This is a genomic window from Paenibacillus senegalensis JC66 (assembly GCF_000285515.1).
Taxonomy (GTDB): domain Bacteria; phylum Bacillota; class Bacilli; order Paenibacillales; family NBRC-103111; genus Paenibacillus_L; species Paenibacillus_L senegalensis.
The window spans coordinates 49,863-107,533 of record NZ_HE610961.1 but is presented as its reverse complement, the minus strand read 5'-3'; the positions used below and the strand labels follow the sequence as shown (position 1 = coordinate 107,533).

The following is a 57,671-nucleotide window of genomic DNA, read 5'->3' as shown; positions in this document are numbered from 1 at the left end:
ATATCGATCCGGCTACGAATGAGCTGCGCTTCTACAGAACTACCGAGGCCTACAAGGAGATGCTGGAATTCATTCATCAGCTATATACGGAAAACCTGTTTGATCCTGAAATTTTCACGATTCAGGAAAGTAACTTCCGGGCCAAAGGCGCTGAAGAAATTTATGGCGCCGCGATCACGACAAACCCGATTACCGCGTTCAATCTCGACAATTATGTCGGACTTGGAGCGCTGGAGGGGCCGCACGGCGACCGCTTGTATTCGCATGTAAAGGCTCCGCTGGCGTGGATTGGCGCGTTCGTCATTACGGACAAAAACCCGCATCCGGAAGCCACTGTCCGCTGGATCGACTGGTTCTTCAGTGATGAGGGGGCCGATTTCTACTTCCGGGGAATCGAAGGGGAAACATTCGAGTATAAGGAAAACGGAACTTGGGATTACGTCGAGGACATTACCAACAATGCTAATGGCCTGACGGTCAGCCAGGCGAGAAACAAATACTTTACCTGGAATGGCGGAAGTTACCCCGGTTACGTTCAGGATCATTATTTTATGGGCGCCGAATCTTACCCGAACGCGCTTGAAACAGGAGAGAAGGCAACACCATATGCGCCTGAGGAAATTTGGAATCCTTTCACCTACACGGCCGAGGAGAATAGCTTCATGACATCTGTGGGTGTGGATATTCATACGTATATGGCTGAGATGGAATCGAAATTTATTGCTGGCGACACTCCGTTTAGCGAATGGGACAATTATATAGCCACTATTGAAAGAATGGGCTTTGACAAATACATGGAAATCGCTAACGACGCTTATGAAAGATACAGGAGCAACTAATTCGTATAGGATGAGCAGCCGCAGCTTGCGCTCCCTTCCCGGTATCGCCGGATGGCGGCGTTCCGGAAGTGAGCCTGAGCCGCCCCGTCTGATGTGAGTTCTGCAAGCATGTTTTTCTGCAGGTGAGAAAATATATAATTAAGATGTTAGCCAAGAGAATAAGAGGCTAACCAATTCATCAGCGAAAAGAGGTTTTCCTCATCATGACCCGTTTTATATATTTGACGGATACTCATATTGGAGCGAATCCGATAGGCTTTCACCAACAGCCGGCTTACCCGGAATATGCAGCGGAAATCGCAGCTGCGCTTGATAGGGAAGCTCTAAAGCAAAAAGCCGATTTCATTATTCATGGCGGAGATTTAATTGACAGCTGCTGCAAGGAGTCCATCCAGAAAGCGTATGAGCTGTTTTGCTTGTCTGTTCCCGTCTATCTATGTCTGGGCAATCATGACTTGGATCATCCCGATGCTCTCAGGCATTGGCTTCAGGATGCCCCCCGTCTGTTTCCGGGAGGCAAACCGGAATTCGAGCTTGTCACGGAAGTCTGCCGCATTCATGTCATGCCTAATCATTGGGAGGAGGGACGGCGCTACCATTGGCACAAGGCACAGCTCCCGTATTTTTCGGAGGAACAGTGGCTCTGGCTGGAAGCTGGCCTGCAGCAGGAACCGGACAAAATCCATCTATTGATCACCCACAGTCCGGTATTCGGAATGAGCCGGGAGCAGAGCGGGCTGGATCGGATCATTCATGATGTGCCTGATGATTTTCAGAGAAGTCTGGTAGAACTCGTGCGCCGCTTTCCTAATCTTAAAGCCGTATTTTCCGGGCACAATCACCTGAATACCCTGACTTGTGAATCGGGCGCGGCTTTTGTCACAGCGAGTTCACTGGTCGAAACCCCCTTTGAGTATAAATTGATTGAGGTAACGGAAACAAGCCTTAAGATGTCGACCCATTCCCTTGGGTTACCATCACTTAACGGGCAGGCACCGCAATACAATGAACAGAAGGCTTACGCCCAAGGCCGCCTGCAGGACAGGCAATTTGAATTTCATTATAACGGCTGAGCTTGTTTTACGGCCTTTTAACAGAAGGGCAATGGATTTGGTTATACGCAGCGTTGGGAGAAGATGAGAGGGCGCCGGGTTTCAAAAAAAGCTTCAAGGAAGCCTATCCATCCTCTCCCGGATTATGACATCCAGCAAGTTTGCACAAATCTTGCATGGCGGAAGGTCGGAGCTTTTTGCCGGAGTTTCTTGTTGGAGCTTCTTGTCGGAGCTTCTTATAGTATAGATGAGATGCTGCTAGAGATAGCTGCAAAACGCCGAGATTCGGCGAGAGGAACTACTTGAAGGAGGAGTTGTCAAATGAGCGAACCAAACTCAGGCTTTGAACATGGCGTCCCTAAGGAAACGGAAGAACCCCGTCAAGCGGCTTCCCTAAGTCAGTCAAGTCAAGCGGACAAGCTTTATGAGCTGCAAAAAGAAAACGCTTTCCAGTCTTCGGATAAATTGCCTTCTGTAGTTCAGCAAGACGAGGCAGCGGGCAAGCTAATAAGCCGGCGAAAGTTCGTAGCTTCTCTCGGATTGGCGGTTGGCGGGGCTTTGACAATGCCCGGCTGGCTTCCAGGGGAAGTAAGAGCGTACGCCGAGTCGCAAGGGGCAGCTAGCGAGCGTGCTCCTTCCAAGTTCGGCCCCAACGGACGTAGTGCGTCTTTGCATGATCCGATCCCGACACCCCAATGGTTCAATGTTAAGGAGCATTCGGCAGCGGGAGACGGCGCAACGGACGATGCGGCGGCATTGCAGGCGTTAATCGTGCTGGCTGCTGCGGAGCCGTACAAGGCTGCCCTGTATTTTCCAGCGGGAAGCTACCGGATTGGTCATGCGATCGCTTTTCCCCACGGGATGCAGTTAATTTTCGACTATGGGGCTTCGCTTCAGCTTGATGCCGGGGTAACGGTCACTGTAGATTCAGCTGTTGACGCTCCTGCTTCTCTGCTGTTTAACGGAGGGGGGACGATTGTCGGCAGCTTCCATGGAGCTCCCGTCTATCCGCAGTGGTGGGGGGCGAAGGGGGAACGGACTCACGATGATACGGAAAGCTTTCGCAAGGTGTTCCGCCTGGCCAAGGATAATGAGAAGCCTTTGACGGTAATCGTCCCCAAAGGGGATTACGTCTGGTCAGAGCTTATGGTTGTCTATGGTGACACGTCCGTTATTTGTGAGGAAGGAGCCGCGTTTTTCCGCAATCATCCTCATACGATGCTGATCAATTTTGAGCAGATGGGGGAGGCGAATCCGGGCTACTCGGGGAATGGCAGCATTTTATTTGAAAACGCCAGGTTTGAATTTGTAGCGCTGGATCCGGAGTATCTATGCTATGAAGACGGAAATATAGCGCAGTTCGCTCATGCATCGGACTGGACGTTTCGAAACTGCCAGTTCTATGATGTGATCGATGCGCATGCGATAGAGGTCAATTCTTCCAAAAATGCCGTCATCGACAACTGTCAGTTTTACGGTTACCGTGAGCTTGCCACTAATCGCTGGTACGTGGAGGCGATCCAGATTGACCATGCTTCAACCAGCGGAATTTATGGAGCGCTGCCGTACGATGATACCCCCTGCCTGAACGTTACGGTGCGCAATTGTTTCTTCGGCAAAGGAAGGACTTATCAGTTTACGCGCAACGGGGTGCCGACGACTGTTGAGTTCAAAGCCTGGACCTGTGGCGTGGGCGGACATACTCACAAGGAAGGACGCTGGCACCAGAACATAATTATACGCAACAATATTTTTGAAGGCATGCGGTATTACGCTATCCGCCCCTATAAATGGCTGAATACGCTCATTACGGAAAACTATTTCCATGAATGCGGCGGAGGAATTTATGCGGTCGGCGGTTCTTTGCATAACGAGTTTGGAGCGGCACAGCCTCATCGGCGGCTGACGATTTCCAACAACCAGTTTATTAACGGGAAAGCGATTTACCCGGATCATTCCCAGGCCAACCGGAGGTTCGCGATCGGGGTCTTCTCTTTTGACGGAGTAATCTCCGAGGATGTCCGAGTGGAAGGCAATACGATAAGCGTGGCTGAAGATACAGGTATCCTGATCCGCAATATTACCCGGGTAACGGTCAGCCGCAATACGATAAACTATATGAAGCGTTCAGCAATTGAAGTAACCGATTGCCGGCAGCTGCTGGTGGATGGCAATCAAATCTATCAGCCGGTTGAGCAGGCTGTAGTATTGCGGAACAACCAATCGAGTACGATCGTGAACAATCATGTAGTGCGCTCGAGAATGCACGGGATCGATATGCAAAATTGCAGCCTGAGCGTGGTGACAGGCAATGTGATTACGGAATCTGTGCATTCGGCCATCTATGGAAGCGGCAACCAGGGGCTGAAAATCAAGGATAACATGATCGCGGACAGCCGCGAAGCTATTGCTTTGGCAGATTGTCAGCATGTGGATGTGACCGGCAACCGGATGGACCAGGCCGAGCGCAATTACTTGGAATTGAACCGTGTATCCGGCTTCCATGTATCCGCAAATATGATCACGGCACCTTCAGCGACTACTTATGATGCGATTTCATTCTTGAATCAGACCCGTTCGGGCATCGTCCGCGACAATCTCGTTACCGGCACATTCCGCTACGGGCTTTGGTTCGACAGCACGGCATCCGCCGTCCGTTACGGATATAACACAGGAACGATAAGGAATGACAGCTCCGCAGTAGAGGCGCTGCAGGATTAATAGGGGATGCGACATTATCAAAAGCAGCGGACTGTCCGATAAGCAGCTTTTTAGTTACGACACCTTACAAATTCAACACCCAAGAATGCCGGTAAAACAGCATTCTCGGGTGTTTCATTTTGAGGCCTTTACTTGGAAGAGGACTTATCAGACAGCTCTTGCAAGTGCAGCCCATTACTTAATGACGATTTTTCCGGCCGTACCCATAGGAGGATAGATCATTAAAATCGGACCGCTGAAGGTGACGTCGATTTCACCGCCTACCTCAAGATCCTCCCATGAAGCGGGTTCCTCAACGCCGTCTACTAATTTAAAAAATACGGTTTCCTCCGTAATATGGATGGAAGCCGGGACATCGGCTTCGCCGACCTTGAGAACCGCCAGCTCGCCTTCTTTGTCAGAAGGAGTAATTTCCTGAACGGCTCCACTGAAGGCTGCCTGACTGCCATCCTCTGCCTCGATAGGTGTCGGCCATTCGACCGGATCATCTTCCGGAACAGGCCATTCTACGGGATCCCCCGGAGCAGGCAGCTGAATGAAATCTGCCGAATTGACGGCTGTCACCGAATATTCTGCAGGTACATAGACATAAGCTTCCGGTTGAGTGATGACTTGAGCGGAAAACTCATCTTCAGCTGGCTCAATCAAGTAGTAGTAGACTGTCGCTTCGTTCGCTGTTCCGAATTCAATTCGGCTGATATGAATGCCATAGCCGGCATGAGGCTTTTCTTCCCTTTTCAAAATGATTTTATTAATGTTCTCGTTAACCGCTTCGGTAATGACTTCGATTTCCTCGGCATTCACGTCAGCAGCATTTTCTGCTCTCTCTTTAACAGGGAGGACCTGCACGGAATCATAGGCCGGCAGAGTGGTGGCCTGCTCAGGGATGCTGGAGTAGCTGCTGGAAGTCAGTAAACCGGCAACTGCAACGACAATTCCACCTTTGGCAATCCAGTTGTTAATCATTCCTATCACTCTCTTCTATTAAAATTTATAGGCTCAATATCGAAAATTAAATCCGAAAGCTGGATTGGACTTTACAGCCAAATTGTTTCGTGCTTTTCACATAACGTCATTTCGTTTCGCTGCCAGTAGGGAGCACCACCGATCCGGCGATAGCGTTCGCTTCATCAGCAGCAAGCTGGCCGGTTAGCGTATAATGCCAAGGGCCATAATCCCACTCTGCAGTTAGCGGCTCTGTGGATACAATGACGGGAGAATCCATCGTTTCCGCCTGATCCTGCTTTTCAATAACCAGGCTGAAGCCGTCGCCTTTCTCCAGTAAGATATATTGGAGCTCCAGCCGCCGCCCGCTTTCATTCATAACCGCATTCCGCAGCTGAAAGCCGGCCGGGACGTAGGCAGGTAAAGGAACGGGCTCTCCTTCAATAACGTAAGCTTGCGGAGCTGGATCTGCTTCGTTTCCATGATGGGAAAACAATCCTGCTTCCGGGTCGTTCATAACCGTAAATCCCGGGTCGGGAGGCTCCCCGGCAATGTTGGGGGGATTAGGATCATCTATCCCTTGAGATATGCCTGGCCTGGAACCGGAATCCATATTGAATGCCCCCGAGTTCAGGAAAAGGACAAGGACAAGGGCCAGTGCCGCTGCACTGCTGCTTATTGCCGGCCAAATCCAGCGCACCGGCTTGCGGGACTTCTGTTGTTCCAGCCGGATGCGCCGCAGGGTCGCTTGCTTGAGCTCGGGACTGACTGTCAGCTCCTTAACCTGATCCTTGGCAATGTGACGGAAACGGTCCAACGGTTCCAAACTAATCTCCCCCTTTCCAATTAGTCTTAAGTGCTGTTCTTGCACGGTGAAGGCGGCTGCGCACCGTTCCCTCCGGAACCCCCAACACCTGCGAAATCTCCGGTGTTTCCATCTCCTCATAGTAGTACAAAATTACGGCATCCTTAAGTAAAGGCGGCAAACGAAGAACTTCCTCCCATAATCTGCGGTTGGCATCGCGGGCCGTCACCAGCTGCTCAGGCGTCCCCTGATCATCAGGCTGTTCCGGAAGAAAGGTGGTCTTAACCCGTTTCCACCAGAATCCGCGCAGCATGTCCTTGCATACATTAATCGTAATCCGCATCAGCCACGTCTTCTCTCCACTGTCTTTCCGAAATGTGTGATACTTCTTGTAAACCTTAATAAACACTTCCTGGAAAGCATCCTCGGCCAATTGTCTATCCCTAAGATACATGTATGCCAGGCGCAGGACATCATCGCCATATTGATCCACCAGCTTCCCGATCAGCTCTTCTGAAGGAGGGGAATTGGAAGATTTCAGCTTGTTTTCGCTTGGTACCAAAGCAAAAAGCAAGGGAATTTTCACCGCCTTTCACCCTATTAGACGGAGCATGGTATAGAAATGCTCCCTCATTTTGAAAAAAAATCGAAAAAAATTTTCGTAAACCCCGCGAAGCCTTGAAATCTCGTTGGTTAGAGGGATTAAAAATGCAGAGCGGTCTATATTTACCCCCATTAATGAATGTGAAATAATAGGGGGAACATGAGCCTTTCTACGGAAGGATTACTGAAATGACGATGAGGAACGGTTTGCCGTACATCCGGGGGAGAATGTGGAATGACTAGAGAAAGCTTGGAAGCCTGCCAGATTTATATTTATGCCGCCGCCCTGCTTGCTGGTGCGGCGGCTGGCTTGCTTTTACCGGAATCGGCTGGTCTGCTGGAGAAATTGATCTCGCCTTGTCTGGCTGTTCTGCTGTACACAATGTTTGCACAAATTCCATTTTTACAGCTTCGTCAGTCGATAGCCAACCTGCGTTTTGCGGCCGCTCTGTTTACCGCCAATTTTGTCGCAATTCCGGTGTTCGTCTGGCTGCTGACGATCATTTTTCCACAAGCGCCGCCAATTCTGGCCGGGGTCTATCTCGTCCTGCTTACCCCGTGTATTGATTATGTTATTTTCTTCACTCAATTAGGCCGCGGCAATGAACGGTTAATGCTGATGGTCACTCCGCTGCTGTTCACGGCCCAACTGCTGCTGCTGCCCATATATATGTGGCTTTTTCTCGGCGGGGAAAAGCTGGCTTCAATCGTTCAGATTGCTCCCTTTGTCGAGGCGTTCGCGGGGATCATTATGATTCCTTTAATTTTGGCGATGATGACTCAATGGTGGGCGGAAAAGCAGCTGCTGGGGAAAAGGGTGCTGGAGCTCGGCGGCTGGCTGCCCGTCCCTCTTATGGCGGCGGTGCTAGCTATCGTTGTCGCTTCGCAGATTGATAGGGTGCTGTCGGAATGGGGCACGATTATCGGTGTGCTGCCCATTTATTTTTGCTTCCATCTGTTCGTTCCCCTTGTTGCGAAAATGCTGGCGGGATGGTTCCGGCTGGAGACAAGAGAGGGAAGAACATTAATATTTAGCAGCGGAACGCGAAACTCCCTGGTGGTCCTGCCGCTTGCCCTCGCTTTGCCCGGTGCTTGGGGGGCGCTTGCGGCCGCAGTCGTAGTTACCCAGACCTTAGTAGAGCTGCTGGCAGAGCTCGTCTATATTCGCGCTGTACCTGGTGTGCTGTTAAAAGATAGAGAAAAATAGGAAAAGGATGTCACAAAGTTGACATCTTTTAGCAGAAATAGGGGAAGTCCTGTTTTCATTTTATCGGAGGCATGGTTTAATAAAAGCAGAGCCCAAAATGGGGTGAAAAAGTAGTCGCGCGAGGTCTGCCGCGATCTGCCACGGGTGGAGTATTTTTCGCCGTGCTATTATTATTTTGTGAGGGTGAGGTCGGTTGATTTGAAAGGGTTTTCAAAGATTCGATGGGTGATGATTACTCTGCTGCTGCTTCAGGCATTGTATCTGCCTATGCACGCGCTGGGAGCCAGCGATCCGCTAGAGGCACCCGCCGGGCCAATAGCGGCAGGAGGGCCATCCTGGACTCCTCCGGTGCAATATTTGGCTCTTGGCGATTCTCTGGCTTTTGGAATGGGGCCCTATGATAGAGGGCTGGTGGGAAATCCGGGTTATAAACCTGGGCCAGGCTATGCCGATTTCCTGGCGGATTTCCTTAAGCAGCAGAATAACCTGGAGGGATTTAGCAAGTGGCATTCCTACCCGGGCTACAAAACAACAGATGTATTGCAACGAATTGTTGGAAATGTGACCGATAGTGTATACCAGACGACCAATCAGGAAGCGATTGCAGCTGCTGATCTGATTACGATCTCGGCCGGCGCCAATGATGTGCTTTCCGCAGGGGTGCGGATAAATCCAGAAGATTCGCTGGACATAACGATTGATCAGAAAGCGATAGTAGAAGCGCTCGAGCATGTGGGGCAGAACCTCGTGCTGATCGGGGAAGCGATTCATGAGCTGAACGCAGATGCGCAGGTCTACATCATGGGATATTACAACCCATACCCGTACCTGCCGCCTGATATTCAACCCCAGCTCAATCAGCTGCTAACCCTGTTGAATAGGGTTATCGCCGCAGCGGCGGAACAGATTGGCGCTGTATTTGTACCGACAGCGGAAGTGATTAACGGCAATTATTTAGAGTATCTGCCTAATCCCCATGATATTCATCTAAGCCCTGCAGGATACTACGCGGTAGCCAAGGAGTTCCTGGCGGCTCTTGAAACCCATTATTCCTGGGTTCCGGCAAATACGCTTAGAGCAACCGGGGTTACCGCTACTAGTGTCGATTTGCAGTGGACGCCTGCCCGGGATAAAAGTGCCGTGACGTATTCCGTGTACAAGGATGACGAGCATATCGCTACCGTAACGGAGACAACGTATCAAGTATCTTCGCTGCAGCCGCAAACGACTTATACGTTCACGGTGAAGGCGGCCAATGAAGAGGGAGAAGTCAGCCGGCATAATCCGTTCATCGAAGTGACGACAAATACCCGCCGTCCTTCCGCAGGCGGCTGGATTGGCGGTCCGCTTCTTCCAGGAGGCGCTGGCCAATACTTCTCGGCTGCTAATGGCATTATTGAATTTAACGAAAATGCTTTGGAAATCACATCGGCTACTGCCGAGAACGGCACCGTTACCCTGACGGTAACGATTCGTGATGAGGCATGGAGACAAGCACTGGAGCAGCTTAACGGTCAAGCGGAAGCCGAACTTTTTGTTCGGGTCAATCAACAGGCCGATGGGGCTGTTCTGCAATTGAGCGTCGGGCAAATTAACGATTTGCAAGATGCTGCCGCAGAGGCAGTGCTTAATCTTGTGTTCCGGCAAGCCGCGCTTCATCAGGCAGTGAAGGGTTTGGAGCTGCATGACGATGATCATCTGGAATTGAGAATCGGCAAGCCATTAGCTTCCGTAATCGCGGCTCTGGAGAACCAAGCTTCCTCTCAAGGGATTACGCTTGCCGGTACGCCGGTCGTGATGACGGTGAGTGTGCATCATGAGGGCACCGAAACCATTTTGCCGACCGCTGGCCGAACGATCGCCGGACCGGAGTCAGCAACCGCTTTGATTAATCTTTCTGCAGCCCGCTACGATGCGGGAGCTGGGGAACTGGCTTTTGCCCCGGCCACATTCCGTGTAGAAGAAGGTCGGGCATTTGCGTCTATGCAAAGCAGCATCAATGATCCGATCGTATTGATTGACTATTTCAAATCCTTTCAGGATACACGCGGGCATTGGGCTCAAGGAGCGATCGAAAACCTGGCTTCCAAGCTGCTTGTTCAAGGCAGAACAACTGACGTTTTTGCCCCGGAGTCGCCTGTAACTCGTGCGGAATTTGCTGCATTGCTGGTGTGTGCCGCCGGTCTTCAGGCTTCAGCCCCGGCCGGGGGAGCGGCCTTCTCGGATGTACCGGAGACAGCCTGGTACGCTGATGTGGTAACTGCCGCTAAGCTCAGCGGGCTTGTCGACGGCTTTGAGGATGGCAGCTTCCGTCCGGAGCAGACGATTAGCCGTGAGCAAATGGCCCTCATGATCATCCGTTCCATTGAGCTGCTGGGGCACCCGCTTCCAGACAGGACCAACGCATCCGTTACGGACTTCGTTGATGCAGACGGGATTTCCAGCTGGTCTCAAGCTGCAATCGACCAAGCGGTAAAAGCCGGCTTGATTGACGGTATGCAGGATGGAACGTTCCGTCCAGCGGAGACTGCCACGCGTGCTCAGTCGGCTGCTCTGCTGGAGCGATTGTTAAAAGAAGTCAATTATATTGACTAAATCTAGCCCTTATCCATAACCTTATCTGATTAGAGAATCAACTGGAGATTCATCCCGGGTAATCATTCATCAACTGGAAAATCATCCTGCAGAATCATGCTAGAGAATCATACGAGAGAGCGAGTGTCGTTGGACTAGATCCCGGTACTCGCTCTTTTTTCTCTTTGGAAAGATTAATAGTTGCAGCAATTTACAAATCAGGAAATACACTCTTGACTGGGAAAGCGCTTTCCGTTAAGGTTTGCTTGTAAAACCAGAGCTGCGTATAAGGAGGTGATAGAGGAATGTAAACTAACGTCCAATTCGTCCAGTTCGTCCGCAAGCTCGTACACAAGTTCATCCATAACTTCACCCACAAGTTCACCCACAAGTTCACCCACAAATTCATCCACAACTTCATCCGAAACTTCGTCCATAAGATCGTCGACAAGTGAAACAAAAATGCAAATGAAAAATGCTGAGCCAAAAAGGAGTTGTTAACCGATGCTGGGAAAAAAGCTGTGGCAGCCGCCTGAAGGGATTAAGCCAGATTTAACGTTGGAGCATCCGAGAGTGCTGTATACCGCAGCACAACTGCAAAAGGCCCGAAACCGGGTCGGACAGGAGGGTCCATCGTGGGCACGCCGGGCATTTGCCCGGATTATGAAACAGGCCAATGCACTCCGCTGGATGTCGCTGGACGATGAGGAAATCCGCGGGCTCGTGCCAGAACGCGGGGCCTACTACATGTACGGCGTGACGAATCCGGTCGGTCCGGATGGAACGCGGATTGTTCCAATTGGCTGGAGCGCTCCTGGCCAGGTGCGTTCCGAGTTAGGCGCCGTGTATCCTTCCGAGCAATATCCGGATGACGGTACCGGGTGGCAGGATGCAGACGGACAAATCTATTATTTCACCGCCCGCTGGCACGGGTTTGTGGTGGATGAACTAACGCGGGCCGTGGAGCCGCTTGCTTACGCATACGCAATTAGTGGCGAAGCGGTCTATGCCCGCAAGGCGGCTGTTATTCTAGACGCTTTGGCTGCGGTTTACCCGGAAGCGATAGAAGGGCCGCTGGATTACCCCGGTCTAAGGCCCGGCAAGGAAGGCGGGCGTCTGGAGCGTCCTTATTATCAGGTGGCAAGAACATTAATCTGGTACACGAATGCCTGCGATTTAATTTGGCGGAGCGGAGAGCTGGATGGCCCTTCCAAGAGCAATCCCGGTTGTACGATCAAGGAGAATATCGTCTACAACCTTCTTCTTAACGGTGCTGATTATTGCTATAGAGAATCCCAATTGCCCGGCTATGTTGACCAGCTTCACAATGGAACAGCCGATTATAACATGGGTATTGCGGTCGTCGGCTCGCTGCTCGGAATCGACCGCTACGTCGATTGGGCGGTGAATGGTCCAACGAACTTGCGTTTTATGATCTCGAACAATATCGACCGTGACGGCAATTACTTTGAAACCTCCGAGTCGTACAGCAGAGTGAGCCAGGAGATCTATCTCCATATGGCAGAGGCCTTGTATCATGTCCGTACCCCTCAATTCGCCGAGGGAATAAACTTTTACCAGGATGAACGTTTTGTCCGATTCTACGTTGGCAACCGCAGGAAAAACATGCTGGCCGGAAGAATTCCCTCTTACGGAGACAGCTTCGTCGATGAAAAAGTGGATGCCGATGAAGGGTTTGACAAGGCGGCATGGTATCATGCTTTGAAGTTTTATTTGCGTACTTCCGAGGAAAAGAGCAAGCAGGATTATGTGAAGTGGCTCCGGCTGCCTCCTGGAGTTACCCTAGATGAAATTGCTGAAGGCGACAAGAGCATATGGCTGCTGTTCAATTTGGAGGATGAGGAGCAGTTTGTATATAAACCTGATTCTCCATCCGCTGAAAGCCAGGCCGCACAATTGCCGGCATTGCTGGGCGGCAAAGGACTTCTCTACCTGCGGGCAGGCAAAGGGGCTCATCAACGGGGAGCGTTTCTTCGCTACGGCCCAACCCTAAATCATGGCCAGCTTGACGAGCTCGCCATTCTTCTCTATGCATCCGGAAGAGAGCTTACTTTTGATCCGGGCTATAATATGGCGCAATATCGCTATGGCTGGCAGTTTGAGACGGTATCGCACTGGACTGTAGCCGTAAACGAAACCGGGCAGCTGTCCTCCAGCTCAGCGGGAGGAAGTGTTCATTTTTTTGCGCATGCACCGGGTTTATGTGTTGCAGACGTATCCGATGAGGCTGCTTATCGCTCGGAGGGAGTGGAAATATACCGGAGAATGCTTGCTATGATAGATATTTCGGATACCGAGTCCTATTGGGTCGATCTCTTTCGGGTTAGCGGAGGCAGGGTTCGGGATTATTCCTTCCATTCCAGGGGAAAAGTGTTTTCGTCTGAGGGCTTGACGCTATCGCCTCCAGAGAAAGGCTCGGTTGCAAGTACAGAGTATGACTGGGGAAGGCAACTCAAAGGGGATGGTACCGTCTCAGGATTCGAGAAAGAGGGATTCTCCTTCAGTCCGCCAGGCAGAGGGTACGGTTTCCTGGGCCGTCCTCGCAGAGCCTTGGCGTCAGACGTCTGGAGCAGTACTTGGTCCGATCCGGCTCAATTGAAGCTGACGATGCTGCCTCAGGAGGGGCGCGAAGTAATTGTAGCGGAAGGGCCTGAGCCGATGGGCGTAACTTATGTATTGGCGAGAGATAAAGGTCCTGCAACAAGCCAATTCATGGCCATTATCGAAGCAGGAGAAAAAGCGGGAGCTGCCCGCATAAAAGCTCTAGACTTAGAGGCAGCCGCTCAGACACAGATTGCAAAGGTTAAACCTGCCGTAGCGGCAATTGCCCATACACCGGCCGGAAAGCACTCATTCTGCGATTATATTCTCAGTACGCTGGATGGCTGCTCCTTCTCAGCCCTGGAAACTTCTTGCGGTGGGCGTAAAGTAGAAACTAATGCGGAATTCGCCATGGTCAGGTTGAGAGAGGACCATCATCTCCTGCAGGCGCACTTCGTTCGTGGCACGAGCCTGCGTATTGGGGAAATGGAGTTATCCATAGCCACGAGCTCTTTAGCTGGTATTATTCAATCTGTAAATTATGAGTTAGGGACGATGACGATATTGGGAATGGAAGTTCTCCCGGAAGCTTTGCGCGGCCAGTATATTTATGTCGATTCCCCGGAATACTCGCATAATTCGCCATACTTCGTTAATAGTGCGCAACAACTTAGTGGAGATTGCCTGCTGATCGAAGCAGGGGCGGGTAAAGATGGCTTTACGCTGGCAAGAGGGAGGCTGACTCAGAAACCTCAAGAAAACCGGCTGCCGAACGGAGTGAATCTTCCGTATTCGCGAAATGTTCTTCGGCACGGCCCTAACTGCTATTTCGACGGAAAGCTTGTAGCTAATCATGCAGGGGCAAATGCCTTGATTACAGCTGTTGATGCGGATTATGCCGGACTGCATGTGAATACTATCTCCGGTTTTGCCGCAGGGGACAACATCACTATCTATGATATCAAGGCAGGGGATCAAGTCGTTCTGCCCCTATCTGTTCATCTGCAATGGAGCGGAGAGAACGACTATGAATTGCGGTCAATTGTGCCTGTACAGGTGGCAGGAGCCGATTGCCCTATCTATATACTTGGAGCAGAGGGTGAATGGATAGCGGTAAAAAGGCAAATGGTAAATGGCCGTATCCTATCTATAATTGAGCCGGGCGCAGAAGGCAGGCGCACGATACGTTTCGGGCAGCGGGCAAATGGGTAGATGGAGGAAGGCTTCCCGGATCACCAAACAAACACCAACAGATGCTATAGTAATCTTTAGTAATCGCTAAGTAATTCGCCAAAGAATAGCTAAAGTTATCACTAAGTAATCGCAAATAAAATCGCTAAAGTGTCGTCTAAGTGTCAGTCTCGGCAGCAGGAGCAGCAATTAAATAGCCTACTGAAGTATGCTATAATGATCATTACGGAATTGGATTAATAGATGATGACTGACTAAAGTGGGTGCAATCTTTCTTGATAAAAATAGCGAGCCAACAACAAATGAAACAAACGAATGCGAGGACGGTATTCCAGCTGATCCATGAGAACCGCAATTTGTCACGGGCCAAAATTGCCCAGATGACTAATTTAAGCCGGACTACAATCTCCGCTATCGTTGAACAGTTAATGGAACGGGGAATGGTTATTGAAACGGCCCCGCTGGAAGGAAACGGCGCTGGCAGAAAAGCTATCTCCTTGGAGGTGAATCCTTCTAATAAACACGTCATCGGTGTTGAGCTCGGAGTGGAGAAAATATCGGGAACCGTATTTAATCTAAGGAACGAGCCCGTCCATTCTGAAACTATCCGGTTAGCTGAGCGGGACGATATAGGCGAAAGCATCCGGGCTGTTATTGACCGTCTGAGAGATGCCGTTAAACACCGCTTTGACGAGCTTATGGGCATTTGCGTTGGGGTTCCCGGGCTTCTGGATTCAGATAAAAAAACGATCCTGATGTCCACCTTGTTGAATATCGAGAACGTGAATCTCTATGAAACCATTGCCAAAGGACAGGATGTTCCCGTCTATTTGGAAGATGGAACGGTGCTCGCCGCCACGGCGGAACGAGTCTGGATGGGCAATGCGGACAGTCCGTTTATTTACCTGTCCATCGATGAAGGCCTGGGTGCCAGTGTTATTATGGATAATCAGCATATTCAAGGTGTTAACAAGGTCATGCTGGAAATCGGCCATATGTCCTTGGATATGAACGGAGACTTGTGCAAATGCGGGAATAGAGGATGCTTCGAGCTGTATGTTTCCACTTTGGCGTTAGCCAAGAAAGTTAAACAGGCCATCCTGGATGAACCGGCTTCCCTGCTTGGCAGAATCATGGGGGAGGACGGGAAGAAAGCGGTTGAAATTGCTTTATTGGAAGCCGCGAATGCAGGGGATGAGACCGCCTGCCGGATTATCTCTGAAGTAGCGGCTGTACTTGGCAATGGCATCGTGAACTTAATTCATATTTTCAATCCGCAAATGATAGTTATCGGCGGGAGGCTGTCGACGCTGGGCACACGTTTGTTGGGCGGAGTGGAGGAGCAGATAGCGGACAGGGCCATTCGATCCTTTAGCAAAAACTGTTCAATCCGGCTTCGTTACAATAACGATAACGCCGTAGTATTCGGAGCTTGCCACTATGCTTTAGGGCAAGTGCTGGATTCTTATTTTGCAGAGTAAAATTGTGAGTGTAATTGTAATTTAATCCTTGATTTATGATAAGAAATCGTGCTATATAATTAATAAGGCCAGTGGACAAATGAATATATGCATGCTGTTCTCTGGTCTTTCGTTCTTTTTTATAACTAGATCTTTGTTAGTGAAGAGGTACTGACATCGTACGTTAATTTTTTTGATTAAGCAGCAAGGGGAATATCAGTGGGAAGAGGGTTGATAGCATGGAGAAATTGGCAATTGACGGCGGGACACCCGTCCGCAGCCGGCCGTGGAATGCACAGTGGCCGGAGTTCGGTGAGCTGGAACGCAAACTTGTCCTCGAAGTTGTGGATTCCGGACATTGGGGAGGAGTCTTCCCATTCGGATCGCAAAAGGAGAAGGTGCCCCAGCTAGAAAGTCAGTTCGCTCAGCTTCATAATTGCAAGCACGCCATAGGAGTGCCTAATGGAACACTGGCGATTACTATAGCCTTGCAAGCTGCGGGAGTCAAGCCTGGTGATGAAGTCATTGTCCCGCCTTATACGTTTATAGCTACGGCTTCGGCCCCTTTATTGTTCGGAGCTATTCCTGTCTTCGTTGATATCGAAGAAGAGACCCTGCTGCTCGACCCGGAAAAAGTGGAATCCGCCATTACACCGAAAACCAAAGCTATCATTGCTGTACATATTGCCGGGTGTCCCGCAAATATGAGCCGTCTTAAGGAAATAGCCGGCAAGCACGGGCTGGTGTTGATTGAAGATGCTGCCCAAGCCGTTGGCGCCGAATGGGAGGGCCATAAGGTAGGATCGATTGGAGACCTGGGTACCTTTAGTCTGCAATCAAGTAAAAACCTCAACGCAGGAGAAGGCGGGATCGTTACTACGAATAATACGTCATATTGGGAGCAGGCCTGGTCTATTGTGAATATAGGGAGAATTCCGAGCGGTGAATGGTATCAGCATGAGCGGCTCGGACAGAATTACCGGTTAACCGAGTTTCAAGCCGCGATTGCCCTGGCGCAGATGACGAGGCTGGAAGAACAGATGGCGCGCAGGGAGAAGAATGTCGCATTATTGAATCAACTGCTCGCTTCTCTGGATGGTATACAGCTGCTCACTATGGATCCGCGCGTGACTCGGCATGCGAACCATTTGTACTTGTTCAAGCTGGAACGGACTTTTTGCGAAATGGTAAATAAGTCAGAGTTCATCCGCAAGGTTAATGCGGAAGGGATTCCGCTAACGGAAGGCTATTCATCGCTTAACCTTAATGCTTCCTTGATGCGGACAATCGAGGAATTGACAGGTGAAAAGCGTATAAACGAATGTCCGGTTTCCGAACGGATCTGCCAAAGTCAATCGATGTGGCTGGCCCAGACGGTGCTTCTGGAGGATGAAAATAGCATGTACGACATTGCCAATGCATTGGATAAAGTAGTTCGCTCTTATCACTAATTGCTCTTATCACTAATTTATAGCAGGCATTCGCTGGAAAGGGAGAGGGCTAGCGCCATGGGACGTTTATGGATGGGAACAGCCAAAATCGATATTACTCCGAAGCACTCTATAGAGCTGGCGGGATTTGAATCGAGGCTTGGGATGGGAGGTTTTCGCGATGTCGACTTGCCCCTCTATGCCCGCTTGATTTATTACAGGCATTCCGATTCGGAGGGCAGGGAGACCCGGGCTCTGTTAGTGTCCGCTGATTTAATTTGGTGGGATAACGCACGTTCTGCGCAGTTAAGAAGAAGACTCAGCGGCTTGCACGGTATTCCCGAGGATGCTATTTTGCTGCATGGCACCCACAATCATTCCGGTCCGCAAACGAGCGATCAATTCTCAGTGGAATTAGGGACATTCGATCTGGATTACGTACAGCAATTGGAGGATTGGATTGCTGACGGAGCGGCAATGGCCGAGGCTAATCTCGAGCCCGTAAGTGCAGCACAGGGGAGCAGCTTTATCCATCTGGGAGTAAATCGAAGAGTGGTAGTGGATAGCGAGTGTCTAATGGAAGCCAACCTTCAAGGTCCCCTGGATCCGGAGCTTCGTGTTGTAAGCTATTCCCGTTTGGACGGCTCCATCAAAGCGGTGCTCTTTCATTACGGCTGCCACCCTGTTATTACTAGGGAGAATCGGATTTCCTCCGAATTTACCGGCTATGCCATGGACCTTATTGAGGAGGCAGTGAACGAACAGACTATTGCCGCCTATTTGCAAGGATGGTGCGGCGATATCAATCCCGCGAAGGATGGCGAGCTGTTGTTTGGCTGCGAACAAGATGTGAGAGAGCATGGGCAGCAGTTGGCCGATGAGGTCATGAATGTGCTGCGAAGCCCGCAGACGCCCCTGGATCCCTGTCCGCTGATAGCCAGCAGGCATCAAGTGATGCTATCCTTTCAATCTCTTCCTACGGAATCTGAATTACTGGATTTTATAGGGAAAGATGGCATCATAGGGGAATGGAGCAGGAGGCTGCTGGAAGAGCCTGATCGTATGCAACAAGGCACCCGCTTGGATTTTTACCGGCTGCCGCTTGCCAGGCAGCTAAGCTTACTCGCGGTCAATAGCGAAGTGGTTGTCGAATATGGCTTGTACGTTAAACAGTTATCCTCCGGTGAATGTCTGCCGCTAGGATACACCAACGGGATGATTGGTTACGTGCCGACGGCCCGGCAGCTCAGTGAAGGGGGGTATGAGGCAGACCAGTCGACCAAATATTTTTTACTCCCATCCCCATTTGATTTTTCGATTGAACATGATGTCCGCAGGAAAATTAATTGGATTCTGAACGGAGAATCATGATTGTTACTTGCTCTTTTATGTAAACCCTTTCAATTCATGTGAGATAGTCGACCCGGTAGTAAATGATGCTCGTGGACCGCCAGCTAGATCAGCCATCTTGCCTTATCACCATGCGAGAAGCCTTTATTGAATTGTTTCTGTTTAAGGAATGATCTTGCTCATGGGAGAGGATTATACAATGACTAGATTTATGCGGACAGTAACAAAGTTGGTGATGTTCGGATTGGCATGGAGCCTCATCACGACTATTCTGATTCCGATGTCATCCACGATTAATGCTTCAGCAGCAGGCAGGGAGCTGCTCGTCAACGGAGACTTTGAGCGGGTTGAGTCCGGCAGCTTCCCTGGCTGGAATGCGATTAATACCCAAACGATTTTTGAACCGGCATCGACTGTTGTTTATGAAGGAGAGCATAGTGTTAAAGTGACAGATACCGACTCTATTGGCAAGGGGCTGAGAAGCGCCTTCCAGGCAGCTATTCCACATGAGAAGTACCAGGCCTCGGTCTTCTCTTATAATGAGTCGGGACGCTCTCAGTTGTATCTGGAGTTCTGGGACAGCTCCCGTACCCGGATCAGTACAGCGATTCAAACCCAATCCACATTAAATGCTTGGCAGCAGATAGAAGTTCAAGCGGAGGCACCGGCGGAGGCTGCCTTCGTAACGATAGTTCTTTATTTGGATGGTCCGAATGTAGGTGCAGCTTATTTTGATCTGGCTTCATTGATGATAGTGGAGTCAGAGGAAGAACCGCAGGAATTTCTGGTTAACGGGGGCTTCGAAGAGTTTAGTTCCGGCAGCTTCTCCGGGTGGAATGTCCTCAATTCCGGCACTATATTCGAGCAAGTTTCTTCTACCGTTTATGAAGGAGAATATAGCGTGAAGATAACGGATACTGATTCTCTCGGTAAAGGGTTAAGGAGTCAATTCTATCCTGTGAACCCGAATCAAGCTTACCAGGCATCAGTCTACTCTTATAATGAGTCGGGACGCTCACAGCTGTATTTGGAATTCTGGGACAGCTCCCATACCCGGATCCAGACAACCATTCAAACAAACTCTTCGCTAGGCTTGTGGCAGCAAATTGAAATAAAAGCCATGGCTCCAGAAACGGCTGCTTACGCCACGGTTTTAGTTTACTTAGACGGGCCGAATACAGGAATTTCTTACTTTGATAACGCTTCTTTACGTATAGCCCCGGAAGAAGAAGTCATGGAATTCCCCCTGCTTATCAATGAGCACCCACGCTTATACTTCACTCAAGATGACATTCCTTCCATTCAAGCTAAAGCAGCTGATGACATAAATAACCCTCTCGGAATGACAGGCAAGCAGATCTGGGATGTAGTGGAAGCCCAAGCCCGCAGCTATTTGGCTGAGACCAGCTTTACGGTAACCTACTACGGCGGTCACCTCGTTACTTACCCGGTACCTCCTGCCATGCCGGAACCATTGGCTAATCCGCCAGGCTATACATCAGGGCGGTATCCGTACTGGACTATGCTTTCTACCTCGATTCAAAATCGGATTGAGGCCTTGAGCTGGGCCTATGTCGTTACGGAGGAAGAGCCATTTGCCGACAAAGCAAAACAATACGCTCTTGCTCTTGCGGCCTGGCCGGCCTGGTCTGATCCCACTTATACTTGTGCAGGCATTACTTGTTTGGATACTGCGCATCTGACTATTGCGGTCAGCACCGCCTACGATATTTTATATGACAAGTTCACCCCGGCTGAAAGAGCTTTGCTGGAACAAGCCATCGAGCAGAAGGGCCTTATTCCGCTCTGGACAGATACTGCCGCCGAAATGGATCATAACCTGCAGGCGCTTAGGGCGTCCGCATTGGGTACAGGAGGAAGTGTACTGCTCGGCAAATCCCCGAATGCGAATAAGTATTTAACCAGAGCGGTGCAATATTATACATGGTATTTCGATAAACGCATGGAATCGGGGGAGCAGGAAGGACTTGGTTACACCAGCTACTCGGTAGACAATATTATGCGGGGGGTAGACCATATATATAGAACGACAGGAGTAGAAGAGGTGATTAACCATCCTTTCCTGAATGATTTCGTTATTCGCTGGATAACTTACTTTCTTGCTCCTGGCGGCGCAGGTCTTGCCAATTTTTCCGATTCAGAGGCCGCTAATTATTACCCGATTACGATGAGCATTCTCAATTCCCAATTAAGCAATGGCCATGCCGGCTGGTATTTAAAAGAAACGAAGGCGGCAGAGGCATCGCTAAACGGATTCATCTATATGGATCCATTTGCGGTGATAGAAAAGCCTGACCAGCCAATTTCTACCGTATTAGAGGAAATAGGGTGGGCGGCTCTGCGTACTGGTTGGGAACGAGAGGATCAACTTTTAGCATTCATAAGCAATAATTCGCAAATGGGTCATAACCAGTATGATCAGAACAGCTTCCAAATCGCTACGAACGGCTCCTGGATCGCTTTCGATCCGGGTACGAGGGATTATGTACCGGGTCCCGTTCGCGATTTTACGGAGAGGTTAGGGCATAGCACGATACAGGTGGATGGCCAGGGACAGTCCCGGACTGGCGGAGGTTCCTTAACGAGAGGAATGCTTTCAGAAACCTATGACTATGTTACAGGTTCAGCCGCAGATGCCTACGGGTCTCCCAATTTAACGAAATTTGACCGCCATATTGTTTTTATCAAGCCCGATTACTATGTCATATTTGATGACTTGGAAGCCGATACACCAAGGCAATTTGATTGGATTCTGTATAACGGCTCGGTAATCGATTACAAGATTAATGGAGCACAGGCACAAGAAGGGGTCACGGTCCCGGGGGACCACCTGTACGTGAATAACGGCAAAGCGGAGCTATCTGTTAAATTTGTCCAGGATCATGCTCTCCCCCTTACAATCGCTAAATACCCGGGTGCTGAACGGTTCGGCTATTATGTCAGGGCAGAGAGTAGCGAGCCGGCAGCAGCGCAGCAGTTCTTAACCGTATTGAAGAGCGGAAAGTCACAGGAGACAGGGATTTATGAGGAATATGACCTCCTGCCGCCGGTTACATCAACGGGTAAAGAGTATAAAGTTTTAAGCTCAGCAGGAAAAACGTTTATTTTCTATCGTGGGGAAGAAGCGGGTGATTCTATTACCTACCGTGTGACTGTGCCTGAAGATGGGATGTATACAGTTAGCAGCTCGTTTATCCAATCCCCCCTCTATGGAAAGTTCCAGGTGTATGTTAACGATCAGCCGTTAGGTGCACCGTTCGACGGGTATCACCCTTTTGTTCAGGCAGCAGAGCCTTATATACATGGCCAGTTGAACCTGACTGCAGGAGACCATCTCATTCGTTATGAAATTGTCGGCCAAAATCCGCAATCCGGAGGATTCTTGATGGGCTTGGATTCGCTAAGGCTGGTTAGGGAAGGCAGTGAGAGCGGTAGTAATACCGACCTTGACGCAGAACGTATTTCCGGGATCAATGCGCTGGGCGCCCGTATCTATTCTCCTACAGGCATTAACAGCTTTAAGGAGGATTATGTTCTATTCAAAACGGGCCAGGGAATGTTTGCTGTTGAGGGGATAGAAGGAAATCCGGATCAGGCTGTTGTGCAATTCGATGATAGCGGGGGGCTCGCCGGTTATAAAATGACCCGGGGCACCACATTATCCTATGATCAGCAAATTTTGCTGCAAGGCAGCAGCACCGCTTTTCAAGCATCAGTGGATAAGCTGCCGGCAACCGGGGAGTGGAAGGCAGTCATAGAGCTTGCCTCGCCGCAAAGCGTTGCACTGCACGTTGAATCAGCCACCGAAGTGGCGGTAAACGGAGATATTATCGCTCCGGAAGATTATGATTACGATCCTCAGACCGGACTGTTAACTTTGAATTTGCAAGCGGGTACCCATAATATTGTCATTTCCGGTGCCATGCATAAACCATCATAAACCGGAGCTATATAGGATCAAAGCAGGGGCACAACTTAATGTACATGACGGGTTTTCGTCAGCTAATCTTTTAATTCAGCATTTTGCATCCCGGCGGACGGTTTATCAGGTTTATCAAACAAAATCTAGAACAAAATAGTTCTCCTTTGTCTGAATCCCGTTGCCGTTCGCGGATGATTTGGAATGATGCAAAAGCTTATTTGAAAAAGGGGGAAATAACATGATGCCAAAATACGGTATGTCTAGGGCGATGCTGGTCTTGTTCATGGCATTGTTGACCGCTTGCGGGGGAGGGAGCACGATAGAGCCAAGCTCTGATCCAGCTCCTACATCCCAGGTTGAGGAAACGAACAGCCCGGAGCCGGATAAAAACGAACCGAAGGATCCGGTTAAGCTTATTCTTCATAATGGAAGCGCAGGCGAGGAAGAATTTTATGAGCGGTTTGGTGCTATGCTGCAGGAGAAGTTCCCTCATGTAACGATTGAATTTATCCGCAATGGAACGGGGACGACTATCCAGGATTTGATCACACAAGGCACTATACCGGATATTATCAGGACGGATATGCCGACAATTATGAGTGGTTATCTGGATTTGGAGCTGGGTGAGGATATGATGCCTTATGTGGAGAAATATAATTATGATTTGTCCCGCTTCAATGAAGTTTTCATCGAAGAAATGTTGGCAATTGGACAGAACGGGGAGCTCTACGGCTTGCCGGTCGGCCCGTATTTCCCTCAAGTCCTTTATTACAACAAAGATCTGTTTGACAAGTTCGGGGTAGATTATCCGACAGACGGGATGACCTGGGATGAGGTATATGAATTAGCCCGTACGATGACACGGGAGGAGGACGGTGTCGAATACCGGGGCTTCAGCACAAACCCGGCGGCGGTTCTGCGTGATAATCCGCTCTCCTTGCCTATTCTTGATCCGCATGAAGACGGACTTGCCGATATGGAGCAGTGGAGAGCCCTTTTCCAAAACCTGCTTCGTTTCTATCAAATTCCGGGCAACCCCATCGGGGATGATAACAGCAAAGAAAGCTTGGCCTTCAGTGGAGGAAACGTGGCTATGCAGATTAACCAGCACAGTGTGTACTTGACCATCCCGCCTGAAATTAACTGGGATATCGCAGCTTATCCGTTAATGGAGGGGGCACCTGAAGTCATGGCTCAGAGGGGGCCGGCCTACTATTCGTTAACAAGTCAAAGCAAGCACAAGGAGCTTGCCTTCGAGATTATAATGGAGATGCTGTCGGATGAAATCCAAATGGAGGATTCCAAGAGAGGAATTCCAACTACTTTGAACAATGAAGCGATCAAAAAAGAACTGGGAACCGGGCACCCGATTTACAGCGGAAAAAATATGGGAGCCATTAACGTTTATCCGCCTGTCAGCTATGCGCCCAAAAGGGAGCGGGATAAGGTAGAGGTCGCCGGAATCAGGCAGCAGGTCATCCTTTACGAGACTTTCGTGGAATTGGCGCAGGGTGCCATTACGGATGTAAACACAGCGCTAAACAAAGTCGATGAGCTGCTGAAGCAGGAAATTGAGAATAGGAAACAAGGCTTAAATTAGATTGGATGGAGGCCATTTAAAAGAGCCGTGCCGTTCGCATTGGGCTTGCCTGTCCCTGTCAACGCAGCGGCTCTTTCGCGGCAGCAAGCCATAGACCATAAACCATAAACGGCTTCGGGTCTATGGCTTATTATTTAGAGACGGATTGGGAACCGCCGCGGACAAGATTGCGGTACTGAATCGGGGTAATCCCCTCTAGCTTCTTGAATTTGCGGATAAAGTTGGTTGAGTCCGTGTAGCCTATTTGCTCAATGATTTCGCCCAGAGTCCAATCAGTATCGATTAACAAAGCCCGAGCTTTTTCCATTCTTACCTCATCGATATAACGCATCAGCGACTGGCCGGTCTGGTTTTTGAAGAAACGGGTCAAATAGGAAGCGGAGAAACCGAACCTCGCAGCAATCTGATCCAGATTAATGGAGGAATCGGCGTAACAGTCCTCCACATAAACGGTAAGCTCCTGCAGCAGGTCCTTGTTCCTGCTCTCCTTGTGCTCGTTCACATACTGGCAAACCTGCTCACAAAAGCTGACCATCCGCTGCTCTAATGCCTCCAGCGTCTCCAGCTCATGAACAAACAGCGTCTCTACGGACCATTCATCTTCCTTCAAAGGAATGTCCATTTCCACAAGTGTTTTCATAGCCGTATTAATCATATCAAAGCAGATAAATTCAACCCGCTCGATCGAGAGGGACTGATTGGACGTTTCAGCAATCATTTCCCGAATGATCCGGGCAGCCTCCTCGGCGCTTCCTTGCTTGATTGAACGGACCAGCTGTTTTTGCGCCTCCAATGGATACCACAGCAAGCTTTCCTTGGCCTGATTGACCTCCTGGTACACGATGACCTGATTTTCACCCTTTACAAGGCGGTAGCGCGCTGCATAATCGGCTTCCGTATACGATACATGCAGCTTGTCAAAATCGTCATAAATTCCGCCGACCCCAACGGTGACGGGCAGCCGGTACGTTTTGTTGCAAAACTCCTTGGCTTGCTGTGCTATATCATTCAATCGATACGGCTGCTGGCAGCCCTCCCGGATATTGAGCAAAGCTACGATGCCGCGGCCGTTTCTATAATTAACCGCATATCCCGCACCGATTTCCAGGGACAGCTTCTCAACTGCTTTGCCTAAGCTGTACCGTACAAGATCCTGCATCGAGTGGGGGTTCTTCCGTTTGAACTGCTCGTAGTCATCTATTAACAGCAGTAGGACGGCATAATGGGGCTCCTTCAGGCTGATCTCCTCAGCCGGAAGCAGAGTATCCAGCTCAGAGCGTGAGCGGATGGTGCCGTCAATTAGAGCTGTCACATATTTTTCTTTCACGATGCCGGCTTGGCTTTTCAGCTTTTCTAACAGGCCCTCATTTTCTTTGGTGACTACACCGATAGCTTCTGCAATAAAGGCTATTTCATCGGTACGGTTGGGCAGAACCTCGTTCAACCCGCTTTTGCGCAGAGAACCGGTCAGCTTGACGATAGGACGGTAATTCCGAATGGCCAGAGCAAAAGCAATCATCAGTCCGATCAAAAAAACAGCCAGAATCGTATAGTGGAAAATTTGCCGGGTCTCGTTCACCTTGCTCATGAATTGATTGGTTGGCATGGCAGATACATACGTCCAGCCATTCGTATCCGAGGTCAGCTGAACTATAGAGTATTGAGCGCCTTCAATATCAACAGTTTCCAATGGTGCCGGGTTGCGTGGCTGATCACGAAGCATTTGGATAATTTGGAGCGAGGTTTCGTGACTGACCTGATTGAGCACCTCCGTTACCTGCTGGCCCTCCTCGTTTAAAATATAGATCGCACCGGAGTAATCCTTCAATACGCGGTGAATCATCTGATTCAAGTCCTGCTCCCTGAATTGAAACAGAATGGTACCGTAACCATCGGGAGAGCCGGACATCGGATATAAATAAGTAATCAAAGGCCCGACAAGCGTGTCATGACCTTTAATATGACCAACTACGCGCAATCCCGAGCTGTCCGTTGAGCCCATATGCTGCACAAACTGGACAGTTCCTGGGCCTTCGGCTTCCATTCCGTATACCCGGGAAAAATAAGGGGCCGCCTCATAAGTCCCGCTTGAAGCATATAGCAGGGCAGGATCGTTTTCACGGTAGTAGAGCATGATGTCGTAAATAAAAGAATTGGTGGACCGGTGCTTTTTCAATTCTCTTACCGCTTGATAGATGCCGTAGCCGTTCTCGCTGAGCGCATAGGGAGTAAGCAGCGGATTGGTGGAAATTTGCAGCGCCATCCGATCCATTTCATTCGTCCGCATATCCATGGCCTCTTTAATTTGCGTCAGGGTAGCCAACGTGGAGTTCTCGACTTCTTTTTGCAGAATGTTCAGGAAGGAGCCGTAAACCGCGCCGCTGACCCCAAGCAGCAGGACGATCACCAGGAAAACATAAGAGAACAGATAATGATAGAATCGATTGGACCAGCGCCTGGCGGACCACAGCTGTCTGATGCGGGTTGGAAGCGCTAACACTTTTTGAAAATAAACGCTCATGATAAGCTTGACCTCCTTCATTGCACGGTCTTATAGCAGGCGTAGCAATAGTCCATCGAGTAGCGGAAATATAGGAATATAACAGACATTATGCTCAATACAATAATAAATAGGTAATGTCTTGTTATCCAGTATACCTTAAATTTTCAAAAAAGAAGGGAAGTTTACAGAAAGGAAAAGTTCCCATGATGAAATCAAGGGAACCTCCTTTCGATTTAGTTATCTGAACGGTATCGATCATAGGCTGCTTGATAGATTTGCATATAATCCTCCAGTCCCATTCTTTGAATCGTTTGGACATAGCTGTCCCATTCCGCAAACGAAGCGGCACCCGAGATAAATTTGGCTTGCTGTTCCCGGATATACGTGTTGATATCTGAGGAGAGCGCGTTCATCCGGTCAACCTCCTCCTCCTTGTACGAAAAGGCAGGCCACGCTTCTTCGTTCATGTATTGCTTGACTTTGTCGGCTGCGGCTATAGAGGAAGGGAGACTTTCTCCGCCGAAGAAATAAGACTGGGAAATAATCCCCGGCATGCCGCCTCCCGGCCAAACCAAGTATTTGACCAGCGCTTGTTCAAAAGAAAGACCATCAGGATGATTCATGATTTCTTCCACGTATTGAATCTCCCCGCCGTCCGTCACTTCATACGTTACCCCTTCAAAGCCGGCATAGAACATCCGCATGCCTTCCTCGCTAAAAAAGTAGTCAATCCAGCGCATAGTAGCTTCAGGATGTTTATTGGCATTAGTGATGACAAAAGTGCCTAACCCCGCAATGGTCGAGTTTTTAACAACAGTTTTGTCACCATGAGGCCCTTCCAGAACGTCAGCACCCACGAACTCCTCACCCAGATCATAAGAGATCGGGTCCCAGCCAATGAAGGCCCCGTAACGGTCATCCTGCAGGCGGACAGTGAATTCCGTAGAATTAATGGTGAAAATATCGCGGTCGATGAGCCCATCCTCATACAGCCGGTTAAGATACTGCAGCATTTCCTTGTATTTCTCCTCAGTCGGAATAAACCTCAATTCATTAGTATCAGGATCAATATCGACATAAGCGTGCTGGCTCCCTTTGTTTTGTAATCCCCAGAAACCATTGAACAATTTGATAATCCGGTTAATGTTGTCCGCACCGAACGGGGCATTGCCTCCATTAGCTTCCTTCAGCTTCACCAGGAAATCATAGAACTCATCGGTCGTTTGCGGCATATCCAGATTAAGCTCCTGCATCAGCTCCTCGTTGACCCACAATTTTGGATTGTAAAATACGGAATCAAATTCCGGATCGTAGACCCTCGGAATAGAGTAGATGTTGCCGTCCGGCATCGTCATTCCTTTGCGAATGTCCGGGTTATCATCCAGTAACTGTTTAATATTAGGCGCGTGTTCCTCGATCAAATCGTTCAGCGGGATAAAGGCCCCCTGCATTCCGTATCTCATAATGTCCTGGTTGGGGACTGACGCTGCGTAAAAAGCATCTGGCAAATCTCCGCCGGTAAGCATCAGGTTCCGCTGCTCGGACAAAACTTCTGTACCAATCATCTGCCATTGAATATCGATGCCGGTCATTTTCTCATATTCATCGAAAAGCATGACATTATTCCAATCCTGTGCCGTGGTAGCGGACCTGCCTGCTACAAAACGAAGCTGAATCGGTTCATCGACAATTGGGAACCCGCTTGGATTTAAATTTTCTACGGCCTGCGGGGATCCTCCCGGAGTAGGGGGATCATCGCTTCCCCCCGTTCCTCCCGTACCCTCCGTACCGCCTCCCGAACATGCGGTTGCCACTAAGGCAAGAGATAGGATGGTTATTGCTGCCTGTTTTCCTTTCATTTGATTCATGACCTCCTGTTGGTTTTTGTTTTTATATGGGTTTGCGCAGTGCGCATAGTTCTTATGTTCCTTAAAGGGTGTGCCTTTTCATGCTCTTGGGGAACGCAGGCTTTTCTCGTTCTTTGCAGATCATACTCTGTGCTATTTGTAGGACTGCCTGTGCTGCTATATTTTTTGTAGATCGCATGCTCTTCTTTTGCTCTTTGTAGAGCTTACGAGCAAGTACATTACGTTACCGGTTATTCATAGCAGACCTGTATATCGACAGACGCAGCGCAACCGCCTGTACCATCAACTGCTTCCAGCCGGACATAACGGGCGCCCGGGACCGCTGGGAAAACAAGCGTTTTGCGCGAGTAATCAGCTTCCCATATTCCGCTCGCGGCCAGCGTAAACTGCTTTCCATCCGGGCGGGCATAGATCCGACATTCTGTAATCACGCCATCCGGGGTAAAATCAGTCCGGGTTTCGTAGCCTAGCCTTTTCACGGAGCAGCTTGCTGCCATGATCTAGTGTAATAGATTGAGACACCAGCTCCGGGGATTCCAACGGGTGTGCCGCATAGTTGTCCGTTCCCGATCAATAGCCCAGTATGCTTCATATCCCGAGCGCTAGATAGCGGCTGCTGCGCTCATTTGCGATTGAGGCACAACATTAGGCGCATAAAAGGCAATGGAAGCGGATTCATTTTCACCCGGAAAAACAACATTTCGGCTCAAAGCCCGCTTGCATCAATAATCGTAAACCGGGCCTCATCTTCTAGCTCTGCCCCGCCTAGACAGGAAGCGGTAACCCCACAAGAAGCGGTAACCCCAGATTGCTGTGCTGCTGCTTAGACATTACAGACAGCCGTGCAGCCATTGGCGGAATTTAACGGCACAAAAGCTTCGTTACGGCCATTGCAGGAAAGTGTCAGATGGAATTTTAGCTTGGAAGGCTGGGCAATTCCCTCGCCATAAGCGGCAAAAGTAACCATTGCCCGCTGGTTATGATTCTTCGATTGCGTAATGCCGCTTGTCTCCTTTTCCGGTGGCACGGAGCTGTTTTCCCCCCTTTTTTTGTTATCTGATTTCCCGCGGCATGAAATGGATACGGCGAGCATCAGGATTTCAGAGCTACTACCATATTCCCGACAAGCATTTTTACTATTCGTTTACTAAAACTCCCAACTCCCTTTCCTCCATAATTGCATGATTGAAAAAAGTAGATTATCAGGCCGGCAACACCTTTAGGTATTCCGCAGATTAATTCTTCGAATTACGTCTGTGCCAGTATGTAACGAGGACACAAAATCAACCATGTCGGTGGCAGGCCATCAGATGAAGGCATGAGTTGGATCAGGCCAGTAGCAGAAAGCATGAGCGCGAGACGGATCAGGCTAGCTTCTGAAGGCGCAAATAGCGATACAGGATTAATATTCACACTATCGCATAAGGTAAATTGCTGTCTATCGGCAGTTGTGAACCGCATATGCAATTCTTTACATTGCCTGCCATAACAGCGATTTGCCTGTCAGGACAGCATTTTTTGAGCAGACCGCTCGGCTATCACAACGAAAGAACAGCATAGCTCATGATAGGAAATCTTGCTAGAATAAAAATATCAAACTAGTAAATATTTCTGATATTGATTCTAGCGGACCATTTTAGTAAATCGTATAGGGGAATTATGGTGGTGAAGTAACGTAGAAGAAAACGTAGAGGGAAGCGTAGGGAGCGTTGGTTAAATGATGGGGTTACATATGAGGAAAGATTTGGAGGGAAGCTTTAGGGGATATCGGGGGTAAGCGGTGGAGGTAAGATGCTAGAGTGAACCCGCAGGGTATGCTGTAGGTGGAAATCGTGAGGTAACCTTAGAGATAGGCTGCTGGTGATCATCGAAGTACCCGTAGAGGTACCGTAGATATAGGTCGCTAATCTGGAGAAGCGAAATATTCTAAGCTGTAGGGGCTTTTGGGGAAAGAAAGCCATTGATGTAGCCCGTGGGAGTGAACCGTTAAGTAAGTCGTACAAAGGAGCAGAGAAGGAGGGACATTATGGGGGATATCTCTTGGTTTTTTACAGGAGTTGTGTTTGTATTGATCCTACTGCTGGTGTTAGCTGTAGTCCTGATCTTTAACCGAAGGCGGCGGGCAGCGAACATTGTGGCTATAGGCAGTTATAAACGGAGAACGGCCACTGGCCAGAAATGCTCCCTATGTAAACGCAAGGATAAGCTGCAGTTTTATACGATGAACAATGGACAAGTTGCCGGTGTTTGTAAGGAATGCAGGGCTACTGCGAAAAAAAATAACTGGGAACGGGTTTAATTAAGCTTCCGGATGGGGCTGTTGCTTTATCGTGCACACCTACTGCAACTGTGTCCAGCGGGCATCGACTGCAAGATGTTCCTTCCTACATGGTTTTCGGCAAGGCGTCCTGCATGGTGTTCCTTGAGCCGAGTGGATCGGTTGGAGGTTTGAAGCAAGCACTGTGCGAAGGGTACCGGTTGGAGGTTCGGAGCCAAAGCAAAAAGCATTCGCACCGATTCAAGACGAACCCGGTGCGAATGCTTTTATTGCAGAAGAGTTTGAGATTTACGCAAGCCCGCTCCCCGCAAGCCCGCAAACAGTCTACAAGTCTAATCTCTTAAATTCCGATAAAAGTAACACCTGAAAAGGAAAGAATCTGCTAAGTAAGCTTTTACACAATATTAGTTGCCGCCCATGTCTCGCTGATAGGCTTCGTTCATCGCCTCCAAGACTTCATCTCCGCCCATGGAGCGGAACTGCTCTACATAATCATCGAAGGCATCGATGCTCACTTCTCCGGTAATGATTTTGAAGTATGTTTCAATTGTCAGCTTGCCTAATGTCGTTGCATGACGGTTAAAGATGTCCAGGGAAGGGACGATCAGCTTCGTATACCCGTCAAAGCCGGCTGTTTTCTCGGCGAAGTAGAAGGTGAACGGTTCCCGCCGCTCCTGGAACTCGTCCATTTGGACCTGGGCGTGCAGCACGTAGCGCCCATATTTGGCCGCCTCGGCATTCGACTCGCTGGGCCGCAGACTGACGAACTTGCCGTCAACTTCATCCCAATCCTCGCCTTTGATTCCGAATTGCAGCGTCATGTTGTATTCATAATCGCTTGCCGCTTCCTCCATCATACTGAGGATCGTCTCGACTTTGCGCGGGTCCTTCAGCGCCTCGGCTGTAATCGCAATGGCGCCATTATAGATATCCCACTGCGGAGTACCGGACAGGCCGTTCGGCCCAACTGGCGGAGTTCCGAATACGATTTCCGCATCAGGGGCGGATTTGCTGAACTCCTCGAACACGGTGCCTCCGCGGTCATCCGGAGTATCCGGGTTCATCTCATTGCGCCAGTGGACAGGCTGCGATTTACCGGTAAGCCCGATGCGGCCGTTGAAGAACGCCTGTGAGTTGGCCCAGTACCCGGTGGTGTTCTCGGAAGTGATAAACTCCGGATCAATCAGCCCTTCCTGGTACCATCTTTGCAGCAAGGCGAGCGCTTCCTTCATTTCCGGCTGGATCGCCGCGAACTCGAGCCGGCCGTCCTTTTTGGTAAAGAGCAGGGCCCGGTCGGGCGAGGACTTCGCTGCGGCGCTCACATCGTCAATCGGCGGGAAGCCGTAGGCGCCGAGAATCATCGGAATGGCAAAGTCAGACATGCCGTAGGTGTCCCTTGCTCCGTTCTGATCCGGGTCCTCGTTGCGGAACTTATACAAGGCTTCCTCGAATTCCTCAATCGTCTCCGGAACCTTGGTGATCCCCACGTTATTTAACCAATCCTGGCGCCAGACGACAACGGTCGGGTAAGCACCGCGCTTGTTCGTCACCGGAATCGCATACACCTCGCCATCATATTTGACGGCATCCCACAGCTGGGGATAGCTGGTATCCAAGTAATCCATGTACGTCGGCATATGCTCTCTTAATAGATCCATATCGAGCGGCTCTAAAATCCCCTGGCTGGCGTAGTTGGCTATGTTGTTGCGGCTGCGGATCTTGAGCGCATCCGGCATTTCCCCGGAGGCGAGCTTGACGTTTAGAGTATCGTCCCATTTGTTAGCGTCTATGAACCAGAAGTTAAACTTGGCGTTGAACTTTTCCTCTACCAGCTTGACGATAGGCGAGGAAGGGTCGGGCTGGCCGTAGGAGTCATAGGCGAGCCATTCGAGCACTACCGGCTCTTCTGCCGCCGTTCCTTCACCGTCGCCGCCTTGTGGCGGGGAAGAGGGCGAGGAGGGCGTTGGGCCTCCCCCCGAACAGCCTGCGGCAAGACCGGCTAGCAGGCCGCTGGCGATCAGCGCCGCGGTACGGGCCTTCCAGGATGGATTCAAGGCATTCATGCGTTTGTTCCCCCTTAAATAATAATGTATGTTGATCCGATATTTCACCGGAGTGCAACCGTGATATAGGTTTTTGCATCTGGCTGACAAGAGCTGCGTCATATAGGTTTTTGCATCTGGCTGGCAAAGAGACTGCCTCTTCTCTTATCCTTTTACCGAGCCTACCAGAGAGCCTTTGATGAAGTACTTTTGCAGGAAAGGGTAGACGCAAATAATCGGCAGGATGGCTACGACCAGCATCGCCATTTTCATAGCTTCACTGCTGACATAGGTCTGGTCTCCGGCAGTTTCCATCATGGAATCCTGGCCCTCCAGCAAAATTCTCCGCAATATAATCTGAAGCACCTGCTTGCTTTCTGTCTGGATGTAAATCATGCTGTCAAACCAAGCATTCCAATGGTAGACGGCTGTATACAGCCCGACTGTAGCGATAATCGGCAGAGAAAGCGGGAGCACAACGCGGAAGAGAATGGTGATTTCGTGAGCGCCATCGATTTTGGCTGCTTCTTCCAGGCTTTCCGGCAGGCCGGAAACAAAGTTGCGGACAATCAGAAGCAGGAACGCACTGACGGCGCCAGGCAGCACAAGCGCCCAGATGGAATTCATCAGCCCCAAATTTTTGACCAGCAGATAGGACGGAATCATTCCCCCGGAGAAAAACATCGTGAGCAGTATGAACCCCGTCCAAAAGGTGCGGTGAGGCAGTGTTTTTTTAGACAACGGATAGGCACCGAAAAAAGTCAGCAGAAGCGTTATAGCCGTACCCAGTAAGGTGCGCAGGATCGTGTTGCCGTAAGCCGTCCACAGAAGGGAATGGCTCAGCACGCGTTCATATCCGCTGAAATCAAAGGTGGCCGGGATCAGATGGAAGCCAAAACGGTTTACAACCTCGGGCGGGCTGACAGAGATCGTAAGCACCTGCATTAAGGGCAGCAGCGTAAAAACAGCCAGGCAGGTCAAAGCAGTATAAATGACCAGCATCAGCAGCCGATCGGTGAACGACATTTTGTATTTCATGGGACAGGCTCCCCCTCTGATGGTTTGGAGTGCGAATCCGCCTTAAAAAATCGCTTCATCACTGAACTTACGGGCAAAATAATTGGCGGTCAGCACCAGAATGAGTGCAATTACATTTTTGAAAAGACCAACGGCTGCGGCATAGCTGTAATTCATGCGGGTCAAGCCCTCCGTGTAGGTGTAAGTCGACAGCACATCACCAACATTCATGACCGTTACATTAAGCAAGTTGTAAATCTGCTCGAAGTCGTCATTGATAATTGATCCGGCATTCAGAATCAGCATGATGACAATAACGGGAGCCATCGAGGGCAGCGTGATATAAATGATTTTTTTAAACCGGCTGATGCCGTCCATTTCGGCCGCTTCATACATCTCGGTATTAATTCCGGCAATGGCCGCCAGGTAGATGATGGTCGTAAATCCGGCACTTCTCCAGATGTCCGAGACGACAAGAATAAAGCGGAACCACCGTTCATCGGTTATAAAATAAACAGGCGCAATCCCCATCATATCGAGCAAAATGTTAATGGGCCCCCGGCTTGGAGACAAAAACTCGATAATCAGACCGGAGAGGACGATCCAGGATAAAAAATGCGGCATATAGCTGATGGTCTGCACGACCTTTTTAAATACCGGCCTCATCACTTCATTGAGCATCAAGGCAAGAATAATCGGAACCGGAAAGCCGAATACCAATTTATAAAAGTTAATGATAAGCGTATTGCGCAGGACGGTTAAAAAATAGGAGCCGGCGAAAAGCTCGCGGAAGTTGTCGAGGCCGACCCATTCACTGCCGGATACGCCCCTTAAAAACTTATAGTCCTGAAAAGCGATAATGACCCCATACATAGGTCCGTAATGAAAAATAAGGTAATAGATCAGTACTGGCAGCAGCATAATGAAGTAATACTTGTTCGCTGCATAGCGTTTAAAAACAGATGGCTGGTTGCTTAGCTTCGGTTTGCGGGTGTTTCTGGCGGTTCCCTGCATGTCATTCCTCCATTTCTGCTGCAAACAGTGCCGGCTTACTCAAGGGAGCTTTTCAAATTCCATGTACTCGCAATTCTCTTATTCTGCCTCTGGCTTAATCGCTATGAGTCCCGGTCTGGCACGTCTATACTGTCTCTTGGTTTTCATGGATAAGCCACAAATGTGGGCCTCTTCGTTTTCATCGGCCAGCCCAATTGTGAGTAATTGCTTGCACCCTTGATTGCGCTTTCATCGCTGCCCTTGATGTTACATGGGAACCCGGAATATCACAATTAGCAAAATCGTGAGATCGTATCATTTTTTAGTAATGGGCTGGAAAAAGGACTGAAAACGTATGGCAAATCCCACGAAATGCTCCGCCGAAGCACTACGGAACTATCCCCGAACTACCACCGAAATTGTCCGCCGAAGCACCACGGAACTATCCCCGAACTATCCCCGAACTATCCCCGAAAATGTCCACCTAATCGCCACCGAACTAACTCGAAATACCGATCAAATACTACCTAAATACCACTATCATGCAAAATAACATTATTGTGAAAAAAGCTTGTCAGAATGAGGATTGATACGGTTTACTAAAAAGAAAAGAAATGGAAAAAGGGGAAAAGGAGCGAAGAACCGCATGAGGGGGAGAGCAGGAAAAAGGGATTCGCTGTATATTCGTTTGCTAGTATTCAACCTGATTCTTGTTCTGCTTATAACGGTCATCCCATCCGTGGTTTATTTTCAGTTTTTCAATTCCGGCTACAACGAGCAGCTTCAACGACTCAATATGCAAGCGGTTACGCAGCTGCGCAGTTCGATAGATGAAGAGGTGCTTAAGGATGCAGTTGAGCTGCCAAACCGTTATCTGTCCTCGATTTCGGGGAATGAAGAATTGACTTTTCCATTATCCAACGACATCAGCCGGGATTCTGCCCGCATTCTGGGAGTCTCCCGGGCGATAGGCATTTTGGAGCACAGTTTGCCTTATGTAGATTCGATTGATATTTACTATCGGGAAAGCAAGCTCATCTTTTTCAATACCAAAGTATGCTTCCTGCCGAATGATGACTGCGAGCTGGGGCATCGCGCGGAATGGTTCCCTTCCTTTGATGAGAACGATGAAATTATTCGCTGGCTGTCTACGCGTGATGGAGATGAGCGGCCGATCATTACGTATATCCGTTCCATTCCTTATTTTCCTAGACCGGGAGGCAAGCAGGGGATTGTAGCCGTTAATCTGAGCGAGCCGGCTATTAATCAATTTATCCGCCAATTGCCGTTTGCCGAGGGACGCCAGCTGATTATTGCGACTGAAGACGGGCAGCTGCTGACTGATTCCCTGGGTGCTCTGGAATTCAGTAACGAGGCAGAGGAGCAGGAGTTTCAACAGACTCTGCTGAGACCGGGGGCCGAGGACGGGATGTTCCAGGCCCATATCAATGGCAAGAAAAGCGTCGTGTCGTTCGCGAGCTCCAACTACAATCCATGGATTTACATCTCAATTGCATCTGCAGAGGATTATTACAGACAATCTTATGAGCTGCGCAAGCTTCTTCTGTTAATCGGGGCTGTGCTGCTGCTCGTTAACCTTGCGTTCGGCATCCTCCTGACGCGGAAAGCGCATAAGCCGATTGGCAGCTTGTTCCGGCAATATTCTACGGAGATCGATGAGCTTAAGGTGAAGCTGGACAAAAACAAACCCGTCCTTCGCCACTCTTTCCTGTCGCGGCTGATGGAAGGCAGAGTCGATCAAGACACGTTTGCCGATAATATTCAACTGCTCGATATGGATTTCAGCGGGGAAAAGGGCGTGAGTTTTATACTCGAGTTGGCCGACCGTTCATCCGCCCAGCATACCCGGCAGCAATTGCGCTTGTATCATCTGCTGGAGGAGCTGGACCAGCTGGCTCAAGGGTGCCGGATTCATGCTATTAAAGAAGAGGAGACCCGCCTCTCGGGCATGATCCTGCTGCAGGGCAGCAGCTTGCGCCAGGTGCTTGACGAGTTCCTGAGAAAAGCAGACGCCTTGCTTGCCGGAAACTACCGTTTGGCGCTGGGACGTGTCTATACATTAGGGCCAGCCAAACTGGCTGTATCCTATAGGGAAGCATTGGAGAGCCTGGATTACGCTTTTGTATTCGAGAAACGTCTGTACTTGGCGGAGGATCTGTTAAGTGAATCGCGGGCAGGAGACATCCGGCTGCCTAAGCTTTTGACGGATATGGAGGCTGCCATCCGTTCGGGAAACAGCCAGAGGTATTTGCAGGCAGCTAGCGAGCTTGCCGCAGAAATGAGGACGGGCGGATATACAGTAGAAGCCTGCCGGAGAGCTGTGCAGGAGGTTGTGCAGGAGATGAACCGCGCCTGGAAAACATTAGGCCTGTCTGCCAAACAGCTGCTGGGCTACGATATCCGGGAATACGGACATGAACTGGAGTCGCTTGACGAGTTCGTCCAATGGTTCGGAGACACCCTTAGGGCGGCACTGGATCACCTGAGCGCCAAACGGCAGACCGGGGAAAAAGATATGGAAACCAAACTGCGGCAGTTTATTGAGGACAATCTGGACCACACCCTGTCCCTGGAACGCCTGGCTGAGCATGTTCAAGTCAATCCTAATTATTTGAGCAAGCTGTTCAAGGCGATGATGGGGATGACCTTCACTGACTATGTGACGGGCAGAAAGCTGCAGAAGGCAGAGGAGCTTTTGCTCGAGCAGAAGCTTTCCGTGCAGGAAATTTCCAGCCAGCTGGGCTATAATTCGACCCATCATTTTATCCGCCTGTTCAAGGAGCGCTATGGACTTACACCCAAGCAGTATCAGAAGCTGAATGCTTCATCGGCTCCACGTAAGCGTCAATCCTGATTGCCAGACGGTCTGCTGCCAGATTGCTTGATGCCAGGCTGCCTGCCGCAAAATTGACTGCTGCTCAAGCTGCAAGAGCAGAGACGCGGATGCAGAGGGCTGGCAGTCTGAGGTAAAGTGCGAAAGCGCGGAAAGCCCAAGGACCAATGCATAGATATCGACAGTCTGAGGCAGAGTACCGATTGATGTACCGCTGCAAAGGAGCGTGGAGCAGAGAGGTCCGTGATGGTACAGAATTAGAAGAGTGGGGAGTCGGTTAAGGGGCCGCTGCGTAGGGCGAGAGACCCAGGAATGTAGATGAGTAGAGGAATAGAGAAGTAGAGGCGTAGGGGGCGTAGGTTGCCGGGGCTCCGCGCAGAGTACCGATTGATGTACAGCTGCAAAGGGGGATTATGAGAGTAAGAATAAGAGCCGTGTGAGTCCTGAGAGCCTGCACGGCTTTTAAGACAACCTAGATCAGGAATTTAGGCAGCTAGGGTAATTGGAAGGAAAGCAGTCATGTCTTCTCCAGTTCTGGCACAATTCCAGCATGAAAATAGCAAGGTTGGCGGGGTTCGCCGGCTGCGCGAGCTTGTGGCCTGCGTTTTGTACGATATGTCGTACAAATTCATGCGGTTGAAGTGTGATTACCGGAGATTTGTATGAAACGTCGTACAAATACAGGGCATTGAAGGGCGATTACCCAAGATTTGTATGACAAATCGTACAAATGCAGGAGATTGAAGGGCGATTGCCCGAGATTTGTATGACAAATCGTACAAATGCAGGGCTTTAAGCTATTAAGGAGCTGCAGCCAGTGTTTCATACGAAATGTCGTAGCATGTGATTAAGGCCGATTACTCCGATTACCCGAGATTGCTCACCATGCGGGAGTTTACGCTGGGGTTATTTCACAGAAAGTATCGTAATTTTCAAAAAAGATCATATCTAATGCGGGGTTTGTCCATACTGCTAGTAAGCGTTCGTTAAAGCTAAGCAAGCGACGATTGCAGACGGCTCTAAAAAGCTAACGAACGCCAAACAACGACAGGGGGAAGAAACCCGTGCAAAAGGAAAGCAGTGGACTAACTGGACTGTTTTGGGGCGTGCTGATCAGTATCCCTTTGTGGATGTCTATAATTGGCTGGATGCAAATTCTTCATGATCTGTTCCTGGTATTCAAATGACCTTCCGAGTAACTTGAACTAGTGGAATATAATACAAATAGTAGGATTTTCCTATGTTCATTCGAAGAACAAAAGCCGACAATAGTATATATAAAAAAGTTAACGTTAGTTAATCGTTGCTTTCCAGTAATAAACACTTTGGTTACCAGCGTAGATGGAGACTAATAACTTGCCAAAGACGTGCACAAGGAGGAGACAGAATGAAACGGCCCCTGATCATGAAGGTGCGAAACAGATGGCATCACTTCTGGTTTCACTATCATATGTTGCTTTATAATAACTGCCTGGATGACGGCATGAGAAGAAGATTGCTTAGCAAAGCAGATCATCATAATGCTCAGGCAGTGCTGACGAAAGCACTGTAGCCTGCTGAGTGTCTTTGTTTAACTGCAACCGTAAGGCGATACATTCGCTCTTACGGTTGTTTGTTGTTTGGCCATGCTGTGGCAAACGGGTCCGTGGAGAGGCGGAGTATGCGAAAAACTCATAGAACCGCCGCCGCCGCAGCACCCAGCATGGAAATAGCCGAGGTTTGCGGGGGGGCGCGGAGCCTGCTGCCTGCGTTTTTGGTGCGCGAAACTTCGGATTTAAGGGGGGCTAGGGCGCAAACGCGCGTAATTGAGGTGCATCGGTCCGAGTTTTGAACGATTAAACGTACAAATGCGGGGGGACACGGGACCAGCATTTTGCGTTTTGAACGCTGCCTGGTTATGCTTATGGTTATGGTCATGGTTATAGACCGAGCGGCATAGCGTTTTTCATGGTATGATCAATTAATATCAGGAGGTGAGCGGATGAACGTACAGCATAAAGTTTCCAAAAAACTGCTTAATCCGGGCAGCGGCTTTTTGAATGGCTATACGCATACGCTTAACCCCTACGCAGGATGCTCCTTCGCCTGCAGCTACTGCTACGTGCGCAGAATGCCTGTCGCCTTGTTCCGCAAGGATTCCTGGGGTACCTGGGTTGACGTCAAAACGGGAGCCAAGGAACAGCTGGTGAAGGAATTACGGCGGGCTAAAACCAAAGGGCCGGTCACATTGTTTATGTCTTCCAGCACGGATCCTTATCAGCCCGTGGAGTATAAGGAGCAGGTTACCCGCGGTTTGCTGGAAGCGATGGTGGAAGTGCCGCCGGACTTCGTGCTCGTCCAAACCCGAAGTCCGCTTGTGACGAGAGATACGGATTTATTCCTCCGTTTAGGTGAGCGTGTGCGGGTGAGCATGACGGTAGAAACGGACTTGGACCACATTCGCCGCTTGTTTACCCCTTCCGCCCCGCCGATTCAAGCGCGGCTCAAGGCACTATCTGAACTGAAGACCGCCGGTGTAAGAACACAGGCTGCGATTGCTCCTGTGCTGCCTTCTAGTGAGGATTTTCCACGGCTGTTGAAAAAAGCAGTGGACCGGGTATGTATCGATGACTACTTTATGGGAGATGGAAGCAAGGGGCGGCGTACTGAACAGCTTGGCATCTCTCAGCATTACTCGATTAACGAGTTAGATGGATGGTATGATCCGCAAGCCTATTTGCTGGTTAAGGACCGGCTCTTGCAGTGGTTTGACGAGGAACAAATCAAGATTAGTCAGGAGGGCTTTCTCCCTTAAATAAAACGCAGCAGAGGGGCCATTTCCCCACTCTGCCGTTTCATGATCAGCGCTGGTGACGGTTAATGGGCAGCTTCCAATCAGCGCCGGTTACCCAGCTTTTCGTTGTGAACTCGCGGCCGCGAACCCGCAGTTCATTTTCATAAACTTCTATATACATGCCTTGGGAATGGTTGCTAACGCCATTGGGGGTAAGGACACGGCAAACTGCAGAATTATGGAAGCAATTCAGGTTCCGCTGACGAATATAAGTACTATCCAAATTTATTTCTTGATGGGTATGCCCCGAAAAAATAAACACATTGGAATACGGCTCCAAAATATCTCGCAGTTCATTTGCCCGTATGACACTGTGGGTGCCGCCCTCACTGTTTTCGCCCGGCATCGGCTGATGGATAATGATGATCGCCGGTTCATCGTTAGCGTGCTCGCTCATCTTTTGCCGCAGCCAGGTCAGCTGTTTGTCCGAATACCAGGCCCCTTCGCCCACCTCGCGATTTTCCTGCAAATAAGTCTCCTGGGATAGCAAAATCAGGTGAACTCCGTTAATCCAAACATCATGATAAGGAGTCGAATAATTCATAAATTTCATGAAGCGAGCTCTTGATTGTGCGTCGGTTTTACCGTTTGGCAGGGTGTCTCTGGCAAATGAGCCTTTGGAGTTAATCCAAATATCGTAATAGTCATGGTTTCCCATATTGGCGAATAAAGGGGGAAGCTTGAATTCGTTAAGCAGATTTTTTAACCGGTTATACTCCTTCTCGCGGCCATAGTCAGTTAAATCCCCTCCCAAAATGATCGCATCTACCTTGTTTCCGGCGGTAGAAATATCGTTAAGCGCCCCTCTGAACTTATCGGATGTAGAGAGGTCGAATTCACTAATATGCGGGTCGCTAAGCAGATAAGCAGCAAACAGTAATTTGCCGGCTCCATCAGCCGTTTGGGGTGTGACTCTTTGTACTCGTGAACGGTAGGTCAGCTGATTTTCTTCAACGGTTTGCTTGCCGACAAACCACTTGATGACTGAAACAATTCCACTCGCCGACAAAAAAAGCGAGGAGAGCCATTTCAGAAAAAACCTGCGGGTCATGATACACCTCCGATGCAAATCTCACTTTGTCATGGGCTTTTCTGGTATCGCAATAAGCGAAAGCCCAACGGTTTGGAATGGGCAGCCTCCTTCTCCTTTGGACAAGACTAGGGCATGGCAACAGCCTAACCCGGGAGTGACCCCTGCAGGATCAACCGGGGATAGGTTTCTTAAAGGTAATTTTAAATAAAAACGAAAAGAACGATAAGCTAAGTTTCAGTAAAAGTGTAACGGCGATAAGACAAGTTTCAGTAAAAGTGTAACGGCGATAAGACAAGTTTTAGTAAAAGCGAAACGGCGGATAAAACAAGTTTCAATAAAAGCGAAGTGATGATAAGATAAGCTTCGGTAAAAACGCTGGAATTCCGGCAGTATGGCATCAACTGTTAGCTCGATTTTGCATAAATTGAAGAGATAACGGTGCGAAGTAGAGAACCAGGACAGTAATTTGAGCCTTTTTACAGCACAATTTTTCCATCGGCATCCTAATATTTATACAAATGTCTTCAAAAGAAGTTGTGCAAGAGTGAGAACTTTCCGCCAGATTACGCTTCCATGCTTCTGTTTCTCCACGATGTTTTGCGCTAACGCTCGCCCTCGCTCTTATGTGTGACAAAGCCCGGAAAACCGCGATCTGAAGCAATATAAGGACCATGGCAAGCGTTAGAAATTATATCCCCCTAATTTTGCTTAAATAAGGACAACTGCGAGCGTTAGAGTGGATAGCGGCTGCTGCAGATTCGCGAAAGCGCCGTAAACGGCTGTGCGCGTGCTGCAAAAGCGCCGTAAACGGTAGCGCGCGATCGGTGAAAGGCTTAGACTGTCCTACCCAATCTATAGACGAGGCTTGTTGGAAAAATGTTCCGCCAAAATTCGCTAAATTCATCAAATTTACACAGTCAGAAACCGGACACTTTAGGGAATAATAGCAAAACATGGATGAGAAGACATGGAAAAGAGCTCTTTGCGGTGCGGAAAAGGGGAGCTCGCCGTCTTTTTTCCACTTTAAAGGGGATATGACAAGTGGTCATGTTCGTCAGGGCTAATTTGTTTTATAATGGATAAGTAAGGGTTTAATATAGATTTAGCAAATGCCCATTTTCTACATACACTAAAGGTATACCTAGAGAATCTGGCTATGTGCATCTTGACTAATGAACATTTTAAGTAATGCCGCTGGAACGGTTAAATCCTGGAGTGGCGTTAAGATTAGCATAAAATCTGGAGGAGATGTCATGACAGCAACTTATCATATGGTTGGCATCAAAGGAAGCGGAATGAGCGCTTTGGCACAGCTGCTGCAGGATATGGGGCATTTGGTGCAGGGGGAAGACGGCGACACGTATTACTTCACCCAAGCGCCGCTGGAGCAGCGGGGGATTCCTTTTTACCTGTTTGGTGAGGCGCCTTTGGTATCCGGGATGAAAGTGATTGTATCGAACGCTTACGGAGCCGATCACCCGGCGGTGGCCAGGTGTCGCGAAGCAGGGCTTGAAGTGCAGTGGTATCATCATTTTCTCGGAGAGTTCATGAGCCGTTTTGTCAGCATTGCGGTTACGGGCTCCCATGGTAAAACGACCACAACCGGTATGCTCTCCCACGTCTTAAGCGGGGTGGTTCCGACAAGCTGTCTGATTGGAGACGGAACCGGAAGAGGAACCCCGGATGCCCGTTTTTTTGTATTTGAGAGCTGTGAATATAAGCGGCATTTTTTGGCTTATCGGCCGGAATTGGCCGTGATTACTAATATTGATTTCGATCATCCGGATTACTATGCGGATCTCGATGATGTCAGATCTGCTTTTGAAGAGATGGCGGATAGGGTAGGCCGCAAGCTAATCGTGTGCGGGGACGATCCCCAGGTAAGAATGCTGAAAACAGACAAGGAGCTTATCCATTACGGATTCCAGGAAAGCAATCAGCTGCAGGCTGTCAACGTCAGGGTAGAGAATGGCGGAACTGTGTTTGACGTGTACGCCTATGGAAAGCTGCTCGGTCATTTTACACTGCCGTCCTTCGGCCGGCATAATGTGCTGAACGCATTGGCTGTTATCGGAGTGGCTGTGGAGCAAGGGCTTGACCTGGACAAAATCCGGGAGCGGCTCGCTACTTTCCCGGGGGTGAAGCGGAGGTTCTCCGAGCAGGAATGGAGAAGCAACATTCTGATTGACGACTACGCCCATCATCCTTCGGAAATTCGGGCAACCTTGGAGGCGGTTAGAAGCAAATATCCCGAACGCAAAGTAGTCGGAGTTTTCCAGCCCCACACCTTCAGCAGGCTGGAGAAGCTGCTGGAAGATTTCGCAGTTTCGCTGGATGAAGCGGACGATGTATATTTGTGCGATATTTTCGGTTCGGCTCGCGAGCAGCGCGGGACAGTCTCCATTGAGCATCTGCGTGACCGCATTCCCCATTCGCAATTAATTTCGGAGAACAGCGTATCCGATCTGCTCGGTTATGAGGATTCTGTGCTGGTATTTATGGGTGCTGGAGATATTGGCAAGTACCAGACGAAGCTGCTTGAGCTTGGACGGGGAGAATCGGCAGAGAATACGCTGCAGCAGCCTCTTTAATCGAGTAAACCGAGAACAGGCGGCTCCCTATGAAAAATTTGTCTTCACAAGTCGAATATCGTGGTATAATGGCAGATATAGGAACGTGGTAGATTCGGCTGTCATTTCCCTTCCCTGAAAGCTTCTCTGGCTTCTGCTGCGAGAACAGTCTGGACCCATTCTGTTTCTCGTATGTATAGAAGCCAGCGGGCTTTTTCAAACGGTGGACATACCAAAAACCGCTGAGCCCTATACGGACCCGGCGGTTTTTTTGATTGATCGGGAAACGATGGAAAGCTAATTTCTAGGAAATGATGAAAAGTTAATTTCTGTAGAAACGATTTCTGCAGTCTGGAGCAGGCAGAAGGGAGCAATCGGCAGGGACTGGATTCAGCCTGCGATTATCGGTTGTAGGCTTTTTCCTTGTCCCAGGCAGTAAAGTCGCCGAACGCTTCCCAGAACAGGGAACCGTCATAGTAGTCATACCAGAGCATATGGCGCTTCACGCCCGTTTCCCGGACAAACCATGTGTATTTGCCTGATGTGTAATCGTATGGAGTGACGAAGATTTCAGCGATATCGTCCTCTCCGATGCCCTGTTCCTCGAGCTGGCGCCGGATTTGTTCCTCGCTCTGGCCTTCATCGATGGCAACCGAGCCATAGTCCTGAATAGCATCATCTTTGCCGTTCACCCAGACATGTCTCTTCTGGCCGTTCTCATCCGTACCGGTGAGCATCAGAAACGATGGGCCGCCAGGCAATATTTGCTTAATTTCATCAACTTCCGAAAGCAATTTATTCTCAATGACATAATTCGTGGCCGCCTGATTGGAAGGCAGCGGGACGATCGTTTGCAGATGCTCATCCGATCTTCCTACACCGAATAATAACAGAAAAACGATGGCACACGACCCTCCGAGAATGCCGAGTAAGATCAAGGTCGCTTTCAGCTTCATGGGAGATCCTCCTTCTTGCTTCGCGCATCCTCATTTTATCAAATGGGGTCTAGCAGTTCCAATGGATGTTTTCAAACGTTTTGTGAACAGAGCCGGAAGGGCCGGCAGCGCCCTGCCCGATTTCTCCGGCGGTTTCCGCCCGGCAAAGCCGGCCTAATCTTAGTTTTATTTAATTTGTATGAGGTGATTATAGCATGACCCCGTTCAACCTCGACCGCAATGCGCGGGCAGGCAAACCCGTTTTCCGTCTGCTTATGCTCATGATGGCGGTTATTGTATTGACAAGCTGTGCCAACGCTAATTTATCCGAGCAAGTGCCGCCAAGTCCTACTCCGACTCCCCCGGCCCGGCCAACTCCGGAACCGACCCCGACTCCCCCGCCATTTATTTATCCTTTAACGGGCATTGGCACGGAGGAGGAGCAGAAGGTGCGGCCGTTAATGGTCATGGTGGAGAATTCTCCACAGGCCAGACCCCAGACCGGGCTGGATCAGGCGGATATCGTCTTTGAGATTCTCGCAGAAGGGGAGATTACCCGCTTCGCTGCTGTATATCAAAGCCAGGAACCGGAAGTGATCGGACCGGTGCGAAGCATTCGTCCCTACTACGTAGAGATTGGCGAAGGCTTGGACGCGCTTATCGTTCATGCGGGCTGGAGCCAGGAAGCGATTAATATGATCAAATCCCGTCAGCTGGCCCATTTCGACCAGGTGTATGGTGACGACCGCTATTACTGGCGATCGAGCGACCGGCGGGCGCCGAACAACTTGTACACCAGTGTGGAGAAAATCCGCGAGGGAGCTGTCAATAAAAAGTACCGGGAAGAATGGAAAGACCCTCAGCTGCGTTTTGGAGATATTAAACGGGTTACAGGGGAGAGCTTCACTCATGTGGAAATCCCTTATATTCATGGTTACAAGGTCTCTTATGATTACGACGAGAAGGAACAGCTCTTCCTGCGCAACATGGCGGGGGAGCCTCATACCGATGCCGAATCGGGAGTGCAGCTGTCTGCAGCAAATGTGCTGATTGTCGAAGCCGAGCATCGGATATTGGATGATGTCGGCCGGCGCGCGGTTTCCCTGCTTGGCTCAGGGAATGGTTATCTGCTGCAGGCTGGCAAATACCGGGCTGTTGAGTGGGAGCGGACGAACGGAATAATCCGCGCCTACGATAATGGCAGGGAGCTGGAGCTGATTCCGGGCAAAACCTGGATACAGGTCGTCCCTGTAGGCACCGATGTCGTATTCGAAAATGCTGCCGAGGAAACGGATGGCAACGCGGAAAATGCGGATGACGACGCAAAGGATACAGCTGACGATGCTTAGGATGCAGCTGAGGCTGAATCAGCTGATGATGCATAGGAAGCGGCTGGCGGCATAAAGAATACGGCTGACGTTGCATAGGCTGCGGATCAGCTTCTATCGCTGACGATAAAGCCGGGACTAATTCGGTGATTAGAAAGGCAGCTATTTATGCATGCCTTTAGAAGAACCCGGAATCAGGAAGGCAAGAGAGCTTGTACCGGAAAATGAGATGAAATTTAATAAAATATCTTGGCGAAGGGCGCGAAAATCGGGAACTGAGCACCGCAGAACTGAGCACCGCGAAACAACACCGCGAAACTCAGCAGCCCGAAACTCAAATCGCGAAACCTGGCACATAGTGCTCTCACATAATCCGGACTAGTTCCTAGAATATGTATGGGATCGCCGGAATCGCGCCTGGAATTCGCAAGAAATGGTCAGAGGACATATGGAAACAACAAAACTTCGTATTTTCTACAAATACATATTGCTCGCACTGCTATTTCTCGCACTGTTTCTTGGTATGCGCTGGTTCTGGTATAACTTGTTTGCAACAGCTGATCATCCTCCTGCTGAGCAAGGTATCCTTGACATGCGCGGCTTGGACTTGGATGAGAAGCCGATTTTTTTGAGCGGTGAATGGGAGTTTTATCCGGATCAGCTGTTGACTCGCGAAGAGATGGATGCTTCTGACAGCACCCCCCCTGTGTTTCTGAAGGTGCCTGGAGACTGGAGAGGGGCTTGGGATGAAGCAAACAACTCCTACGGATATGGCACTTATCGGCTCCGTATTCTTGTGGACCAGCCGCTGGATGAGCCGTATGCTTTATTATTTCCGTCTATCCAGGCCTCATCTGCTGTGGAGGTAAACGGAAGATTGGCGGCGGAGGAAGGCCAGCCGGCAGAGGAAGCTGCCAGCTATACTCCGGGTTCCCGCTCGTACATGGTCTCCTATATTGCCGAGTCTGACGAGCCGCATATCGAATTGCTGGTGCAAGTCGCTAATTTCGACCATCCCTATAAAGGGGGGATTACCCGTCCCATCCGTTTTGGCTCGCAAGCAGCGATTGACTATACCTGGTGGTATTCCATCGGGTTTCAGCTGGTTACCTTTATCATTTTAATCCTTCATGGCTTGTATTCACTCCTCCTCTATCTGTTCAGCCGTAAGGAGAAAGTGTTTCTTATCTTTTTTCTGCTGCTCTTCACTGCGGGCATGACGATTATCACTGACCATGATTTTCTCATCCGGCAATGGGTTTATCTTAATTATGAATGGACAACCAAGCTCAGAATCCTTTCCTATGTATGGATAACCTTTTTGATTTTGCTGATGAGCCGGGCTTTCTCGGGCATCAAGAGCGGAAAGAAGCTTTTTTACGGATTTCTGGCTGTGCTCGTGGCTTATACTCTATTTACGCTGGCCGCACCGGTGTCGTGGGTGTTTTTCTTAAGCAAAATCAGACTGTTTGCTGTTTTGTATTTCTTTCCGCTTATTTGGTTCTTTTATATCATAGTCAAAATGCTAAGGACAAATCGCCGGGATGCGATGTTTTTGCTATTCTCGGGAGCTAGCGTTACCTCCAGTGCAATTTGGGGGATTTTCAGCAATCGGGGATTCTTTAACGATGTGTATTATCCAATTGATATTTTAGCGGCGTTAGTCGGTTTTTCCGCCTATTGGTTCAGAAGATATTTCCGCAATGCGGAAGAAAACGCCAGGCTTACCGAACGTCTGAAGGAACAGGACAAGCAAAAGGACATTTTTCTCGCAAATACTTCCCATGAGCTGCGGACACCGCTGCACGGCATTATGAACATTGCCTCCTCCGTAACCGCTAAGGAAAAACACGTTATGGCTAAGAAAAGCGTGGAGGATATGGAGCTGTTAATCACGATCAGCCGCCGCATGTCTTATCTCCTGGATGATTTGCTTGATGTCGTCCAGCTAAAGGATAAACGCATTGTGCTAAAAATGGAGCCGCTCTCTGTATCCTCAACCGTATCCGGAGTAGCAGATATGCTCCGCTATATGGCTGAAGGCAAGGCGTTGGAACTTAAGGTGGAGTTGGGGCAGGAGCTGCCTTTGGTGCAGGCGGATGAAAAACGATTGGTACAAATTCTGTTTAATCTCGTGCACAATGCAGTGAAATACACAGAGTCCGGGACGATTACGATTTCGGCTGCGGAGGAAAACGGCCAGGTGACCATCAAGGTAGCTGATACCGGGATCGGTATGGATGAGGAAACCAAAATCCGGGCTTTCCTCCCCTATGAACAAGGAATTCCGGCTAACAAGACCGATGGCGGGATCGGACTTGGCCTGAGCATAAGCCAACAGTTAGTGAAGCTGCATGGCAGTGAGCTTCAGGTGGAATCCGAGCCTGGAAGAGGATCCGTGTTCTCCTTTTCCCTGACGGCAATACCGGAGAGCGAAGCAGCGGATCAATCGCATGCGGCAAAGGCTAACCGGGCGCTGCTCAAGCTTCAGCTGGACAAACAGCAGGATGAGCTGGAGATGATTCAGCCCTTTCAGCCTCCTTCCCTACAGGTCCTGACACCTTTGTCCAGCTCAACGCCGCTTGTGGCTAAAGGGACAGTTCATATTCTTGCAGTAGATGACGATCCGGTTAATCTGAAGGTGCTCACCAGCATTTTGGAAAAAGACGAATTTCACATCGAAACGGCCAGCTCCGGAGTTGAAGCTCTTGAACGGCTGAATGAGCGGCCGTGGGATCTGCTGATTGTGGATGTGATGATGCCTTACATGTCCGGATATGATTTTACAAAGCGGGTCAGAGAGGAGTTCTCGATATCGGAGCTTCCGGTGCTGCTGCTTACCGCACGCAGTCAGCCGCAAGATATCTATACCGGATTCCTGTCCGGTGCCAATGATTATGTAACGAAGCCGGTTGATGCGCTCGAGCTGCAATACCGGGTAGGCGCATTAGTGACGCTGAAGCAGTCAGTCAAAGAACGATTGCGTATGGAGGCTGCTTATCTGCAGGCGCAAATTCATCCGCATTTTCTCTTTAACACGCTGAATTCGATTATTGCGCTCAGTGAAATCGATATCGAAAGGATGAACCGGCTCGGAGAAGCTTTTGCTTCCTATTTAAAAATCAGCTTTGACTTTCTAAACTCGGGAGAGCAGGTAGAGCTATACCATGAGCTGAACCTTGTGCATGCCTACCTGTATATAGAGAAGGAGCGCTTCGGAGACAGATTGAAAGTAAATTGGGCTGTAGATGATAATCTCAACATCCTTATTCCTCCGCTTACGCTTCAGCCGCTGGTCGAGAATGCCGCCCGTCATGGCGCCTTGAGTCAGATCGGGGGCGGAACGATAAGCATCCGCATAGCGAGACAGGAGGATGGAATTCTCTTTGAAGTGAGTGATGATGGCGTCGGAATGGAGGTAGAAACGATCGAGAGACTGCTGAATGCACCGAGACAAGGGCAACGGGGAATTGGTATTTTCAATACAAACCGGAGACTTATTCAGATGTACGGCAGGGGTCTTGAGATCCGGAGCCAGCCGGGGAATGGTACTACCGTTTCTTTTAAAATTCCTGTCCGGGCGAGTCTTTAGAGAGAAAGGGCTTCAAAGTTTTGTAAATTCAGCAAAAAAAGTTTTCCAATCTAGTTCAACAATTCACTATAATAGACTCAACAGTCCTTTTCGTTAACTTTCTGAAAGTAAAAGGAGGAGGTTGCAACTTGAACGCTATTCTAGTGGATGACGAGCCGTTGGCATTAAGGAAATTGGAAAAAATGCTGAAAAAGTTTGAAGATATCCACGTTTCAGGCTGCTATCAAATCGCGCCACAAGCGATTGAACAAATACAGCAGGTGAAACCCGACGTTGTATTCCTGGATATTCACATGCCGGGAATTAACGGTCTGGAGATGGCGGAACGGATAAACCAAGCCTCTCCTCATACGAATATTGTGTTTATTACGGCACATGATTCTCATGCTATCCATGCATTCGAGCTGACTGCGCTGGATTATCTGCTTAAGCCGGTAAGCCAGCAGCGCTTAAGCAAGTCCATCGAACGCATAAGAGAGAATCTGAAGCGGCTTGACAACCGGGCCAGCAGCGCTCCCAGCCGCGAGCTGCTCACTCTCCACTGCCTCGGAAAGCTGTGCATCCAGTGGCCGGGCCAGCCTCCGGAGCCGTTGAAATGGCGTACGACTAAGGCCAAGGACGTCTTTTGTTACTTGTTTCATCATCGCGGACAGCTGGTGAATAGGGATGTCCTTATTGACTTGTTCTGGCCGGAGCTTGAGGAGCACAATGCAGCCATCCATCTGCAGACAACCATTTACCGCATTCGAAATCTGTGGAAAGGATTAAGCAAGTCGCTGGCTCCTCAAGAGGAATTGGTATCGATTAAGTATGTATCCCGCGGATATTGTCTGGAATTAAACGAGCATATCCGGGTGGATGCGGCCGAGTGGGAAAGACGGGTTTCCGCGCTGGAGCCGATTTCTGCAGCAAATGTGGACGAGTATCGGCAGCTTGTTGACAAGTACGAAGGCCATTATTTGGGAGCGGACTATAAGTGGGCAAAAATTGAGCGTCATCGGCTGGCAGCTCTATGGCTGCAGCAGGCGCAGCAGCTGGGAGAATATTATGAGCGGCAAGGCTTGCTGTCGGAATGCCTATCCATCTACCGCAAGGTTCTATACATAGATCCTCTCCGGGAAGAAAATCATTTCCGGCTGATGAAGATTTACGCCAAGCTGAGTGACTTCTCCTCTGTACGCAATCAATTTGCCGCTTTGCAGGAGATGCTGGCTAAGGAAGTGGGAGTGTCACCGAGCCAGGAAGTGCTTAACTGGTACGAGGAGTGGTCAAGAAGACGGAGAGCTGTAAGACGCTCGACTTCTTGAGGGTGAAGCTTCTGGCCAGCGGCCTGGCCGGGGAGTATGCGGCGCAGCTGACCGCTGGTTTCGCGCAACCAAAATCGTACTGGAGAGCATCTATGAAGCGGACTTCAAAGACTGCTCCTACGGATTTCGGCCGAAGCGAAGCACCCATGATGCGCTTCAAAGAATCATGGACGTGGCCAACAACGGGCGGATTTACTGGGTTGTGGACGTGGATATCCAAGGATATTTTGTCAATATCCGGCACGAAAAGCTGATGAAGCTCGTGGAACAACGGATATGCGATCGGAAGGTACTGAAGCTCATCAGGCAATGGTTGACAGCAGGGGTGATGCAAGAAGGTCGGGTACAAGAAACAACCATCGGAAGCCCCAAAGGTGGGGTGATCTCGCCGCTGCTCGCCAACATCTACCTGCATGCCTTGGATGCGATATGGGAGAAACGATTCCAGGAAGTGGGGACGCTTGTCCGTTACGCGGATGACCTGGTCGTGCTCTGCCACCGCAAGGAACATGCCTTGCAAGCGATTCGAGTACTCAAAGCGGTGTTCGCCAAACTGGAACCGACCATCAACACCGAGAAGAGCAGCAGTAACTAAGCAAAAGCGATTGTTCATGGGTACTCACCCATAACAAACGCTTTTTTACTATAAGCTTCTCGCTTGCCTATGCTTGCGCAAAGCGAAGGCGCTCCGCGGCCTGCGCATCCCGGGAGCGCCGCTACGGCGCACGGGTGCCCCGTGGCCCGTGCATCACGGGAGCGCCGCTGCCGCGCAAGAGCGCCCGCGGCCTGCGCATCACGGGAGCGCCGCCGCCGCGCACGGGCGCTCTGCGGCACCGCCCGCTGCCGCTAACTTCGCTTAGCGGCGACCGCCCTTGCGGCTGGCTCCCCTTCTCGCGCCAGCGCGTCTTCTTCTCCGGCGGCGGCCGGAGCTTGCTTTGCCCGCAGTCGACGCCTTCGTGCCGAAGGAGCCTAGCAACAGCTTCAGCATAGGCGTCATCTGCTGCACGCTTTGCATGACTTTTTGGACCTTGCCTACGGTTGATACAATGCCTTCTATTCCACCCATACGGTCAACGATTGATTTAATCTGGTTGAAGTTGAAGCCTGACCCGCTACCGCCGCCTGTACCGGTTCCCGCTGAAGGATTGACCGGCTGCGGCAAACCTTGAAAGCCTCCCTGAAAGCCTCCTTGATAGCCGGAATAGCCCTGAGGGTAGCCGCCAGGAAATCCTCCCGGGATGCCTCCGCCTCCAAATCCTTGAAAATCGGAGTAGCCCATAAAAGACTGCGGCGGGGCATCCAACCAGTTGCGGACCTCGACTTGCGATGACACCGGCCGGGCAATTGGTTGGGACTCTGGGGAGTAAGATGAAACCGGGTAATATTGACCGGATCTAGCCTGTCGTTTTGGATTCACTGGATTCACAACCCTTTTTTATTTATAATCTATGTGGTAGGCAAATGATTGGATTGGACGAATGTCCCGTTATCTAGGTATTTTTCCTGTGTGAGCATCATTATGCATAACTCGATTTCATTGCAGGTATAGCAAGCTATAGATATAGAAGATACGGATACGAATATGAATATGGATACAAATATGGATACGAATACGGATTTTGACCGTTATTTTGATTCCCGGTATTTTGCTCATGGAAAGTAACAGGATATTCATGCAAAATGCAGGGCTATACAATTTAGTTCACTAACGCTTAAAAAGTTTACAGTTTTACAGAGTTTTAGGCCCGAGGGGCAGGGATTTGAAGTGAGCTGTCGAACTAATACAGTAAAGGAAACCAGCAGAAACGAGGGAAAGTCATGCAGCTGAAAAAATTAAACGATAAAGCGATTGACCAATTGTTTGAAGCCATTTTGACCTTGAAAGATGTTGAAGAGTGCTATGTGTTCTTTGATGACTTGTGTACCGTTAACGAAATCCAATCCTTGTCCCAGCGGCTCGAAGTGGCGCGCATGCTGAGAAAAGGCTATACTTATAATCAAATAGAAGCAGAGACAGGCGCGAGCACTGCTACCATCTCTCGGGTGAAGCGCTGCTTGAATTACGGCAACGACGGGTATAAAATGTCTCTGGAAAGACTTAACCGGTAAACTTCTAAAGGGCTTAATCGTAAGGGGATTTAATGGTTAAGGATGTTAATGGTTGAGTTGTCTAGCTTCATTGATTTATGCTATTCAACACGATACTAAACGTTAGTATAGATATTCATTTTCAGAAGCCCAATTGTAGCCAAGTGAAGGTTGTGAAGGAAGTAAAAGGAAGTAAGGGATAATTGAACGGATTGCATAAACAAAGCCTTTTTATAAGTTAAAGCTTTCCTGGAAATAAGGTGCGCTGATTACATGAACGCCGCTCGCGCAGCTTGATGCAGCCTGGTACTAGAAATAATTGCCGCTTGGGGAAAAACCGAGAGAACACCAGATACCAATCCTTCTCTAAATCGGATAGAGTGGGATTTTTCATATTCCCGCTTTGCAATTCCAGATCAGGATGGTAGCTTATGCGAATCAGCTGCAGCATTCACGTTCCCGGGATGCGGCTCAGGACGAGCTTGATCTCCTCGGAAAAAATGTACGGGGTTAGGAGCTGGGAAGGGTGCAAGGGCATGTACAGGAATAGGTACAGAGCTAGACACGGAGATGGGTACATGATTATGGATAATCAGGGCAAAAGGAATTCCGCACCATTATCCTGTCCCGAAGGCTTGGCTCCGCGCTGCGGAGTCCTCGTCATTAGTCATGGCTCCAGCAATAAAGGCTGGATCCGGAAGGTGGATGAATGCGTCCGGGAGATCCGGCGGCCTGATGATCTGCCAATCTATGCAAGCTTTTTGGAAATGGTGGAGGGCCGGACAATTCAGGACGGCATTCGTGAATTGGAAGACCAAGGAGTTACGGATCTGATCGTCATTCCGTTGTTTATCTCTGCGGGCAGCTCTCATATAGAAGAAATTCAAGCTTTGCTTGGGGTGGGGGCGAATCCAGCCTCTGCTTCATCGCCTGAGCTTCAGCTTAAGTCCCGGCCCCAGTCTGCGGGTGGCAGCCGTTCAGTTTCAAGCCAGCCAGGAGCTGGTGGGGAGGAACCGTTCGCCCCGGGAACGGCTTCAGTATTAGCCAGCATGCCCGGAACGGATAAAAAATCAGGAATCCCCCGTCCGGATATTAAGCGTCTTGAGCTTAACGCCCGGGTTCATTGGACATCGCCGATTGGCGACTGTGAACCGATAGCCCGCTTGCTGCTGCAAAAGCTGCAGGAATGCAGCCTGGACCCGAAGCAGGAGGTCGTGCTGGTCATCGGGCACGGCAGTGATCTGGAGCCCGGGTATACCCGGTGGAAGCAGGATTTGGACGGACTAGCCCGCCGGGTGCGCCGCCTAGGAGGCTTTGCCGCTGCAGAAGGAGTTACGCTGCTGCCCGATGAACTAAAACCAAGGCTTGACTATTGGTCGAAGCAGGAGCCTAAGCTGACGGTCCTGCTGGCTCCTTTGTTTGTCAGCCCGGGTTATTTTACCGAAAAGGTCATCCCCAGACGAGCGTCTGAATATGAGTATAGGTATAATGGAAAAGCATTGCTTCCAAGCTCTGTGATCAGCCGGTGGATGGAGCAGCAGATTGCGCCTTTTTTGGGCTAAGCCTAGAAATGGAAATGAGGCCCGACCTCAAAAATTTGTGCATGTCAACGGCTCAAGAAGGATTGTGTTCCGCGCTGTTGAAAAAGAAAAATCCGATTAAGCAAAATGCTTAAGTTTCAGCAAGGATGCTAGTTTCGAGCCTGAAAGGGAACATACTTTGATAAAAAGGTGATTACGAATGACCAAGCGAGCCAGACTCATTTACAATCCCTCTTCCGGGCGGGAAGAAATGAAAAAGCGACTTTCCGAGGTTCTGCAGCGTTTGGAGCGAGGGGGAATCGAAACCTCTACCCATGCCACAACCGGAGAAGGAGACGCAACGATTGCCGCAGCCCGGGCGGTGGAAAACGGCTACGATATCGTCATTGCGGCGGGTGGAGACGGGACCCTCTATGAGGTCATTAACGGATTAGCCGAAAAAAGTCATCGTCCTGATTTGGGCATTATTCCGGTGGGGACGACGAATGATTTTGCCAGGGCGCTTAACATTCCGAAAAATCTGGAGGAAGCGTGCGATATTATCGTCCGCCAATACTCTGCTCCTGTCGATGTGGGCAAGATTAATCAGCGGTATTTTATCAATATCGCCGGCGGCGGCTCTTTAACCGAGCTTACGTACGAGGTGCCGAGCAAGCTGAAAACACTGCTGGGCCAGCTGGCTTACTATATGAAAGGGATTGAGAAGCTGCCCCGCCTGCGTCCGATTGAGTTAAGCGTGCGGTCGGACCAGCATGATTTGACGGAGCAGGTCATGCTTTTTCTCGTCTCGAACAGCAATTCGGTGGCCGGCTTTGAAAATCTCGCTCCGGAAGCGAGCATGAGCGATGGTTTGCTGGAGGTTTTCATTCTCAAAAAATGCAACCTGGCTGAGTTCATTCGCGTCGCTACGCTGGTGGTGCGCGGGGAGCATTTGAACGATCCTAATGTGATTCATTTTAAAACGAAGCGGATTGAGATTTTTTCTCCCGATTACGTGCAGCTGAATCTGGATGGGGAGCTGGGCGGAACCTTGCCCTGCACGATCTCTGTGCTGCCTAAGCATCTGAATATTTTCATCGATGAAACCGGCACCTCCTCGTACAAAGGCAACGGCCGGCTGGACAACGGGCTTTTGGGATCGCATGAGGACTAGCCTGGCGTATCAGCAGTGCGGTGATAATCATTGCAGCCCAGGCGGGTAAGTTTTGCGGAAAAAGAGGCAAGAGTATAGGTAAAAGCAACCGTAAAACGCAGCTGAAAAGGAAGCGAGTGATACCGCTGAGGCAGGTTTAAGAAAGTGCCGGCGGCCATTTACTATTATATATTGAATGGGGTAGACCGACCGCTGTCATGCAGCGAAACACCGCGTGCCGGGAGCTGCGCGCGTTGCGAAAGAAAGTCAGCTGCAGGATAAGTAGGGAGATTGTGAGCGAGGGCGAAGTGCGGCCTTGGTTCGAAATTTCGTATGAAACACTGGCTGCAGCACCTTAATAGCTTAAGCCCTGCATTTGTACGATTTGTCATACAAATCTCGGGCAATCGCTCTTCAATCCCCTGCATTTGTACGATTTGTCATACAAATCTTGGGTAAATGCCCTTCAATCCCCTGTATTTGTACGACGTTTCATACAAATCTCCGGTAATCGCCCTTCAACCGCATGCATTTGTACGACATTTCGTACAAAATGCAGGAAACAAGCCCGCGAACCTCGCGAGCTCCGCCAACCTTGGCTATTTTCATGCTGGAGCTGTGCCTGAGAATTCACTGGCATGACTGTTTTCGCAAGAAAAGCAGGTTGTGGAAGCATAGCCTCCGCCTCGGAAATTCATCGGCTTTTTTGAGCAATGATTAGTTCAACCCAAAGCTGTTAATTTCGGGCAGGTTCCTTTTTCTAAAGTTGTGAAGGGTGATCTAATTAAAAGTAACAAGGCGGTCCAGCAGATTGGCGAGCCGCAAAACGTCAAGCCGTTAGAGCTGCCGTTCCTGTATGGTATGAATCAAGTATCCGGGGAACGAGCCAAGCCAAACGGCCCACAAAGAACGGGAGACAACCGAGTTATGGCAAAGAAACCAAGAAGAAAGCCGTCCCGAGGCCAAGCGCTGAACGAGAGCAAGAGCAGATCGCAGACTCAAGGCAGGGACGCTGCTAAGCGACAGCATCCGGGCAATCAGGCTGAGGGAAAGAAGACTGCGTCTTCTTTCGCAGATCGGCAGCCGGTGCCGGTGCAAAAAAATGATCAAGTCATCGTGGACATTATCGGTCTGGGCCATCAAGGTGAAGGCGTTGGCCGCTACCAAGGGTTTACTTTATTCGTGGAGGGCACGCTTCCTGGAGAGCGGGCCCTTGTCCACGTTTTGAAGGTGAAGAAGCAGTATGGCTACGCCAAGCTTCTGGACCTCATTGAGCACAGCCCACACCGCACGAAAGCTCCTTGTCCGATCTTCGAAGCGTGCGGGGGCTGCCAGCTCCAGCATTTGAGCTATGAAGCTCAGCTCCGCCACAAGCGGCAGCTTGTGGTGGACAGCCTCGAGCGGATCGGCAAGCTGCGCGTGAGCAGTGCGGGCACGAGCGCGTTTGAGACGCGAGTGGGGAGCGATGGCGGCGT

The 57,671-nt window shown here is 49.9% G+C and carries 38 protein-coding genes (1 of these 38 only partly in view); 25 read left to right on the top strand and 13 right to left on the bottom strand.

The features are described from left to right. The 3 genes from PSHG_RS18960 to PSHG_RS18950 all read left to right on the top strand — a co-directional run. Positions 1-839, top strand: partial view of an extracellular solute-binding protein gene (locus PSHG_RS18960; RefSeq protein ID WP_010276267.1) — the 3' portion only. Its footprint begins 814 nt before the window's first position; the window shows 839 of its 1,653 coding nt (coding positions 815-1,653); the start codon falls outside the window, past its left edge; it ends in the stop codon at positions 837-839. Positions 840-1,042: 203 nt separating this feature from the next. Continuing rightward, positions 1,043-1,912 (top strand): metallophosphoesterase family protein, encoded by an 870-nt coding sequence (locus PSHG_RS18955; protein WP_010276264.1) that lies wholly within the window; start codon positions 1,043-1,045, stop codon positions 1,910-1,912. Positions 1,913-2,212: 300 nt separating this feature from the next. After that, the gene (locus tag PSHG_RS18950; protein WP_010276261.1) at positions 2,213-4,612 is read left to right on the top strand and encodes a right-handed parallel beta-helix repeat-containing protein; all 2,400 of its coding nucleotides are present in this window, start codon (positions 2,213-2,215) and stop codon (positions 4,610-4,612) included. A 174-nt stretch (positions 4,613-4,786) separates the two neighbouring features. Here PSHG_RS18950 and PSHG_RS18945 read toward each other — a convergent pair whose 3' ends face one another. The 3 genes from PSHG_RS18945 to PSHG_RS18935 all read right to left on the bottom strand — a co-directional run bounded on the left by PSHG_RS18945 (position 4,787) and on the right by PSHG_RS18935 (position 6,948). Then, complete coding sequence (locus PSHG_RS18945) at positions 4,787-5,578, bottom strand: protease complex subunit PrcB family protein (RefSeq protein ID WP_010276258.1); 792 nt, start codon at positions 5,576-5,578, stop codon at positions 4,787-4,789. Positions 5,579-5,684: 106 nt separating this feature from the next. Continuing rightward, a complete protein-coding gene (locus PSHG_RS18940) occupies positions 5,685-6,383 on the bottom strand; it encodes a hypothetical protein (RefSeq protein ID WP_010276256.1) in 699 nt (232 codons plus the stop codon). A gap of 1 nt (position 6,384) precedes the next feature. Beyond that, positions 6,385-6,948: a sigma-70 family RNA polymerase sigma factor gene (locus PSHG_RS18935; RefSeq protein ID WP_010276253.1), complete on the bottom strand. Its 564-nt coding sequence runs from the start codon at positions 6,946-6,948 to the stop codon at positions 6,385-6,387. Positions 6,949-7,200: 252 nt separating this feature from the next. On the opposite strand from PSHG_RS18935, the gene PSHG_RS18930 reads away from it, so the two are divergent. The 8 genes from PSHG_RS18930 (at position 7,201) to PSHG_RS18890 (ending at position 24,282) form a co-directional block, all read left to right on the top strand. Further along, positions 7,201-8,172 (top strand): arsenic resistance protein, encoded by a 972-nt coding sequence (locus PSHG_RS18930; protein ID WP_010276250.1) that lies wholly within the window; start codon positions 7,201-7,203, stop codon positions 8,170-8,172. 198 nt (positions 8,173-8,370) lie between these two features. Next, complete coding sequence (locus tag PSHG_RS18925; protein WP_010276247.1) at positions 8,371-10,767, top strand: S-layer homology domain-containing protein; 2,397 nt, start codon at positions 8,371-8,373, stop codon at positions 10,765-10,767. Positions 10,768-11,250: 483 nt separating this feature from the next. Next, on the top strand, positions 11,251-14,520 hold the full coding sequence (locus PSHG_RS18915) for a heparinase II/III family protein (RefSeq protein WP_010276239.1): 3,270 nt from the start codon (positions 11,251-11,253) through the stop codon (positions 14,518-14,520). A gap of 281 nt (positions 14,521-14,801) precedes the next feature. Beyond that, a complete protein-coding gene (locus PSHG_RS18910) occupies positions 14,802-15,980 on the top strand; it encodes an ROK family transcriptional regulator (protein WP_026021475.1) in 1,179 nt (392 codons plus the stop codon). Positions 15,981-16,198: 218 nt separating this feature from the next. Then, positions 16,199-17,410, top strand: coding sequence for a DegT/DnrJ/EryC1/StrS family aminotransferase (locus PSHG_RS18905; protein ID WP_010276232.1), 1,212 nt, complete (start codon positions 16,199-16,201; stop codon positions 17,408-17,410). A gap of 57 nt (positions 17,411-17,467) precedes the next feature. After that, a complete protein-coding gene (locus PSHG_RS18900) occupies positions 17,468-18,760 on the top strand; it encodes a neutral/alkaline non-lysosomal ceramidase N-terminal domain-containing protein (protein ID WP_010276227.1) in 1,293 nt (430 codons plus the stop codon). A gap of 178 nt (positions 18,761-18,938) precedes the next feature. After that, positions 18,939-22,700 carry a heparinase II/III domain-containing protein gene (locus PSHG_RS18895; RefSeq protein ID WP_157213474.1) on the top strand — a complete coding sequence of 1,254 codons (3,762 nt, stop codon included), beginning with the start codon at positions 18,939-18,941 and terminating at the stop codon, positions 22,698-22,700. 220 nt (positions 22,701-22,920) lie between these two features. Next, positions 22,921-24,282: an ABC transporter substrate-binding protein gene (locus tag PSHG_RS18890; protein ID WP_010276221.1), complete on the top strand. Its 1,362-nt coding sequence runs from the start codon at positions 22,921-22,923 to the stop codon at positions 24,280-24,282. A gap of 130 nt (positions 24,283-24,412) precedes the next feature. Here PSHG_RS18890 and PSHG_RS18885 read toward each other — a convergent pair whose 3' ends face one another. The 4 genes from PSHG_RS18885 to PSHG_RS18870 form a co-directional block, all read right to left on the bottom strand. Beyond that, on the bottom strand, positions 24,413-26,803 hold the full coding sequence (locus PSHG_RS18885; RefSeq protein WP_010276219.1) for a helix-turn-helix domain-containing protein: 2,391 nt from the start codon (positions 26,801-26,803) through the stop codon (positions 24,413-24,415). Between the two features lie 215 nt (positions 26,804-27,018). Continuing rightward, on the bottom strand, positions 27,019-28,644 hold the full coding sequence (locus PSHG_RS18880; RefSeq protein ID WP_010276216.1) for an extracellular solute-binding protein: 1,626 nt from the start codon (positions 28,642-28,644) through the stop codon (positions 27,019-27,021). A 239-nt stretch (positions 28,645-28,883) separates the two neighbouring features. After that, a complete protein-coding gene (locus PSHG_RS18875; RefSeq protein ID WP_148497786.1) occupies positions 28,884-29,132 on the bottom strand; it encodes a hypothetical protein in 249 nt (82 codons plus the stop codon). Positions 29,133-29,476: 344 nt separating this feature from the next. Next, a complete protein-coding gene (locus PSHG_RS18870) occupies positions 29,477-29,680 on the bottom strand; it encodes a hypothetical protein (RefSeq protein WP_010276212.1) in 204 nt (67 codons plus the stop codon). Positions 29,681-30,679: 999 nt separating this feature from the next. Between PSHG_RS18870 and PSHG_RS28300 the strand changes: the two genes are divergently transcribed. Next, positions 30,680-30,952, top strand: coding sequence for a hypothetical protein (locus PSHG_RS28300; protein ID WP_010276209.1), 273 nt, complete (start codon positions 30,680-30,682; stop codon positions 30,950-30,952). Positions 30,953-31,335: 383 nt separating this feature from the next. On the opposite strand, the gene PSHG_RS18855 is transcribed toward PSHG_RS28300, so the two are convergent. The 3 genes from PSHG_RS18855 to PSHG_RS18845 form a co-directional block, all read right to left on the bottom strand. Further along, positions 31,336-32,994, bottom strand: a complete 1,659-nt coding sequence (locus PSHG_RS18855) for an extracellular solute-binding protein (RefSeq protein ID WP_010276204.1) — start codon at positions 32,992-32,994, stop codon at positions 31,336-31,338. Between the two features lie 144 nt (positions 32,995-33,138). Beyond that, positions 33,139-34,011 (bottom strand): carbohydrate ABC transporter permease, encoded by an 873-nt coding sequence (locus tag PSHG_RS18850; RefSeq protein ID WP_010276202.1) that lies wholly within the window; start codon positions 34,009-34,011, stop codon positions 33,139-33,141. A gap of 42 nt (positions 34,012-34,053) precedes the next feature. Further along, positions 34,054-35,004, bottom strand: coding sequence for an ABC transporter permease (locus PSHG_RS18845; protein ID WP_010276200.1), 951 nt, complete (start codon positions 35,002-35,004; stop codon positions 34,054-34,056). A 625-nt stretch (positions 35,005-35,629) separates the two neighbouring features. On the opposite strand from PSHG_RS18845, the gene PSHG_RS18840 reads away from it, so the two are divergent. From PSHG_RS18840 to PSHG_RS18820, 4 genes are all read left to right on the top strand, one after another. Continuing rightward, on the top strand, positions 35,630-37,858 hold the full coding sequence (locus PSHG_RS18840) for a helix-turn-helix domain-containing protein (protein ID WP_010276197.1): 2,229 nt from the start codon (positions 35,630-35,632) through the stop codon (positions 37,856-37,858). Positions 37,859-38,901: 1,043 nt separating this feature from the next. Beyond that, positions 38,902-39,024, top strand: a complete 123-nt coding sequence (locus tag PSHG_RS31755; protein ID WP_262362379.1) for a hypothetical protein — start codon at positions 38,902-38,904, stop codon at positions 39,022-39,024. Between the two features lie 200 nt (positions 39,025-39,224). Beyond that, positions 39,225-39,389 (top strand): hypothetical protein, encoded by a 165-nt coding sequence (locus tag PSHG_RS30715; protein WP_157213473.1) that lies wholly within the window; start codon positions 39,225-39,227, stop codon positions 39,387-39,389. 429 nt (positions 39,390-39,818) lie between these two features. Then, positions 39,819-40,631, top strand: coding sequence for an SPL family radical SAM protein (locus PSHG_RS18820; RefSeq protein ID WP_010276194.1), 813 nt, complete (start codon positions 39,819-39,821; stop codon positions 40,629-40,631). A gap of 46 nt (positions 40,632-40,677) precedes the next feature. Here the strand turns inward: PSHG_RS18820 and PSHG_RS18815 are convergent, their stop codons facing one another. Further along, positions 40,678-41,721: a metallophosphoesterase family protein gene (locus PSHG_RS18815; protein WP_010276192.1), complete on the bottom strand. Its 1,044-nt coding sequence runs from the start codon at positions 41,719-41,721 to the stop codon at positions 40,678-40,680. Between the two features lie 1,235 nt (positions 41,722-42,956). On the opposite strand from PSHG_RS18815, the gene murC reads away from it, so the two are divergent. Continuing rightward, positions 42,957-44,294 carry a UDP-N-acetylmuramate--L-alanine ligase gene (gene murC / locus PSHG_RS18805; protein ID WP_010276188.1) on the top strand — a complete coding sequence of 446 codons (1,338 nt, stop codon included), beginning with the start codon at positions 42,957-42,959 and terminating at the stop codon, positions 44,292-44,294. 380 nt (positions 44,295-44,674) lie between these two features. Here murC and PSHG_RS18800 read toward each other — a convergent pair whose 3' ends face one another. Further along, complete coding sequence (locus PSHG_RS18800) at positions 44,675-45,229, bottom strand: hypothetical protein (protein ID WP_010276187.1); 555 nt, start codon at positions 45,227-45,229, stop codon at positions 44,675-44,677. Positions 45,230-45,423: 194 nt separating this feature from the next. Here PSHG_RS18800 and PSHG_RS28295 point away from each other — a divergent pair, with 194 nt between their 5' ends. The 4 genes from PSHG_RS28295 to PSHG_RS28285 all read left to right on the top strand — a co-directional run bounded on the left by PSHG_RS28295 (position 45,424) and on the right by PSHG_RS28285 (position 52,030). Next, a complete protein-coding gene (locus PSHG_RS28295) occupies positions 45,424-46,557 on the top strand; it encodes a DUF3048 domain-containing protein (protein WP_010276186.1) in 1,134 nt (377 codons plus the stop codon). A gap of 427 nt (positions 46,558-46,984) precedes the next feature. Then, complete coding sequence (locus PSHG_RS18785; RefSeq protein WP_148497784.1) at positions 46,985-50,128, top strand: hybrid sensor histidine kinase/response regulator; 3,144 nt, start codon at positions 46,985-46,987, stop codon at positions 50,126-50,128. Positions 50,129-50,256: 128 nt separating this feature from the next. After that, the gene (locus PSHG_RS28290) at positions 50,257-51,435 is read left to right on the top strand and encodes a response regulator (RefSeq protein WP_010276184.1); all 1,179 of its coding nucleotides are present in this window, start codon (positions 50,257-50,259) and stop codon (positions 51,433-51,435) included. A gap of 73 nt (positions 51,436-51,508) precedes the next feature. Then, entirely contained in the window at positions 51,509-52,030 is a 522-nt protein-coding gene (locus PSHG_RS28285; RefSeq protein ID WP_081505193.1) for a reverse transcriptase domain-containing protein, read from the top strand. 261 nt (positions 52,031-52,291) lie between these two features. Here the strand turns inward: PSHG_RS28285 and PSHG_RS28280 are convergent, their stop codons facing one another. Beyond that, positions 52,292-52,852, bottom strand: a complete 561-nt coding sequence (locus PSHG_RS28280; protein ID WP_235782087.1) for a hypothetical protein — start codon at positions 52,850-52,852, stop codon at positions 52,292-52,294. A gap of 401 nt (positions 52,853-53,253) precedes the next feature. On the opposite strand from PSHG_RS28280, the gene PSHG_RS18760 reads away from it, so the two are divergent. From PSHG_RS18760 to PSHG_RS28270, 4 genes are all read left to right on the top strand, one after another. Continuing rightward, entirely contained in the window at positions 53,254-53,544 is a 291-nt protein-coding gene (locus tag PSHG_RS18760; RefSeq protein WP_010276181.1) for a YerC/YecD family TrpR-related protein, read from the top strand. Positions 53,545-54,101: 557 nt separating this feature from the next. Next, positions 54,102-55,085 carry a sirohydrochlorin chelatase gene (locus PSHG_RS28275; protein ID WP_010276176.1) on the top strand — a complete coding sequence of 328 codons (984 nt, stop codon included), beginning with the start codon at positions 54,102-54,104 and terminating at the stop codon, positions 55,083-55,085. 178 nt (positions 55,086-55,263) lie between these two features. Then, positions 55,264-56,217, top strand: a complete 954-nt coding sequence (locus PSHG_RS18745; RefSeq protein WP_010276173.1) for a diacylglycerol kinase — start codon at positions 55,264-55,266, stop codon at positions 56,215-56,217. A 906-nt stretch (positions 56,218-57,123) separates the two neighbouring features. Continuing rightward, on the top strand, positions 57,124-57,671 hold a 548-nt coding region (locus PSHG_RS28270), incomplete at its 3' end, for a TRAM domain-containing protein (RefSeq protein WP_235782086.1).

Coding starts and splice junctions, on each gene's coding strand:
- PSHG_RS18950 (WP_010276261.1), top strand. CDS start 2,213: ATGAGCGAACCAAACTCAGGCTTTGAACATGGCGTCCCTAAGGAAACG.
- PSHG_RS18945 (WP_010276258.1), bottom strand. CDS start 5,578: ATGATTAACAACTGGATTGCCAAAGGTGGAATTGTCGTTGCAGTTGCC.
- PSHG_RS18845 (WP_010276200.1), bottom strand. CDS start 35,004: ATGCAGGGAACCGCCAGAAACACCCGCAAACCGAAGCTAAGCAACCAG.
- PSHG_RS18840 (WP_010276197.1), top strand. CDS start 35,630: ATGAGGGGGAGAGCAGGAAAAAGGGATTCGCTGTATATTCGTTTGCTA.
- PSHG_RS18785 (WP_148497784.1), top strand. CDS start 46,985: ATGGAAACAACAAAACTTCGTATTTTCTACAAATACATATTGCTCGCA.
- PSHG_RS30715 (WP_157213473.1), top strand. CDS start 39,225: ATGAAACGGCCCCTGATCATGAAGGTGCGAAACAGATGGCATCACTTC.
- PSHG_RS28300 (WP_010276209.1), top strand. CDS start 30,680: ATGGGGGATATCTCTTGGTTTTTTACAGGAGTTGTGTTTGTATTGATC.
- PSHG_RS18905 (WP_010276232.1), top strand. CDS start 16,199: ATGGAGAAATTGGCAATTGACGGCGGGACACCCGTCCGCAGCCGGCCG.
- PSHG_RS18815 (WP_010276192.1), bottom strand. CDS start 41,721: ATGACCCGCAGGTTTTTTCTGAAATGGCTCTCCTCGCTTTTTTTGTCG.
- PSHG_RS18890 (WP_010276221.1), top strand. CDS start 22,921: ATGATGCCAAAATACGGTATGTCTAGGGCGATGCTGGTCTTGTTCATG.
- PSHG_RS18855 (WP_010276204.1), bottom strand. CDS start 32,994: ATGAATGCCTTGAATCCATCCTGGAAGGCCCGTACCGCGGCGCTGATC.
- PSHG_RS18930 (WP_010276250.1), top strand. CDS start 7,201: ATGACTAGAGAAAGCTTGGAAGCCTGCCAGATTTATATTTATGCCGCC.
- murC (WP_010276188.1), top strand. CDS start 42,957: ATGACAGCAACTTATCATATGGTTGGCATCAAAGGAAGCGGAATGAGC.
- PSHG_RS18955 (WP_010276264.1), top strand. CDS start 1,043: ATGACCCGTTTTATATATTTGACGGATACTCATATTGGAGCGAATCCG.
- PSHG_RS18745 (WP_010276173.1), top strand. CDS start 55,264: ATGACCAAGCGAGCCAGACTCATTTACAATCCCTCTTCCGGGCGGGAA.
- PSHG_RS18885 (WP_010276219.1), bottom strand. CDS start 26,803: ATGAGCGTTTATTTTCAAAAAGTGTTAGCGCTTCCAACCCGCATCAGA.
- PSHG_RS18895 (WP_157213474.1), top strand. CDS start 18,939: ATGACTAGATTTATGCGGACAGTAACAAAGTTGGTGATGTTCGGATTG.
- PSHG_RS18900 (WP_010276227.1), top strand. CDS start 17,468: ATGGGACGTTTATGGATGGGAACAGCCAAAATCGATATTACTCCGAAG.
- PSHG_RS18820 (WP_010276194.1), top strand. CDS start 39,819: ATGAACGTACAGCATAAAGTTTCCAAAAAACTGCTTAATCCGGGCAGC.
- PSHG_RS18880 (WP_010276216.1), bottom strand. CDS start 28,644: ATGAAAGGAAAACAGGCAGCAATAACCATCCTATCTCTTGCCTTAGTG.
- PSHG_RS18760 (WP_010276181.1), top strand. CDS start 53,254: ATGCAGCTGAAAAAATTAAACGATAAAGCGATTGACCAATTGTTTGAA.
- PSHG_RS28275 (WP_010276176.1), top strand. CDS start 54,102: ATGATTATGGATAATCAGGGCAAAAGGAATTCCGCACCATTATCCTGT.
- PSHG_RS18800 (WP_010276187.1), bottom strand. CDS start 45,229: ATGAAGCTGAAAGCGACCTTGATCTTACTCGGCATTCTCGGAGGGTCG.
- PSHG_RS28295 (WP_010276186.1), top strand. CDS start 45,424: ATGACCCCGTTCAACCTCGACCGCAATGCGCGGGCAGGCAAACCCGTT.
- PSHG_RS18850 (WP_010276202.1), bottom strand. CDS start 34,011: ATGAAATACAAAATGTCGTTCACCGATCGGCTGCTGATGCTGGTCATT.
- PSHG_RS18915 (WP_010276239.1), top strand. CDS start 11,251: ATGCTGGGAAAAAAGCTGTGGCAGCCGCCTGAAGGGATTAAGCCAGAT.
- PSHG_RS18910 (WP_026021475.1), top strand. CDS start 14,802: ATGAAACAAACGAATGCGAGGACGGTATTCCAGCTGATCCATGAGAAC.